The sequence below is a fragment of the Pseudomonas sp. genome (assembly GCF_049645325.1).
Taxonomy (GTDB): Bacteria; Pseudomonadota; Gammaproteobacteria; order Pseudomonadales; family Pseudomonadaceae; genus Aquipseudomonas.
The window spans coordinates 1-41,666 of the sequence record NZ_JBARTQ010000600.1 but is presented as its reverse complement, the minus strand read 5'-3'; the positions used below and the strand labels follow the sequence as shown (position 1 = coordinate 41,666).

32 protein-coding genes are annotated in these 41,666 nt (G+C 62.4%); 10 read left to right on the top strand and 22 right to left on the bottom strand.

Translation table 11 applies throughout. From position 1 onward, the window contains the following. Positions 1 to 51 precede the first annotated feature (51 nt). The 10 genes from tssF (at position 52) to tagF (ending at position 16,819) form a co-directional block, all read left to right on the top strand. Entirely contained in the window at positions 52 to 1,929 is a 1,878-nt protein-coding gene (gene tssF, locus WBB95_RS25230; RefSeq protein WP_424490045.1) for a type VI secretion system baseplate subunit TssF, read from the top strand. Further along, on the top strand, positions 1,914 to 2,936 hold the full coding sequence (gene tssG, locus WBB95_RS25225) for a type VI secretion system baseplate subunit TssG (RefSeq protein ID WP_424490044.1): 1,023 nt from the start codon (positions 1,914 to 1,916) through the stop codon (positions 2,934 to 2,936). Before tssF ends, tssG begins: the two co-directional genes overlap by 16 nt. Continuing rightward, positions 2,929 to 5,565 (top strand): type VI secretion system ATPase TssH, encoded by a 2,637-nt coding sequence (gene tssH / locus WBB95_RS25220; protein ID WP_424490043.1) that lies wholly within the window; start codon positions 2,929 to 2,931, stop codon positions 5,563 to 5,565. Before tssG ends, tssH begins: the two co-directional genes overlap by 8 nt. Before the next feature lie 37 nt (positions 5,566 to 5,602). Next, complete coding sequence (locus tag WBB95_RS25215; RefSeq protein ID WP_424490046.1) at positions 5,603 to 6,211, top strand: hypothetical protein; 609 nt, start codon at positions 5,603 to 5,605, stop codon at positions 6,209 to 6,211. Between the two features lie 77 nt (positions 6,212 to 6,288). After that, the gene (locus WBB95_RS25210) at positions 6,289 to 8,250 is read left to right on the top strand and encodes a type VI secretion system Vgr family protein (RefSeq protein WP_424490042.1); all 1,962 of its coding nucleotides are present in this window, start codon (positions 6,289 to 6,291) and stop codon (positions 8,248 to 8,250) included. Between the two features lie 18 nt (positions 8,251 to 8,268). Continuing rightward, positions 8,269 to 9,843 (top strand): type VI secretion system-associated FHA domain protein TagH, encoded by a 1,575-nt coding sequence (gene tagH, locus WBB95_RS25205; protein WP_424490041.1) that lies wholly within the window; start codon positions 8,269 to 8,271, stop codon positions 9,841 to 9,843. A gap of 107 nt (positions 9,844 to 9,950) precedes the next feature. Next, positions 9,951 to 11,282, top strand: a complete 1,332-nt coding sequence (gene tssK, locus WBB95_RS25200; protein ID WP_424490040.1) for a type VI secretion system baseplate subunit TssK — start codon at positions 9,951 to 9,953, stop codon at positions 11,280 to 11,282. A gap of 15 nt (positions 11,283 to 11,297) precedes the next feature. Continuing rightward, positions 11,298 to 12,584: a type IVB secretion system protein IcmH/DotU gene (gene icmH, locus WBB95_RS25195; protein ID WP_424490039.1), complete on the top strand. Its 1,287-nt coding sequence runs from the start codon at positions 11,298 to 11,300 to the stop codon at positions 12,582 to 12,584. 2 nt (positions 12,585 to 12,586) lie between these two features. Beyond that, positions 12,587 to 16,150, top strand: coding sequence for a type VI secretion system membrane subunit TssM (gene tssM / locus WBB95_RS25190; protein WP_424490038.1), 3,564 nt, complete (start codon positions 12,587 to 12,589; stop codon positions 16,148 to 16,150). A 9-nt stretch (positions 16,151 to 16,159) separates the two neighbouring features. Continuing rightward, positions 16,160 to 16,819 carry a type VI secretion system-associated protein TagF gene (gene tagF / locus WBB95_RS25185; RefSeq protein WP_424490037.1) on the top strand — a complete coding sequence of 220 codons (660 nt, stop codon included), beginning with the start codon at positions 16,160 to 16,162 and terminating at the stop codon, positions 16,817 to 16,819. Between the two features lie 41 nt (positions 16,820 to 16,860). On the opposite strand, the gene WBB95_RS25180 is transcribed toward tagF, so the two are convergent. The 22 genes from WBB95_RS25180 to WBB95_RS25075 form a co-directional block, all read right to left on the bottom strand. Further along, on the bottom strand, positions 16,861 to 17,175 hold the full coding sequence (locus tag WBB95_RS25180; RefSeq protein WP_424490036.1) for a helix-turn-helix domain-containing protein: 315 nt from the start codon (positions 17,173 to 17,175) through the stop codon (positions 16,861 to 16,863). Beyond that, complete coding sequence (locus WBB95_RS25175; protein ID WP_424490035.1) at positions 17,165 to 17,515, bottom strand: toxin; 351 nt, start codon at positions 17,513 to 17,515, stop codon at positions 17,165 to 17,167. Before WBB95_RS25175 ends, WBB95_RS25180 begins: the two co-directional genes overlap by 11 nt. Before the next feature lie 233 nt (positions 17,516 to 17,748). Continuing rightward, positions 17,749 to 19,344, bottom strand: coding sequence for a gamma-glutamyltransferase family protein (locus WBB95_RS25170; protein WP_424490034.1), 1,596 nt, complete (start codon positions 19,342 to 19,344; stop codon positions 17,749 to 17,751). A 23-nt stretch (positions 19,345 to 19,367) separates the two neighbouring features. Beyond that, complete coding sequence (locus WBB95_RS25165; protein WP_424490033.1) at positions 19,368 to 20,252, bottom strand: ABC transporter permease; 885 nt, start codon at positions 20,250 to 20,252, stop codon at positions 19,368 to 19,370. Next, the gene (locus WBB95_RS25160; RefSeq protein WP_424490032.1) at positions 20,249 to 21,196 is read right to left on the bottom strand and encodes an ABC transporter permease; all 948 of its coding nucleotides are present in this window, start codon (positions 21,194 to 21,196) and stop codon (positions 20,249 to 20,251) included. Before WBB95_RS25160 ends, WBB95_RS25165 begins: the two co-directional genes overlap by 4 nt. 43 nt (positions 21,197 to 21,239) lie before the next feature. Then, entirely contained in the window at positions 21,240 to 22,739 is a 1,500-nt protein-coding gene (locus WBB95_RS25155) for an ABC transporter substrate-binding protein (RefSeq protein WP_424490031.1), read from the bottom strand. Then, a complete protein-coding gene (locus WBB95_RS25150; RefSeq protein ID WP_424490030.1) occupies positions 22,736 to 23,857 on the bottom strand; it encodes an ABC transporter ATP-binding protein in 1,122 nt (373 codons plus the stop codon). The genes WBB95_RS25155 and WBB95_RS25150 overlap by 4 nt, the downstream gene beginning before the upstream one ends. Further along, complete coding sequence (locus WBB95_RS25145) at positions 23,854 to 24,861, bottom strand: ABC transporter ATP-binding protein (RefSeq protein ID WP_424490029.1); 1,008 nt, start codon at positions 24,859 to 24,861, stop codon at positions 23,854 to 23,856. Before WBB95_RS25145 ends, WBB95_RS25150 begins: the two co-directional genes overlap by 4 nt. Beyond that, complete coding sequence (locus WBB95_RS25140; RefSeq protein WP_424490028.1) at positions 24,858 to 25,595, bottom strand: FadR/GntR family transcriptional regulator; 738 nt, start codon at positions 25,593 to 25,595, stop codon at positions 24,858 to 24,860. Before WBB95_RS25140 ends, WBB95_RS25145 begins: the two co-directional genes overlap by 4 nt. Before the next feature lie 799 nt (positions 25,596 to 26,394). Beyond that, on the bottom strand, positions 26,395 to 27,858 hold the full coding sequence (gene nuoN / locus WBB95_RS25135) for an NADH-quinone oxidoreductase subunit NuoN (RefSeq protein ID WP_424490027.1): 1,464 nt from the start codon (positions 27,856 to 27,858) through the stop codon (positions 26,395 to 26,397). A gap of 7 nt (positions 27,859 to 27,865) precedes the next feature. Then, complete coding sequence (gene nuoM, locus WBB95_RS25130; protein ID WP_424490026.1) at positions 27,866 to 29,398, bottom strand: NADH-quinone oxidoreductase subunit M; 1,533 nt, start codon at positions 29,396 to 29,398, stop codon at positions 27,866 to 27,868. Between the two features lie 49 nt (positions 29,399 to 29,447). Then, positions 29,448 to 31,301, bottom strand: a complete 1,854-nt coding sequence (gene nuoL, locus WBB95_RS25125) for an NADH-quinone oxidoreductase subunit L (protein ID WP_424490025.1) — start codon at positions 31,299 to 31,301, stop codon at positions 29,448 to 29,450. After that, positions 31,298 to 31,606 carry an NADH-quinone oxidoreductase subunit NuoK gene (gene nuoK / locus WBB95_RS25120; RefSeq protein ID WP_424490024.1) on the bottom strand — a complete coding sequence of 103 codons (309 nt, stop codon included), beginning with the start codon at positions 31,604 to 31,606 and terminating at the stop codon, positions 31,298 to 31,300. The genes nuoL and nuoK overlap by 4 nt, the downstream gene beginning before the upstream one ends. Positions 31,607 to 31,608: 2 nt before the next feature. Further along, positions 31,609 to 32,112, bottom strand: a complete 504-nt coding sequence (gene nuoJ, locus WBB95_RS25115; RefSeq protein WP_003174726.1) for an NADH-quinone oxidoreductase subunit J — start codon at positions 32,110 to 32,112, stop codon at positions 31,609 to 31,611. A 9-nt stretch (positions 32,113 to 32,121) separates the two neighbouring features. Continuing rightward, the gene (gene nuoI / locus WBB95_RS25110) at positions 32,122 to 32,670 is read right to left on the bottom strand and encodes an NADH-quinone oxidoreductase subunit NuoI (protein ID WP_003174725.1); all 549 of its coding nucleotides are present in this window, start codon (positions 32,668 to 32,670) and stop codon (positions 32,122 to 32,124) included. An 11-nt stretch (positions 32,671 to 32,681) separates the two neighbouring features. Continuing rightward, positions 32,682 to 33,689 (bottom strand): NADH-quinone oxidoreductase subunit NuoH, encoded by a 1,008-nt coding sequence (gene nuoH, locus WBB95_RS25105; protein WP_424490023.1) that lies wholly within the window; start codon positions 33,687 to 33,689, stop codon positions 32,682 to 32,684. Then, on the bottom strand, positions 33,686 to 36,400 hold the full coding sequence (gene nuoG, locus WBB95_RS25100; protein ID WP_424490022.1) for an NADH-quinone oxidoreductase subunit NuoG: 2,715 nt from the start codon (positions 36,398 to 36,400) through the stop codon (positions 33,686 to 33,688). Before nuoG ends, nuoH begins: the two co-directional genes overlap by 4 nt. 136 nt (positions 36,401 to 36,536) lie before the next feature. Further along, entirely contained in the window at positions 36,537 to 37,895 is a 1,359-nt protein-coding gene (gene nuoF / locus WBB95_RS25095) for an NADH-quinone oxidoreductase subunit NuoF (protein ID WP_424490021.1), read from the bottom strand. Then, complete coding sequence (gene nuoE, locus WBB95_RS25090) at positions 37,892 to 38,389, bottom strand: NADH-quinone oxidoreductase subunit NuoE (protein WP_424490020.1); 498 nt, start codon at positions 38,387 to 38,389, stop codon at positions 37,892 to 37,894. Before nuoE ends, nuoF begins: the two co-directional genes overlap by 4 nt. Before the next feature lie 2 nt (positions 38,390 to 38,391). Continuing rightward, positions 38,392 to 40,176 carry an NADH-quinone oxidoreductase subunit C/D gene (nuoC, locus tag WBB95_RS25085; RefSeq protein ID WP_424490019.1) on the bottom strand — a complete coding sequence of 595 codons (1,785 nt, stop codon included), beginning with the start codon at positions 40,174 to 40,176 and terminating at the stop codon, positions 38,392 to 38,394. Positions 40,177 to 40,248: 72 nt separating this feature from the next. Further along, positions 40,249 to 40,923 carry a NuoB/complex I 20 kDa subunit family protein gene (locus WBB95_RS25080; RefSeq protein WP_012724951.1) on the bottom strand — a complete coding sequence of 225 codons (675 nt, stop codon included), beginning with the start codon at positions 40,921 to 40,923 and terminating at the stop codon, positions 40,249 to 40,251. A gap of 10 nt (positions 40,924 to 40,933) precedes the next feature. Then, a complete protein-coding gene (locus WBB95_RS25075) occupies positions 40,934 to 41,347 on the bottom strand; it encodes an NADH-quinone oxidoreductase subunit A (RefSeq protein ID WP_424490018.1) in 414 nt (137 codons plus the stop codon). Positions 41,348 to 41,666: the final 319 nt, after the last annotated feature.

Here is a 41,666-nt window from a genome sequence, read left to right as displayed (position 1 = left end):
CCTGGAAGCAGGCGAGGCAAGGGTTTTTGATATCGAGACAAGGGACGTGCGGTGAACGCCAAACTGCTGCGCTATTACGAACGTGAACTGGCTCACCTGCGTGAAGTCGGCGGTGAGTTCGCCCGCGACTACCCCAAGGTTGCCGGTCGCCTGGGGCTGGAAACCTATGCCTGTGCCGACCCCTATGTGGAGCGGTTACTGGAAGGTTTCAGCTTTTTGGCGGCGCGGGTACAGGTGAAAATCGACGCCGAGTTCCCGCGTTTCACCAACCACCTGCTGGAACTGGTGTACCCGCAATACCTGGCACCCACACCATCGATGGCCGTGGTGCAGTTGCAGCCGGACATGAGCGAAGGCAGCCTCGCCGCCGGTTTCAAGGTGCCGCGCGACACGGCGTTGCACAGCCAATTGGGCAAGGGCGACCAGACTGCCTGCGAGTTTCGCACCGCCCACGACGTGACCCTGTGGCCGGTCGAACTGGTCGAGGCGCGCTACTTTGCCTGCGGCGCGCAAGTGGGCGGGGTCGATCTGTCTCGCCTCGGCGGAGTCAAGGCCGCGCTGCGCCTGCGGTTGCGCGTCGGCGCCGGGCTGACCTTCAGCGACTTGGCCCTCGACAACCTGCCTCTGCACATTCGTGGCGGCGAAGCCTTGCCGTCGCGCATCCTCGAACATCTTTTGGCCCAGGCCGCCGGCGTGTTGGTGATGCCGGTGCAGGAACATGTGGACTGGCACCAGTTCCTGCCCAAAAGCGCAATTCGCAGCCAAGGCTACAGCGACAGCGAAGCTTTGCTGCCCAGCGGCCCACGCTCGTTCCAGGGCTATCGGCTGCTGCAGGAATATTTCGCCATGCCCCAGCGCTTCATGTTTGCCGACGTCACGGGGCTGGCGAACAGCGTGAGCCGTTGCACCGCCGAGCAACTGGACGTGATCGTGCTGTTCAAGAAACTCGACCCGCTGCTGGAACAGAGCCTGAGCGCCGCCAACTTCGGGCTGTACTGCACGCCGGCGATCAACCTGTTCCCGATGCGCACCGAGCGCGTGCACGTGTCCGACCAGCAATCGGAATACCACGTGATCCCCGACCGTACGCGGCCGATGGATTATGAGATCTACCAGGTCGACGGCGTCACCGGCTACGGCAGCGGTGCCGAGGCCAGCCAGACGTTTGAGTCGTTCTACCGCGCCAATGACCTTCACGCGCGCACGCCGCCGAAGGCGTTTTATCAGGTGCGGCGTGATGCGCGGGTGCTTTCCGAACAACAACGGCGCCAGGGCCCGCGTTCCAGTTACATCGGCAGCGAGTTGTTTTTGTCCCTGGTGGACGCCCAGGAGGCGCCGCACCGCAGTGACTTGCGCCAGCTGGGCATCGACACCCTGTGCAGCAACCGTGACCTGGTATTGAGCATGCCGGTGGGCAGCGGCCGTACCGACTTCACGGTAGAAGCCGGCGCGCCGGTGCAATCTGTGCGCTGCGTCGCCGGCCCCACGGTGCCTGCGCCGTCGTTTGCCGAGGGCGAGACCGCGTGGCGGCTGGTCAGCCATCTGTCCCTCAACTATTTGTCACTGCTCGACCAGGACAAGGAGCAGGGCGCCAGCGCCTTGCGCGACCTGTTGCGCCTGTATTGCCGCATCGACGATGAAGCCGCGCACAAGCAGATTGAAGGCCTGCGCTCGGTCACCGCCGAGAGCATTGTGCGGCGCCTGCCGTTGCCCGGGCCGATCACGTATGGGCGTGGGTTGCAGGTCAGCGTGACCCTGGATGAGACAGCGTTCGAAGGCGCCGGGGTGTTTGTGCTGGGCTCGGTGCTGGAGCAGTTTTTCGCCAAATACGTGTCGCTTAATTCGTTCACTGAAACGGTGATCAAAAGCACCGCGCGTGGCGTGATCATGCAGTGGCCGGCGCGGGTGGGCAGATGCGAGATCCTCTGAGCCTGCTCGCCGACCTTGAAGCGCATCCTGGGCGTTTTGATTTCTATGGCGCGTTGCGTCAGCTGGAATGCGCCTTCCCACACCTGCCACGCATCGGCCAGGCGGCGCGTCCGGCCGATGAGGCGGTGCGTTTTGGCCAGCAACCGTCATTGGCGTTCGAACCAGCGATGATCGCCGCGCTCAAACCCGGCGTTACGCCCAAGCTGCTGCTGAATTTCTTTGGCCTGATGGGGGCCAATGGCCCGCTGCCGATTCACCTCACCGAATACATCCGCGACCGCCAGCGCAACCAGAATGACCCGACACTGGCGGCCTTTTGCGACGTGTTTCACCACCGCATGATCAGCCTGTTCTACCGCGCCTGGGCGAGTGCCCAGCCAGCGGTGAGCCTCGACCGGCCAGGTGCGGACCGTTTTGCCCACTACCTGGGGTCATTGATCGGCATCGGCCAGCCTTCGTTGCTCAACCGCAACGCGGTGCCGGACGTGGCCAAGCTGCACTTCGCCGGGCGCCTCGGGCCGCAGACGCGCAACGCCGAAGGCTTGGCGGCATTACTCAGCGACTACCTCGGCGTGCCGGTGAACGTCGAGCAGTTTGTCGGCCACTGGATGACCTTGCCGGTCGATGGCCTGTGCGCCCTGCGCAGCGGGCCCGAGGCCGCCGTGCTCGGCCAGACCACGGTGATGGGCAAGAAAGTCTGGAACACCCAGCACAAATTCCGCCTGTTGATCGGCCCTCTGGACCTTGCGCAAACCCGTCGCCTGTTGCCCGGCGGCGACAGCCTGCAACGCGTGCAGGACTGGGTGCGCCAGTACGTCGGCCTGGCGATGGACTGGGACATCAACCTGATCGTCCAGAAAGAGCAATTGCCCGGCCTGCGCCTGGGTTCAGCGCCGTTGGGCTGGACCAGTTGGCTGAGCAGCAAGACCCCCGAGCAGGATGACCGGCAGTTGCTGATCAATCCTCGCGTCTCTGTATCCACTTCTCAAGGACCCGTCCATGGCTGACATCAGTCGCGTCGCGCTTTTCGGCAAACTCAACAGCCTGTGCTACCGGGCCATCGAAAGCAGCACCGTATTCTGCAAAATGCGCGGCAACCCCTATGTGGAACTGGTGCACTGGTTACAGCAAATCCTGCAACTGAGCGACTCCGACCTGCTGCGCCTGGTCCGTCATTACGGCATAGACGCCGCGGTACTGGCCCGCGACCTGACCGCCGCGCTGGACCGCTTGCCCCGTGGCTCGACGTCGGTCACCGATTTATCCAGCCAGGTCGAAGAGGCCGTCGAGCGCGCCTGGGTCTGCGCCACCCTGATGCTCGGTGAATCCCAGGTGCGCTCCGGCCATTTGCTCTTGGCGCTGCTGAAAACCCCGAGTTTGCGCAATGGGTTGTATGGCGTGTCCCGCGAGTTCAACAAGGTCGGTATCGACGACCTGAGCGAGCAGTTCGGCGCGTTGCTCAAGGATTCTCCGGAGGCGCTGATGACGGCCAGCGATGGCTTCCAGATGCCAGGCGAAGAAGCGGGCGCGGTGGCACCGGCGGCCATGGGCAAGCAGGAAGCCTTGAAGCGTTTCACCGTCGACCTCACCGAGCAGGCGCGCAGCAGCAAGATGGACCCCATCGTCGGGCGCGATGAAGAAATCCGCCAGGTGATCGACATCCTTATGCGTCGTCGCCAGAACAACCCGATATTGGTGGGCGAGGCGGGCGTTGGCAAAACCGCCGTGGTCGAGGGTTTTGCCCAGCGCATCGCCCGGGGCGACGTGCCGCCCAGCCTGAAAGACGTGCAACTGCTCGCCCTCGATGTCGGCCTGTTGCAGGCCGGTGCGAGCATGAAAGGCGAGTTCGAACAGCGCCTGCGCTCGGTGATCGATGAGGTACAGGCCAGCGTCAAGCCGATCGTGCTGTTTATCGATGAAACCCACACCCTGGTCGGGGCGGGCGGTGCGGCCGGCACTGGCGATGCGGCCAACCTGCTCAAACCGGCGCTGGCCCGTGGCACCTTGCGCACGGTGGGCGCGACCACGTTTGCCGAGTACAAGAAGCACATCGAAAAAGACCCGGCCCTGACCCGGCGTTTCCAGACCGTGCAGGTCGACGAGCCTGACGAGGCGCGGGCCTTGCTGATGCTGCGCGGCATTGCCGAAACCATGCAGAACCACCACCACGTGCATATTCTCGATTCGGCGCTGGAAGCAGCGGTGCGATTGTCCAACCGCTACATCCCGGCGCGCCAGTTGCCGGACAAGGCGGTCAGCCTGATCGACACCGCCTGTGCCCGCGTCGCCATCAGCCTGCATGCCACGCCGGCCGAAGTGGATGACAGCCGCCGCCGCATTGAATCGCTGGAAACCGAGCTGGCGATCATCGAGCGCGAAACCGCCATCGGCGTGGAAACCGCCAGCCGTCGTGCCTCGGTCGAAGGCCTGTTGGCGACCGAACGTGAGCGCCTGGATGACGTAGAAGGGCGCTGGGATAACGAACTGGCGCTGGTGGAGCAAATCCAGCGCTTGCGCAGCCAATTGGCCGACGCGACCGACCGTGAGGCCGGGTTGATCGAACTGCGCCAACTGCAAGACGAATTGGTCGCGCAACAGGGCGAACACCCACTGGTGCTGATCAGCGTCGACGAACAGGCTGTGGCCTCGGTGGTGCAGGATTGGACCGGCATTCCGGTGGGCCGCATGGTCAAGAACGAGATCGAAAACGTGCTGCGCCTGGCCGACCGCCTGGGCCAGCGCATCATCGGCCAGAACCATGCGCTGGAGATGATTGCACGGCGTATCCAGACGTCCCGCGCCGGCCTCGACAACCCGGGCAAGCCGGTGGGCGTGTTCATGCTTGCGGGCACCTCCGGCGTGGGTAAAACCGAGACGGCCCTGGCCCTGGCCGAGTCGCTGTATGGCGGTGAGCAAAACGTCATCACCATCAATATGAGCGAGTACCAGGAAGCCCACACTGTTTCCACTTTGAAAGGCGCGCCCCCCGGCTACGTGGGTTATGGCGAAGGTGGCGTGCTGACCGAAGCAGTGCGGCGCAAGCCTTACAGCGTGGTGCTGCTGGACGAAGTGGAAAAGGCCCACCCGGACGTGCACGAGCTGTTTTTCCAGGTGTTCGACAAAGGCTGGATGGAGGACGGAGAGGGCCGGATCATCGACTTCAAGAACACCCTGATCCTGCTCACCACCAACGCCGGCACTCAGTTGATCAGCCGCCTGTGCCGCGACCCCAAGACCATGCCCGCGCCGGACGACATCGCCAAGGCCCTGCGCGAGCCGCTGCTGGAAGTGTTCCCGCCGGCCTTGCTCGGGCGGCTGGTGGTGATCCCGTATTACCCGCTGAGCGACGCCATGCTCGGCAGCATCATCCGCCTGCAACTGGGGCGTATCGAAAAACGCATCGCCGCTAACCACAAGATTCCGTTCACTTACAGCGACGACGTGGTGCACCTGATCGCCAGCCGCTGCACCGAGCTGGAAAGCGGCGGGCGCATGATCGACGCGATCCTCACCAACGCCATGCTGCCGGCGATCAGTACCGAGTTTCTCAACCGCCTGCTCGCGGGCACGCCAGCCACGCACGTGCAGGTCAGCGTTGACGGCGGCGATTTTAGTTACCACTTCGGGGGGCAGTAAGCCAATGCCCTATGTAGCGTGGAAAACGCCGATCGTGATGAAGTGGTTCCGGGTCGCCAAGTTCAAGCAGCGCGCGCAACTGAGCAAGAACCCGTACCTGCAAGCCATGCCCAGCCTCGCGGGCGGGGCCTGCGTGGGCGCGACATTCGCCTGGTTGAACCGTCACTTGCAGGCGCCCGCCGAGTCGGCGATCAACCGCTGCGCGTTTCTGAGCCGGGACGACACGTGGTGCCGCATCGAAAGCTATTGCAGCGCGTTCAACACCACCCTGATCCTCGACAACACCCGCCGCATCAAAGCCAACCTGCCGAACATTTGTGGCCGGGTCGACAGTTCATCGGTTGAGGCCCAGGGCCTGGAAGGGCTGGCAACCCTGGCCAGGCATATCGACCGCACGAAACCGGGTTACTACGTGTGGCTCTTCACGTTCGAGTGCGGGGGGCCGTCCCACGTATGCGGGATCTACGCCGACCGCAACAGCATGACGTTCTTCGACCCCAACTCGGGTGAGTACCGCATGGGCGCTTCGCGCACCCTCGATTTTTTCACGATGCTCTACAGGCATTACCTCAATTACCTGTCGGGCGCGGGCGTGAAAAAAGAGCTCAAGTTTGACGACCATTACCTGGTGCAGCTGGGTGCTTAGCGAAATGAACGGCAGGTGGGAATAAATCCTGTCCGCTGACTGTTCTGTCTAGGCGCCCACTACCACAGACAACATTCATGGCAACCACTCAAGTCCATCGCGAAATCCAGGTCACCAGCGTGCTCGGCACCGATGTGTTGCTGTTTCGACGCATGCAGGCGACGGAGGGGCTTTCGCAGCTCAGCGAGTACCACCTTGAGCTGTACAGCGAGCGCGCCGACCTGAATATCGACGACCTGCTGGCTACCCAGATGAGCGTGGCGGTGGACCTTCCCAAGGGCGGCAGCCGCTACTTCAGTGGGCACGTCAGCCACTTTTCGTTCAGCACGCGGCAGGGGCGCTACGCCACCTACAAGGCGGTATTGCGCCCGTGGTTGTGGTTTTTGACGCTGGCCAGCGACTGCCGGATCTTCCAGGAACTCAGCGTGCCGGACATCCTCAAGCGGGTGTTCGCGCCGTACAGCATCGCGGATGTCGACACTTCGGGCCTGAGCGGCAGCTACAAGGCGCTGACCTATTGCGTGCAATACCGTGAGAGCGATTTCAACTTTGTCAGCCGCCTGATGGAGCAGGAGGGCATCTATTACTACTTCAAGAGCGCCGCCGGGCGTCACACCCTGGTGCTGGCCGATTCCTACGGCGTGCACTCGCCGGCGCCCGGCTATGCCCAGGTGCGCTTCATGCCCGCCGAAGACCACGCCATGCGTGAAAGCGAGGTGATCTACGACTGGCGCATGGGCGGTGACGTGGAGCCGGGCGGCTACAGCCTGCAAGACTTCGACTTTGAAAAGCCCACCGCCAACCTGCTGGCCAAATCGACCCTGGCCGGCAGCTACCCGCAGTCGCGGCATGAGCGTTATGACTACCCGGGAAAATACACCGAGCGCAAAAGCGGCGAAAACTACGCGCGCACCTTGATTGAGTCCCTGCACACCGGCACCCAGCGGGTCACCGGCGCAACCCGTGCGCGCGGCCTGTTTCCCGGCGCGCTGATGACCTTGACCGAGCACCCGCGCAGCGAGCAGAACGCGCAGTTCCTGTTGCTCGAAGCGCGCTACACATTGTCCTCGGACACCTATGAACCGACGCCGCCGGCCGAGCCTGCGCCCGTATTGAGCTGCGAGTTCGTGGCCTTGTCGCGCCAGCAGCAATTTCGGGCGCCCTGTGTGTCGCGTAAACCGCTGATGCAAGGCCCGCAGACCGCCATGGTGGTGGGCAAACAGGGCGAAGAAATCTGGACCGACAAATATGGGCGCATCAAGGTGCAGTTCCACTGGGACCGTGAGGGCAAGCGCGACGAAAACAGCTCGTGCTGGATTCGTGTGGCCCAGAGTTGGGCCGGCAAGCGCTGGGGCGCGCTGTACACACCGCGTATCGGCCAGGAAGTGGTGGTCAGCTTTCTTGAAGGCGACCCTGACCAGCCGCTGGTGACCGGCAGCGTCTATAACGCCGACACCCTGCCACCCTATGCCTTGCCGGAAAATGCCACGCGCTCGACGATCAAGAGCAACTCGTCCAAAGGCGGCGGGGGCTACAACGAGCTGCGTTTCGAAGACAAAAAGGGCGCGGAGCAAGTGTTCCTGCACGCGCAGAAAAACCTCGACCAGCGCGTGCTCAAAGACTCCCTCGACTGGGTTGGTGGCGATCGCCATTCCAAGGTCGACAAGGACCTGCGCGAAAAAATCGGCGGCGATCGGCACTCGGCGGTCGGTGGTCATCGCAACGAGAAGGCCAGCGGCGATGTGTCGATGGCAGCGGGCGCCAACATGATCATTAACGGTGGTCTGAAGACCGGCGTCACGGCCGGCCTGGACATGTACATCAAGGGCGGCGCCAACGTGGTCATCGAGGCCGGCGCGACCATCACCCTGAAAGTCGGCTCGACCTTCCTCACCCTGACCCCGGCGATGATCGTCGCTTCGATCATCCCGCTGCCATTGCCCGAAGCCGCCTCGGCGGCAACTGCCCTGGCCCTGACGGCTGCCACCGGACCTGCCGGCACGCCGCTGCCGCCCAAGGAGGCCGACGATGGCAAGTAACCTTTTCTGGAGCCCGCTATGAACCTGATCCTGCTGGTTAAAAGCTACCGCGACCAACCCATGCCCGGCGAGGTGATCTGTCGCTTTACCGAGGTCGGTGGGTCCATTGGGCGCGGGCCGGACAATGACCTGACCCTGGACGACCCGGGCAAATATATCTCCCGCGTGCATGCGCGCCTTGAACTGCGCGGCGAGCAGTTTTACCTGACCGACACCGGCAGCAACCCCAGCCTGGTCAACGAACGGCCGTTGGGCAACGGCCGCGAGCGTGCGCTGGAGGAGGGCGACCGCCTGGTGATCGGCGATTACGCATTACAGGTGCGCCTGGAGCAACCGCTGGCGCCGGAGCCGGAAGACGACGCCCTGGCCACGCGAATTCTGCCGCCGCTGTTCGTGCCGCCACCGACGCCGGTGGCCGCGCCGTTACCGCCGCTGGAAGTGTCGCCGCCGTTGATGCGTGACCCTGAAGTGGTGGTGCCGGTGGTGCTGCACGACGACCTGGCCGGCGCGCGGATTCTGGAGGGCAATTCACTCTTTGACGGCGCGATGCCGCTGTCCGACCCGCTGGGGTTGAATCCGTCGCTGACCCCTGTGTTTCGCGGCACCGAGAGCGACCATGTGGCGCCGCAGATGCAGGCCTTCAACATGCCGCTGTGGCAGGCGGAACCGCAGGTGATCCCGGCTGACTACGACCCGCTTCTGGGCCTGTCCACATCCCCTGTGGGCGCGGGCTTGCCCGCGAAGCACGATAACGCGGTCTTGCAGGAAAATCTCGGCGCCCCTGAGACCTTCGCGAGCAAGCCCGCTCCCACATTGACCGAGCGAGGCAGTGACGATGCGGTGCGTAAGGCCTTGCTATTGGGCCTGGGCCTGGGCCTGCACACCCAGCCCGCGATCGCCCCCGCTCAACCTGTGGGAGCGGGCTTGCCCGCGAAGAACGATAACGCGGTCTTGCAGGAAAAACTCGGCGCCCCTGAGACCATCGCGGGCAAGCCCGCTACCACAGGAGACAGTGCAGTCCTTGAATCTCTGCTGTTGGGTCTGGGCCTCCCCGACCTGCACACCTCCCGCACCCCCACTGAACTCGCGCAACTGGTCGGCGAAATGCTCCGTGCCGCCACCGGCGGCACCATGGATGTACTGATGGCCCGCGCGCTGACCAAGCGCGAAAGCCATATCGACATGACCATGATCGGTGCCTATTCCAACAACCCGCTCAAATTCTTCCCCGACGCCGACAGCGCGCTGGCGCAGATGCTCAATGGCGATTCACCCGCCTACATGCGCCCGGTGAAGGCCATGAATGCCTCATTTGATGACCTCAAAGCGCATGAACTGGCGGTGATCGCCGGCATGCGTGCGGCCTTGGGCGCGGTGGTGCAGCGCTTTGACCCGGCACGGGTCGAGCAACGTCGCACCACCCACGGCGCGCTCGACAAGTGGATGCCGGCGCGGCGCAAGGCGCGCCTGTGGGACCGCTTGGTGGAGCGCTACGAAGACCTGGCGCGGGACGCTGATGAGGATTTGCAGCGGCTGTTCGGCGAACTGTTTTCCAAGGCTTATGAAGAACAGGTGGCGCGGATGCGCTCTTGAATGCGTACGCCTCGGTGAGCGCGCTGGCCCCGCGCCGGGGTGCGCAGCCTCTCACCACAACAGGCTTGCCCAGCACAGAAATGCGTTCACTTTTTTGAGAAGAATTTATGTCCTGGAATAACAAAGTAGTCTGGTCCGAAGGCATGCTGTTGCAGCCTCAGCACCTGCAGCAACACGACCGTTTTCTGCACACCCAACTGCAAGCGCGGGTCGCCACCTTGCGTGCTTACGGCTGGGGCTTTTCCACATTGAAAATCGACCCGCAGCAGTTGGCGATGGGCAAGTTGGCGCTGCTCTCGTACAGCGGCGTACTGCCCGACGGCACGCCCGTGGGCCTGCCGTTTGACGATGAAATGCCGCTGCCCCTGGAGATCCCCGACGACGCCCGCGACCTGAAAGTGGTGCTGGCATTGCCCAGCCTGCGCCCGGGTGTGTCTGAGGTCGACGACAACCCCAGCTTTGAAAACTTCGCCCGCCATCGCAGCACTGAATACGAAGCCTGGGACAGCAATGGCCTGGACAGCAGTGCGCTGATGAGCATTGGCAAATTGCGCCTGCGCCTGGCGTTTGAAGGGGATGTGGCCGACGCCTATACGGTGCTGGGCATTGCCCATGTGGTGGAAAAGCGCGCCGATAAAAGTGTGCTGCTCGACCGCGATTACTGCCCGCCGTGCCTGGATATTCGCGCCGCAGAACGCCTGCGGGTGTTTGTCGATGAACTGCTGGGCCTGGTGCAGCAACGTGTAGAGGCGCTGGCTTCGCGCCTGACCCGGCCGGATGGCAGCGGCGCGGCAGAAATCGCCGACTTCCTGCTGTTGCAGGTGCTCAATCGCAGCATGCCGCTGGTGCGACACCTGTCGGCGATGACCGGCTTGCACCCGGAGCAGTTGTACCGCGATCTCGCGGCATTGGCCGGTGAGTTGGCGACCTTCACCCGCGACGACAAACGCGCCGCCACCTACCCGGTGTATCGCCACGCGGCGTTGGCCGAGACGTTCGCCCCGGTGATGCTCGACCTGCGCCGCGCACTTTCGGCGGTGATGGATGTGCGTGCCATCGCGATTCCACTGGAAGAACGCCAATACGGCATTCGCGTGGCGGTCTTGCCGGACCAGGACCTGCTGCGCTCGGCCACGTTCATCCTCGCGGTACAGGCGCAGATGTCGGCCGAAAGCGTGCGCAACGGCTTCCCGCCCCAGGTCAAGATCGGCTCGGTGGAGAAGATCCGCGACCTGGTCAACCTGCAACTGCCCGGCATCGGTTTGCGCCCATTGCCGGTGGCGCCGCGGCAATTGCCGTTCCACGCCGGGTTTACCTATTTCGAACTTGATCGCAGCAGCGAATATTGGCAATTGCTGAGCCAGTCGGCGGGCTTTGCCATGCACATCGCCGGGGTGTTCCCGGGGCTGGAAATGCAGTTCTGGGCCATTCGGAACTAAGGCAAGGTGACTGACGTGAACGACACTTTTGATGGCGGCCAAGACCCGGACCGCACCTTGCTGATCCCCACGCCCGGTGGCCGCCGTGCGCCTGCGTCGAGTACCCCGGGCGTCGACGTGCAGCGTGCCGCACTGGTGCTGCACGGCCAGGGGCTCAACCCGCTGGTGCGTGCGGCCAACCCGTTGCTTGACCTGGTGGTGCCGCTACGCACCCTGACAGCCATGCCGGACATGGAAAGCCTGCGTCAGCGTTTGATCCAGGCGGTGCAGGCCTTTGAAGCCCAGGCCCGGGCCAGCCAGGTGGACGTCGAAACCGTGGCCGCCGCGCGTTACGCGCTGTGTACGCTGGTGGATGAAACCATCGCCAGCACCCCGTGGGGCGCAGGCGTGTGGGGCAGCCGCAGCCTGTTGGTGACCTTTCATAACGAGGCCTGGGGCGGCGAAAAGTTTTTCATGATCCTGCAGCGCTTGAGCCAGGACCTGCGCACCCATATCGACGTGCTGGAGTTGATGTACCTGTGCCTCGCGCTGGGCCTGGAAGGGCGATATCGCGTGCTGGATCGCGGCCTGGACCAACTGGGCCTGCTGCGTGAACGCCTGCTGCAATTGATCAACCAGCAGCGCGGCAATCAGGAGCAAGACCTCTCGCCACGCTGGCGCGGGGCCGAGGCTCCCCAGGCGTCGATGCTGCGCCGTGTGCCGTTGTGGGTGCTGGCGTCGGTGGCGGCGGTGCTGTTGTTGAGTGTGCAGTTGACTTACAGCTGGTTGCTCAATCGCGCATCAGACCCGGTGTTTGCCCAGCTAGGTTCGATTCGCGTGGCCTCGCCGCTCAAGGTGGCGGCCCCGGCAGAACCGGCGCCGGTGCGCTTGTCGGGCTTCCTCGCGCCGGAAGTGGCGCAAGGGCTGGTGGTGGTCAAGGACAGCGCCGACCGCTCGGTGATCACGCTGCGTGGCGACGGTGTGTTTGCGTCCGGCAGTGCTGAGGTGTCGAGCAACTTTGACGGTTTGCTCACGCGCATTGGCGATGCTTTGGCCACAGTGCCGGGGGACGTGGTGGTGGTCGGGCATACCGACAACGTGCGGCCGTCGGCAACCTCGCGGTTGGGCTCCAACTTCGACCTGTCCCAGGCACGGGCCAAGACCGTCGCACGTTTGCTCGCCCAGCGCGCCGGGCCCGCCGAGCGCTACCGCAGCGAAGGCCGTGGTGAAACGGAGCCTCTGGTTCCCAATGATTCAGCGGCGAACCGCGCGCGTAACCGTCGCGTCGATATCACCGTGCTGATCCCCTCCCAGGCGCAATAGCCATGAACTTCTCTTCGTTTTTTTCGTTGTTATGGTCCCCGGTGGAGCGCTTTATCCTGTGGCTGCTCAAACCGTGGTTGTTGTCGCTGATCGGTGTGGCGCTGCTGTCGTTGCTGGTGTGGTACGAAGGGCCGCTGCTGGCGTTCAACGGCAGCGAGCCGTTGGCGCCCGAGTCGCGGCGCTGGGGGCTGATCGCGCTGTGTGTGCTGGTGTGGGTGGGTTACTTTGCCTGGCGGTTGTGGCGGGCCTGGCGGGCTAACCGTGGCCTGATGGCTGGCGTTGCCGAGGCGCCTGTGGTGGCGCCGGGCGTGCGTGAAACCCAGGCGGAAGTGGCCGAGTTGGGCGAGCGCATGCGCTCGGCGATGGCCGTGCTGCGCAAAGCGAACCCAGGTTGGAAAATGAGCGGGCAGTACCTGTATCAACTGCCGTGGTACATGTTTGTCGGCGCGCCGGGCAGCGGCAAGACCACGGCGTTGACCCATTCCGGCTTGCAGTTTCCGCTGCGCGAAGCCATGGGCAGCGGCGCTATCGGTGGCGTGGGCGGTACGCGGCATTGCGACTGGTGGTTCACCGACGAGGCGGTGTTGCTCGACACTGCCGGACGCTACACCACCCAGGACAGCTACACCGAAGTGGACCGCGCCGCGTGGGGCGGCTTTCTCGACCTGCTGAAAAAATACCGTCGCCAACGCCCGGTCAACGGTGTGATCGTGGCCCTGAGCGTCAGCGACCTGCTGCAACAAACCGAGGCCCAGCGCCAGGCTCAGGCCGTGGCGATCCGGGCACGCATCAACGAGCTGTATGAGCGCTTGGGCCTGCGTTTTCCGGTGTACGTGATCATCACCAAGTGCGACTTGCTGGCGGGTTTCTCGGAATTTTTCGAGACGTTTGGCCGCGATGAGCGCGCGCAGGTTTGGGGCGTGACATTTCCACTGTCGCAGCCGCCCCAGCCGGACACCGGGCTGGCGTCGTTTCCGGCCGAGTTCGATGCCTTGGAACGTCAGTTGCAACGGCGCGTGCTGGAGCGTTTGCAGCAGGAGCGCGACCTGTCACGCCGGGCCTTGCTCTACAGCTTCCCGCAGCAATTCGCCAGCCTCGGCGATGGCCTCACACGGTTTCTCAATACGGTGTTCGAAGCCAACCGCTACCAGGAACCGGCGTTGCTGCGCGGGGTGTATTTCACCAGTGGCACCCAGGAAGGCAGCCCGATTGATCGGGTGCTGACGTCATTGGCGGCGTCATTCGGCCTGGGACGCAAGGTGCTGGCGCCGAATGTGGCCAGCGGGCGCAGTTACTTCATCACCCGTTTGCTGCGCGAAGTGATTTTCAAGGAGGCCGGGCTCGCCGGGGTCAATCATCAGGAGCAACGGCGTCGGCGTTTGCTCGCCAGGGCCGGGCGGATCACGGCGACGGCGGTGTTCGTGTTGCTGCTGGCGGCGATGACCATCAGCTACAACCGTAACCTGCAATTGATTGCCGATGCGTCGAGCGCTGCCACCAATGTCGCGCAATTGGCCAAGGCGTTGCCGGCCGAGGGCGACGTGCTGGTGACATTGCCGTTGCTTAACGCCGCGCGCAGCTTGCCCAGCGGTTACAGCGACGGCGACAACAGTGTGCCGTTGCTCAGTCGTATGGGCCTGTACCAGGGCAACAAGCTCGGTGCCGGCGCCATCACCCTGTATCGGCGTCTGCTGCGCGGCACGCTGTTGCCGCACATTGTCGCCAACATGGAAAACGCCCTGCGCCGGGGCGATGCGAGCAACCAGGAGTTTCTCTACGAAACCCTGCGTGCCTACCTGATGCTTGGCGAACGGCAGTTCTTCGACGCCGCCTCGGTGCAGGCGTGGGTCGATGTGGATTGGCGCCGCGAACTGCCCCAGGCCACCCCGGCACAGTTGCAGCAATTGTCGGATCACGTCGCGGCGTTGCTGGAGGCCGATGACGAAGCCGAGCCGGTGCAGCTCGACAGCGCGTTGATCGCCAAGGTGCGCCTGGCGCTGGCGAGCATGCCGTTGTCCCAGCGCATCTATAACCGGGTCAAGCGTCAGGTGGACCAGCAACACCTGCCGGAGTTGAGCGTCAACAGCGCCGTAGGGCGTGACGTGTCATCGCTGTTCACGCGCGCCAGTGGTGAGCCGTTGTCCCGTGGGGTCAGCGGTGTGTACCGGATCGCCGGTTACCGTGAGCTGACCGACAAGACCCCCCAAGCCGTGGCCGACATGGCCAAGGACAGCTGGGTACTGGACCGCCAGGAGTCGGCGCAGATCGCCGGTGGCAACCCGGCCATGCAGGCCGCTGTGCTGGAGTTGTACTACGCCGACTACATTCGCCAGTGGGATACCTTTCTGGGCGACGTGCACTTGTCACCGCTGACCAGCCTCGGTCAGGCGTCCCTCGTCACCCAGGCGCTGGCGGCCACGGATTCACCGCTGCGCGCCTTGCTGCAGGCGGTGTCCAGGGAAACCACGCTGGACGGTGCCCTGACGTCGGCCACCAGCAAAGACACCGACCAACGCGTGCGCGACAAGATCGCCGCCGCCACCCAGAAACTGCAATCGGCCTTGGGGGGCGACAGCCCGGCGCCGGTGGCAGATGCCTCGGCCAACCCGGTGGACCAGCATTTTGCGGCGTTGCACCGCCTGGTGGGCACCGGCACCGGCCCGCAGCCGTTGGATGAGGTACTGGCGTCGCTAAAAGACGCCGGGCAGTTTTTCGACAGTGCTGACGCTGCCCGTCGCAGCGCCGCGCCTGCGCCTTCCAATGAAGTGCTGGGGCGCTTGAAGCGCTCGGGCGATACACAGCCGGCGCCGTTGTCGTCGTTGCTGCGCGATGTGGAAGCCGGCGGCACCGCGCTGACATTGGGCAATGAAAAGGCACGCTTGAATGCGCTGTGGGAAGCCACTGGTGCACCGTTCTGCCGGGTGGCCATTGACGGGCGTTACCCGCTGGTGCGCAGTTCGGGCCGCGATGCCACCGCCGATGACTTCGGCAAGTTCTTTGGCCCGGGCGGGTTGATGGATGACTTTTTCAGCAAGAACCTGGCGGCGTATGTCGACATGAGCGGCAGCCAGTGGCGCTGGCGCTCTGCCGGTGTGACGCCGTTGAATATTTCCCAGGATGTGCTCAACCAGTTCCAGCGTGGCGCCAAACTGCGCGACATGTTTTTCGTGGCCGGCGCGCGCCAGCCGTCGATGCGTTTTGACCTGAAAACCCTGAGTGCCGACCCGGCGTTGAGCAAAGTCACCCTGGACATTGACGGTCAACCGGTGGTGTACGACGCAGGCAGCGTGCCGGACTTCACTGGTATCTCCCTGCCCAGCGGCAAATCCGGCGGCCTGGTACGCCTGGATGCCACGCCGTCGCTGGTCAGCCCCTTGCGCAGCGACGGCCCTTGGGGTTGGCTGCGGATGATGGACAAGGCCGTCGTCAGTCCCCAGGGCGAACAACTGCAACTGACCTTCAACGTGGAAGGTCACCGAGTGGTCTACCTGTTGCGGGCCAGCAGTGTGATCAACCCGTTCCGACGCGACAGCCTCGAACAGTTCCATTGCCCCAGCAGCTTTTAAGGACCCGCCATGAATGGATTTTTCGGCAAGGTCGCAAGCCATGGGGATTTTGTCAGCCGGCGTTTGCCGTCGACGTTTTTGAACCCGTGGGACGCCTGCTTGCAGGCCGGTTTGCAGTGCAGTCGTGAGCGTTTGGGCGAGCAATGGCTGGAGGTGTTCCTGTGCAGCCCGATCTGGCGTTTTGCGTTGGCGGCCGGGGTGTGCGGTGAGCAGGGTTGGGCGGGAGTGATGATCCCCAGCGTGGACCGGGTCGGGCGTTACTTTCCGCTGACCCTTGCGACCGCAGGAGCGGATGCGCCGTTGCTGGCGCGGCTGGAGCGGGATGGGCGCTGGTATGACCAACTGGAGCGCCTGGCGTTGTCGGCATTGAGTGAGGGGTTTTCCCTGGACGCGTTCGATGAGGCAGTGCTGGCGATGCCATTGCCGGGTTGCTGGACGCCGGCAAGCGACGCCACTGCGGTTTTTGCGCCCGCCCAATGGTTCGATTTGCCCGACCCGGAGCGCATCGGCGACGGTATGCCACCATTGAGCGCACAGATAGAGGCGCGCGGGCTGGCGGGGCATTCACTGTTCTGGACCGAGGGCTCACCCCGTGTAGCGCCATCCATCTGGGTGGGGCAGGGCTTGCCCGACGCTGTGACATTTGCCGATATGCTCGGCGGGCGATAATGCAGCATTAAAAAAGCCCCGAACCTGTCGGGGCTTTTTTATCAACCCAGGGCCGCCAACTGCGCGACAGTTTCCGGGAACCGCGCCACCAGCCGGATCAGGGTGGCGGCCTGGGCATTCGGTTTGGCCCGGCCTTGTTCCCAGTTTTCCAAGGTGCGGGTGTTGGTGCGCAGGTACATGGCGAACACCGAACGGGACAGGTTGAGTTGCTGGCGCACGGCGACCACTTCTTCGGCGGTCAGCGGCGCCAGCTTGTTGAGATGAACCTTGTGGTTACGCAGGGTGATTTTGCCTTGGCGTTCGTCCGCCAGGGCGTCGAAGCCTTCGACCAGTTCGGAAAAAATTTCACGTTTCATGCTGTGTCCTCGCTTTGATTTCCCTGTCCAGCAGGTGCTTAAGGGCTTTTTTGTGGTGGGAGGCCAGGTCGTCCTGTTCGTGTTTGCCGTACAGGGTGAACAACCAGAACTGCGTACCGCCCGACCACCAGTAGTAAATGACCCGCAGGCCACCGCGTTTGCCTTTGTTGCGTCGCTCATCAACGAAGCGAACCTTGCGCAGGCCGCCTGTTCCTTCAATGACGTCGCCCGCTTCCGGGTTTTTCATCAACTCCTGCTGAAAACCGTGGAAAAGCTCGTCACTCAGATAGTCCTTGCGATGCCGCTCGAAGGCCGGCAGTTCGATAAATAGAGCGTCCATGTTCTGTACGTAGCCTGCGTAGAGTTTGCTGGCCCACTCGCCGCTGAGTCAAGTGACTTGGCTGTGGGAACTTTCCTAAAACGCAAACACCATAAAGTGGCCTCCAGCGGTTAGATGCCGGATGAGGCAGCAGATGGAAGGGGAATTTTCCGCGAGGGTTGAAGGACAGCAGAACGTGAAAGGCCTGAGCCCTGTCGATCGACAAAACTCAGGCCTGGGGAGGGCGAGACGCGTCAGTAGGCGGCGATCAATCCATCTTTGCGGGGGTCAGTCCCGCCCACGTAGCCATGCTCGGTGCGCTGGATGATCTGCGCGCCGCCAAACGCGAACACGCCGCTGGGGTCTTCGACATCGATGCTGTGGCCCTTGGCGCGCAGGGCCTGCACGACCTGTTGGTCGAACGCGCGCTCCACACACACCTGCAGGCCGGCCTCGACCCGCCAGCGCGGTGCATTGGCGGCGGCTTGCGGGTTCTGTTTGTAGCGCAGGATGCGCATCATCATTTGCAGGTGCCCTTGTGCTTGCATGGGCCCGCCCATCAAGCCAAAGGCCATCAGCGGCGTGCCGTCGGCATTCATGACAAAGCCCGGGATGATGGTGTGAAACGGCCGCTTGCCCGGCGCGACGGTGTTGACGTGCTCAGGGTCAAGCGTGAAGGCCGCCCCGCGGTTTTGCAGGCTGATGCCGGTGCCCGGCACCACAACGCCTGAGCCGAAGCCCATGTAGTTGGACTGGATGAAGGACACCATCATGCCGTTTTCGTCTGCTGTCGATAAACACACGGTGCCGCCGGCTTTGGGTGAGCCGTGGCCTGGGTCGGCCGCGTGTTCAGTGACCTGCGCGGCGCGATCGCGCAAATAGGCGGGGTCGAGCAGCAGCGCGGGTTCGATGCGCATGTGGTTGCTGTCGGTGACGTGGTGCTGGAGGTCGGCCAACGCCAACTTCATCGCTTCGAGCACCGGGTGCACCGTCTCGACGCTGTCTACCGGGTGTTCGCCGACGCCGAGCGCTTCGAGCAGGGTCAGCCCCGCGAGCGTGGCGATGCCTTGTCCGTTGGGCGGCAGCTCATGCACCACGGCGCCGGCGTAAGGCACCGACATCGTTTCGATCCAATCGACGCTGTGAGTCGCCAGGTCATCGAGGCTCATGACACTGCCGTGAGCGTTGGCATGGGCAATGATGGCCTGCGCAAGTTCGCCACGGTAAAACGATTCGCCCCGGGTCTTCGCGATGCTTTGCAGGGTTTTCGCGTGGTCCTTGAGGCGAATTTTTTCACCGGCTGCGGGGGCTTTGCCGCCGGGTAGAAAACACGCGGCAAAGCCTGGCTGGTCCTTCAGTTTTTCGGCCCCCAGGCGCCACAGTTCACTGATGATCGGCGTGAGCTGATAACCGTCTTGGGCATACCCAATCGCAGGTTCTGCCAGGGTGGCGAAGGGCAGTTTGCCGTAGCGCTCGGACAATGCGACCCAGGCCGACACAGCCCCCGGTACCGTCACCGAGCCCCAACCACGCTGGGGCATGTCTGTTTGCCCGGCAAAATGCTCAGGTGTCCAGCCTTGCGGCGAGCGGCCGGACGCGTTCAGGCCCTGGAGCTTTTTACCGTCCCAGACGATGGCGAACGCGTCGCTGCCGATCCCGCAGCCCGTGGGCTCGACCACGGTCAGCACCATGGCGGCGGCAATCGCGGCATCGACGGCGTTGCCGCCCTTGCGCAGCATCTCCAGGCCGGCCTGGGCGGCCAGCGGCTGGGAGCAGGCCACCATGTTCTTGCCCATGACGGGCGAGCGTGCGGACGGATAGGGTTGGCTGTAATCCAGATCATCAAACATGAGTGGCTCTCTTTGGGCAGTAGTCAATTTTTGGGGTCCAGGGCGTCACGCAAACCGTCCCCCAACAGGTTGAAACACAGGACGGTGATGTAGATCGCCACACCCGGCGCGATAGACATCCAGGGCGCCTGTTCCATGAAATTCTTGGCGGTGTTGAGCATCGAGCCCCAGGACGGCGAGGGCGGCTGCTGGCCCAGGCCGAGGAACGACAAGCTGGCTTCGGCGAGGATGGCCGAAGCAATGGTCAGCGTGGCTTGCACCACCAACGGCGACATCACGTTGGGCAGTACGTAGCGCAGGATGATCCAGCGGTCCGGCAAACCGATGGCGCGCGCACCTTCGAGGTAGTCCTCGTGACGAATCGCCAGCACCTGGCCGCGGGTCAGGCGCGAGAAAATCGGCATTGCCGACAGGCCAATGGCGATCATCGCGTTCGTCAGGCTTGGCCCAAGAAAGGCCCCCAGCGCAATGGCCAATACCAGGAACGGACAGGACAGCAGCGCGTCGACGATGCGGGAAATAACCGCGTCCAGTTTGCCGCCGAAGTAACCGGCCAGCAGCCCCAAGGGCACGCCGATGGCCATGGCAATCGCCACCGATACACCGCCGGCCAGCAGAGAGCTGCGTGCGCCCCACAGCAGGCGCGAAAACAGGTCGCGACCGAGTTCGTCGGTGCCCAGCCAGTAGAGCAGCGACGGCGCTTTGCGCACGGCGAGGAAGTTGGCTTTGAGCGGGTCATAGGGCGCAATCCAGGGGGCGAGCAACGCCGCCACGATGAACACCAACAGTACCGTCGAGCCGATCACCGCGCCCTTGTTGGCGAGGAATTTGCGCACGAATGGCGAGCGCATGCGAGGTTGCATCCCGCGCTCAGCGCTGTGCGGTGCAGCCGAAGCGATAGCGGTCATGAAGCCGTCCTCAAGCGCGGATTGATCATGCGGTAGAGCACGTCGGCCAGCAGGTTCAACAACAGGAAACCGATGGCGACGCACAGCACCACGCCTTGCACCACGGCGTAGTCTCGGTTGAAGACGGCATCGACGATCATCTTGCCGAAGCCGGGGATGCTGAACACTTGCTCGGTCAACACGGCGCCGCCGAGCAGTTCGCCGAACAGCAGCGTGGTGAGCGTGACGATGGGCATCAGCGCGTTGCGCAGTGCATGCTTGAGAATCACCGTGCGCGGGAACAATCCTTTGGCCCGCGCGGTGCGCACATAGTCGGCGCGCAGCACTTCGAGCATGGCGCTGCGGGTATGGCGCATCAGCACGCCGGACAAGCCGGCCCCCAGCACGAAGGCCGGCAAGATCAGGGTTTTCAGGTTTTGTACGACGTCCTCGCTCAAGGGCACAAAGCCTGACGCGGGCAGCCATTGCAGCTTCACCGCGAAAATCATGATCAATATCAGCCCGAGCCAGAAGTGCGGAATCGAGATCCCGGACAAGGCCACAATGTTGGCCCCATAGTCCACGGCCGTGCCTTTGCGCACGGCGCTGATCACCCCGGCAGGGATGCCGATCACCAGCGCGATGATCAGCGCCAGCACCGACAACTCGAGGGTCACCGGCAGTTTCGAGGCTACCAGGGTGGTCACCGGCTGCTCCGTACGCAGCGACGTACCGAAGTCACCTTGCAGGACATTGCCGACCCAATGGATGTACTGCAGCGGTAGCGGGTCGTTGAGGTGATATTTCTCCCGCAGGTATTCCATCACCGCCGGGTCGCGCTCTTCGCCGGCCATGGCCAGCACCGGGTCACCCGGCAGCAGTTTCTGCAAGGTAAACACGAACAGCGAGACCAGAATCAGTGTGGGTATGGCGCTGAGCAAGCGCCTGACGATATAGATCAGCATGACAAATCCTCAAAGACTGTCGGGTGGCCTGCACGCGTGTCGATCATTTGATTGCTACGTTAGCGAGGCGAATCAACCCGTCCGGATTCGGCACGAAACCCGTGATGTCGCTGCGCATGGCGATGATGCGCGGGTCGAAATACAGGTAGCTGGTGGGCACGTCATCGGCCAGCAAGCGCAGGGCTTCGAAGTACAGCGCCTGGCGCTGCGACTCGTCGTTGACGGTGCGCGCCTTGTCCAGCAACGCGTCGAGTTTCGGGTCACAGAAGTGCCCGTCGTTCTGGCCGCCCTTGCAGGCGACGAACTGATAAATGTCGCCGTCCGGATCCGGCCGCCCGGACCAGGCACTCATGCCAACCTGAAAGTTGCCCGACTGTTGCTCGCTGAGCAGCGTGGCGTATTCAGTGGCGACGAGGTTGACCTTGAAGCCGGCTTCGTCTGCCATCGCCTGAATGATCTGGCCAACTTGCTGGGCGATGGGGTTGTTGGCGACTTTCAGCTCGACCACCAGCGGCAGTTTGACGCCGGCTTCAGCCAGCAGTTTTTTGCTTTGCTCCACATCCCGCGCCGGTATTGGCAGGCTCTTGTCGTAATACGGGCTGCTGACAGGGAAGGGTTGCGCGCCGGGTGCATACAAGCCTTCGAACACCACCTGGTTGATGGCGTCGCGGTCGATCGCCAGTTCAAACGCCTTGCGTACACGCTTGTCTTGGCCCATCGGCGTCTTGGCGCGCTCGCCATTGTTGGTGTTGTACATCAACTGCATGTAGCCCAGGCCCGGCGTGTTGAAGACTTGCAGCTTGCTGTCGGCCTTGGCGGTTTTGACGTCGGTGGGCGCGACGCGCTCGATCATCTGCAGGTCGCCCGAGCGCAGGTTGGCAAGGCGCACCGAGGTGTCGGGAATCGGCAGGAAAATCACTTTGTCGAAGTGGTAGGCCTGCTTGTTCCAGTAGTTGTCGAAGCGCTCCAGCACGATGCGGTCCTGCTGCACACGCTGGACGAACTTGTACGGGCCGGAGCAGATTGGCTTGGCGCCGACTTCCGTCGCCGACGCTTTCGGGGCCAGCATCATCCCGGCCCGGTCTGACAGTTGTGAGATCAGGGTGGCATCCGGTTGCTTGACCTTGATCGCGACCGTGTTGCTATCGATGACGTCCACGCTTTCCACCGACGCCAACTCGCTCTTGCGCAGCGAGTCGGGCAGGGTACGGGCGCGGTCGAGGTTGAACTTCACCGCAGCGGCGTCGAATGTTTCACCGTCGTGGAAGGTCACGCCTTCGCGCAGGGTCATGGTCAAGGTCTTGCCATCTTCGCTCCAGCTCCAGGCGGTGGCGAGTTGCGGCACGTATTCAAGGTGAGGGTTGATGTCCACCAGTTTGTCGCACAGCGCGGTGTAGACCAGGCGGCCTGAATAAGTGCGTGAGCGATGCGGGTCCAGCACGTCCGGGTCATCCTGAATGCCAATGCGCAGTGTGGATTCGGCAACCGCGGCATTCGCAGCGAGCAGTAACAGCGTTCCTGTCATGAGGTGGGCGAACTTCATGGCTGACTCTCCAGTGATAGGGCTTGATGACGTTTGAACAGGCTCAGGCGCTGGGTGTAGGCCGCGCTGGGTGTCGGAACAGGCAGTGAACCGCCGCCGGCGTTGGCGATTTCGCGCCAGTAGTGGCAAGCGACTTGACGCTCGGGTTCGACGCTTTCGAATACGGGCTTCACATCACGGCACAGTGGTCTGGCGTGAGGGCAGCGGGTATGGAACCGGCAGCCTGACGGAGGCTTGCTGGGGCTGGGCATGTCGCCGGTCAGCACGGGGCGCGCATGGCGCAGGTCGGGATGGCTGACCGGCACGGCGGCCATCAAGGCTTGGGTGTAGGGGTGGAAAGGCGTTTCGAACAATGCATTCACTGGCGCCAGTTCGACGATCTCGCCCAGGTACATCACCGCCACGCGGTCGCTCATGTGACGGATCACGGCGAGGCCGTGGGCCACAATCACCAGGGTTAGGCCGAATTGATGCTTGAGGTCTTCCAGCAGATTAACCACTTGGGCCTGCACCGACACGTCCAGCGCCGAGACCGGCTCATCGCCGAGGATCAAGCGCGGCTCGGAGGCCAGCGCCCGTGCGATGCCGATGCGTTGGCGCTGGCCACCGGAAAACTCGTGGGGGAAACGCCGGCCATGTTCGGGGGCCAGGCCCACGGTACGCAGCAGCTCGGCGACTTTGTCTTGCCGCACACTGCGGCTGTCGTCCCGGTGCAGCCAGATCGGTTCGCCGATGATCGATTCCACGCTCATGCGCGGGTTCAGCGAGGCGAACGGGTCTTGAAAGATGATCTGTAGGTCTCGGCGGGCCTGGCGCAGCTTATCCGGGCCCAGGTTGGCGAGGTTGAGGCCTTCGTAAATCACATCGCCGGCAGTCGGCTTGAGCAGGTTCAGCAACAGGCGGCCGAGCGTCGACTTCCCGGAACCCGACTCGCCGACCAGCGCAAGGGTTTCACCCCTGCGCACGGCAAGCGAGACCTCATTGACCGCCTGCACCGGCGGCTTCTTGCGCTGGAACAGGCCGGTTTCACTGCTGAAGTGTTTGCTGACCGCGATGCTTTCCAGAATCGGTTGCGCGACGGCCGGGCTTGGACCGAGGTTGCGTTCGAGGTGATTCATGCAGTCTCTCCCAGGTGCTGTTCCAGCGGCGCACGGATGCAGGCGGCGAAATGCCCGTTGGAGACTTCCAGCAACGGCGGGCGCGTTTCGCGACACGCGGCAAGCACGAACGGGCAACGCCCGGCAAACCGGCAGCCGCCGGGCATCTCGGCGGGTGTCGGCACGCGGCCGTTGATGGTTGCCAGCCGCCCTTCGCGCGGGCCTATGGATGGCATCGAACCCATCAGGCCGATGGTGTAGGGGTGTTGCGGGTCATCGAACAGGGCCTTGACCGGGCCGCTTTCGACCACTTGCCCGGCGTACATCACCATGACGTCGTCGGCGACTTCGGCGACCACGCCCAGGTCGTGGGTGATCAGGATCATCGCCGTGCCGGTTTCAGCCTGCAGGGTGTTCACCAGGGCGAGGATTTGCGCCTGAATGGTCACGTCCAGCGCCGTGGTGGGCTCGTCGGCGATGATCAGTTTCGGGCTGTTGGCCAGGGCCATGGCGATCATTGCGCGCTGGCGCATGCCGCCTGAGAGCTCATGCGGGTAGGCGTCCAGGCGTTGCGCCGCATCGGGTACGCGGACCTTTTCGAGCATCTGCAAGGCCCGTTGCCGGGCGTCCTTGTGGGACAGCCCTTGATGACGTTCCACGCTTTCGGCGATTTGCTCGCCAATGGTGAACACCGGATTGAGCGAGGTCATCGGCTCCTGGAAAATCATCGCCATGCGATTGCCGCGTACATCCAGCAGGCGCTCGTCGGACATCGCCAGCAAGGCTTCACCCAACAGGCTTGAGGCCTGGGCCTCAACCGTGGCGGTGTCCGGCAGCAGCCCCATCAGCGCCATGGACGTCACGCTCTTGCCACAGCCGGACTCGCCGACGATAGCCAGGGTCTTGCCGGCCTGAACCGAGAGCGACACGCCGTCGACCACGTTGGCCGGGGCACCTTTGAAGCGCACGGTGAGGTTGTTGATACTCAACACCGGCGTGTGGTCAGTGTGGGCGTCCGGGTTCATAGGCTTGCCTCAAGGTCCTGCTGGATGACGGCTTCCAAGGCCTGTTGCAAGGCGCGCAGGTGACCGCGCATGGCCGTAGCCGCCTTGACCGGGTCGCGGCTTTCGATGGCGCTGACAATGTCATCGTGGTCGTGGCTGTACATCTCCAGGCGCTCGTTACTGCGCGCCCTGTGCCGCAGGTCACGCCAAACCGGATCAAGGCGAATGGCATCGAGCATTTCAAACAGGTCCAGCATCAGGCGATTGCCCGAGGCTTCGGCGATGGCGCGGTGCAAGGCGCTGTCCCACAACTCGATGGATTCGGCGTCGGTTTCATCCACGCCCTGTTGGTAGCTGGTGCGCTCGACCAGGCGCCGCAGGATCGCCATTTGCTCACCGCTGGCGCGAATCGCAGCAAGGGACGCCAATGCCGGCTCCAGGTACAGGCGTGCTTCCATCACTTCGCTGAAATTGGTTCGGCTCGCGACTTTGGCAAACGTCATGCTGGCGCTGGGCGGTGTCGGGCCCACATAGGTGCCCTTGCCCTGACGCCGCCAGATGCGTCCTTCGGCTTCGAGCACCGCGAGTGCATGCCGAATGGCGCGGCGGCTGGCGCCAAACTCCGCGGCCAATTCTCGCTCGGTAGGCAATGCCCGCTGGGGTGTCGAGGCATGTTGAGCGACCATCTGGCGAAGCACATCCAGCGCCATTTTTGAGGACTTGTTGGGGGATGCCTCGGTCTCGAACCTTTCCATTATGGTTTCTCGCGACTAGCCAAAAAGTGGGAGCAGGGGTGGAGCGAACCAGCGATCTGCACGGGAGGGTGATTGCAAGCGCGATGCCAATTGCAATTGGTTCGCTTGCCGAACGGTCAGTTTAGACCGGGTATCGACTGACGACCGTGGGCGTCCGGGCCGTTTGGCGCGAGGCATCAGAGAGGGCGGGATTGGTTCGGCGTTAGATGAACCAATTTTTCGGGGAGGGGTGTATCGGTGTGCACAAATGTAACGTGCGCCTCTTTAGCGTGCGTTGGGCCTGGGCTGCTGGTGGCGTGTCAGCCGGTAAAATGTGGGTTCGCTTACTCCCGTTACGGCCTGGCATGCGACCGTGCTTTATCAGGTGTAAACCGAGCTAACTGTGGGAGCTGGCTTGCCTGCGATGACGGCCTGTCAGCCAACCAAAATCTACCTGGCAGACCCAATCCCACATTCTTACTGAGTACCCAGATAAAAATGATGCCGCTTTTGATCCGGTTTTTTGATCCAGCCACTCAGGTCGGCTACTAGGCCGGCGTGCTGTAGATGTTGATCTTGATCTTAGGCGGCCCACTCCGTGATGCCTGCGTTCGGGCACACCGAGCCGCAGGCGAGGTGCCGAGTGGTGGGGCAAGAGCGTTTTGGTTACTTTGCCGCTTTTGCAAAGTGACACGCCGTAAGGGCGTAACCCATAGCCGCCGTCATCCACATAACGGATATGTACTCAGCAGACCAGCGCCCCAGAAAGCAAAAACGGCGCCCGAAGGCGCCGTTCTGTTTACTGCGTTTTACTCAGCGATCAAACGCCCAGCACCGCGTGCTGCACCAGAGTGAGCAACGGTTGTGGGTACACGCCCAGGAAGAACGCGAGCAGGGCGATCGCCAGCAGCATCACGCCACCGGCTTTCTGTTCCCAGTGCAGCTCGGCATCCACACGGCGCAGGTTTGGCTCGATCAGGTACAGGGTGACCATCACGCGCAGGTAGTAGAACACGCCGATGGCGCTGCCCAGAACCAAGGAGGCAACCAACCACCATTCGTGGGCTTCAACACCGGTAGCGACGATGTAGAACTTGCCGATAAAGCCCGCGGTCAGCGGGATACCGGCCAGCGACAGCATCATCACGGTCAGCACGGCGGTCAGGTACGGACGGCGCCAGAACAGGCCGCGGTATTCGTACAGGGCGTCGGCGTCACGGCCTTTGAACGGCGAGGACATCAGCGTGATCACGCCGAATGCGCCAAGGCTGGTGATCACGTAGGTGACCAGGTATACGCCCATGGCTTCAACTGCCAGGCCTTTGCTCGCCACCAGGGCGATCAGCAGGTAGCCGAAGTGCGCGATGGACGAATAACCGAGCAGACGCTTGAGGTTGTTCTGAGTCAGGGCCAGCAGGTTACCGAACAGGATCGACGCGATGGCGATAATGGTCAGCACGTTACTCAGCACGCCGGTGTTGGCAGCAGGCGAGATCTGGAACAGACGCACCATCACCGCAAACACTGCCACCTTCGACGCCGTGGCCAGGAACGCAGCCACTGGCGCCGGGGCGCCTTCGTACACGTCCGGGGTCCACAGGTGGAATGGCACCAGGGACAGCTTGAACGCCAGGCCGATCAGCATCATGGCCAGGCCCAGTTGGGCGATTGGCGCGGGGCTGTTGGTGGTCGCCAATGCATGGCCGATACCGGTGAAGCTCAGGCTGCCGGCTTCTGCGTAGAGCAGGGCCATACCAAACAACAGGAACGCGGAACCGGCGGCCGACAGCACCATGTACTTGATGCCGGCTTCCAGCGAGCGCTTGTTGAAGAACGCGTAGGCAACCAGGCCGTAAGTCGGGATCGACAGCAGTTCCAGGCCGATGAACAAGCCAGCCAGGTGCTGTGCGCTGACCAGCACGATACCGCCGGCCGCAGCCAGCAGGATCAGCAGGTACAGCTCTTCCTTGTTGCCCGGGTAGCCGGTGCCGCCTTCGCCGAGGTAGGCGTGGGCGAGGGTGACGCAGGCCAGCGTGGCGACGAGGATCAACGCGATGTACAGCAGCGCGAAGTCATCGATCATCATCAGCGGGGTCACGGCCAGTGGCGCGACCTTGAGTGCCGGGATGATCGATAGCAGGGCCAGGTTCAAACCGGCACACGACAGCAGGAACGTCTGTGAGTGATTGCGGCGCCAAGCGATCGCCAGCATCACCGCAACCACGGTAAGGCTGGTGATCAGCAGCGGCGCAAGCGCGATAAAGTGTTGGATCGTGAATTCCATAGCGCTCTTACCGTGCCGAAGCGAGTTGAGTGAAGGCGGTGCTGAACCACTGCTGCACGCCATGCATCGTCGCGGCAGAAGTGTCCAGGAACGGTTGCGGGTACACGCCGATGTAGATCAGCAGCACCGCAAGGCCGAGCACCATGATCAGTTCGCGAGCATCCATCCCTTGCAGGACGGTGTCGGACTTGGCCGGGCCGAAGTAGGCGCGGTGGATCATGATCAGCGAGTAAACCGAACCAAACACCAGGCCGGAGGTAGCAATGGCGCTGATCCACGGCGTGTGCACGAACGAACCCATCAGGATCAGGAACTCGCCGATAAAGTTACCGGTGCCCGGCAAGCCCAGGGAAGCCGCGGCAAAGAACAGGCTGATCGCCGGCAGGTACGCAATGCGCGACCACACGCCACCCATTTCACGCATGTCACGGGTGTGCAGGCGCTCGTACAGCTGGCCACTCAGGATAAAGAGTGCAGCGGCCGAAACACCGTGGGCCAACATCTGGATAACCGCGCCTTGCAACGCCAGCTGGCTGCCGGAGTAGATGCCGATCAGGACGAAACCCATGTGGGAAACGGACGAGAAGGCAATAAGGCGCTTGATGTCGGTTTGTGCGAAAGCCAGGAACGCGCCGTAGAAGATCCCGATCAGACCCAGGGTCATGGCGATCGGTGCGAACTCGGCCGAGGCATTCGGGAACAGTGGCAAGGCGAAACGCAGCAGGCCATAGGCCGCGGTCTTCAGCAGGATACCGGCCAGGTCCACGGAGCCTGCGGTCGGCGCCTGGGCGTGAGCGTCAGGCAGCCAGGAGTGGAATGGCACCACCGGCAGCTTCACCGCGAACGCGATGAAGAAGCCGAGCATCAGGATGTACTCGGTGGTCAGGGACATCTTGGTTTTCAACAGGTCGGCGTAGTTGAACGTGATCACGCCTGTGCTGTTGAAGTTGACCAGTACCAGCCCCACGATCGCCACCAACATGATCAGGCCGGAAGCCTGGGTGAAGATGAAGAACTTGGTCGCCGCGTAGATCCGGGTTTTCTTGCCGTCCGAAGAACTGTGACCCCAGAGCGCGATGAGGAAGTACATCGGCACCAGCATCATTTCCCAGAAGAAGAAGAACATGAACAGGTCCAGCGCCAGGAACACGCCGACAACGCCGCCCAAAATCCACATCAGGTTCAGGTGGAAGAAGCCCACGTGGCGCTGAATTTCTTTCCAGGAGCAAAGTACCGAGAGGATACCCAGCAGGCCGGTCAGCAGGATCATCAACAGCGACAGGCCGTCGAGGGCCAGGTGCACGTTGATGCCGAAGCGCTGGATCCACACGTGCTTGAATTCAAGCGCGAAGGTCGGATCGGCACCCGGTGCCGGAGCAAATGAATAGTCGCCATGGGCCCACAGCCAGAGGCCGAGTGCGAGTTCCAGGGACATGGTCAGCAACGCAATCCAGCGGGGGAGGGTGGCGCCGAAGCGTTCACCCATCCAGCAGAGCAGGCCGCCGATAAAGGGGATCAGGATTAGCCAGGGCAGAATCATGACGGGCTCGTTTCCTTTCGCAAGTTCGCAAAGTTCGCAATGTACATAGTCATACCGCTACCACGACGATGGCGCCGATCACCAATACGGCACCGGCCGCCATGGAAGCCGCGTACCAGCGCAGTTGGCCAGTCTCGCTGCGGCTCAGGGCGGTGTGACCGGCCTTGGCGGCGCGCGGGATCAAACCGATGGTCTGGTCGAGCGGGTCTTTGCGCAGTACATGGCTGATAGCAAGGTATGGCTTGACGAACAGCTTGTCGTAGATCCAGTCGAAGCCCCACGCGGCGAACCACCAGGCCGACAGGAAGCGACCGATGCCACTGTTGGCCACAGCGGTCACGAAGCGGCGCTTGCCGAGGAACAGCAGGGCGGCCAGCAGGATACCGGCGATGGCAATGGCGCCCGAGGCGATTTCCAGGCTGTGCTTGGCAGCGCCGCCGGCATGGCCCGCGCTTTCCGGCAGTACACCGGCCAGTGGCGGGGTGATCAGGGCGCCGATAAAGGTCGACAGGACGATCAGCACCGACAGTGGCAACCAGTGGGAGATGCCGTGGCCTGCGTGTGCTTCGGTCTTGGCTTCACCGTGGAACGTGATGAAGATCAGGCGGAAGGTGTACAGCGAGGTCATGAAGGCACCGACCAGGCCGGCGTACAGCAGGCCGTGGTTACCGCTGGCAAAGGCTTCCCAGAGGATTTCGTCTTTGGAGTAGAAACCTGCAGTCACCAGTGGCAGGGCCGACAAGGCCGCGCCGCCAACGATGAAGCTGGCGTAGGCCAACGGCAGTTTCTTCCACAGGCCGCCCATCTTGAAGATGTTCTGCTCGTGGTGGCAGGCAACGATCACCGCACCGGAAGCAAGGAACAGCAGGGCCTTGAAGAAGGCGTGGGTCATCAGGTGGAAGATCGCCGCGTCCCAGGCGCCGACGCCCAGGGCCAGGAACATGTAGCCGATCTGGCTCATGGTCGAGTAGGCGAGGATTCGCTTGATGTCGGTCTGCACCAGCGCGGCGAAGCCGGCCAGTACCAGGGTCACGCCGCCCACCAGGCCCACCAGGTGCAGGATTTCCGGCGCCAGGGTGAACAGGCCGTGGGTACGCGCGATCAGGTAGACACCGGCGGTTACCATGGTTGCGGCGTGGATCAGTGCCGATACCGGGGTAGGACCGGCCATCGCATCCGCCAGCCAGGTTTGCAGCGGCAGTTGCGCGGATTTACCGACAGCACCGCCCAGCAGCATCAGGGTCGCCAGGGTGATCCAGAAGTCGCCGACCTGGAATTTCTGCGGTGCCAGCACCAGCAGTTCCTGGATGTTCAGCGTGCCCACCTGTTGGAACAGGATGAACAGGCCGATGGCCATGAACACGTCGCCGATGCGGGTCACGATAAAGGCTTTAAGTGCCGCGTTACCGTTGTTGCGGTTGCTGTAGTAGAAACCGATCAACAGGTACGAGCACAGGCCCACGCCTTCCCAGCCGAAGTACAGGAACAACAGGTTATCGCCCAGCACCAGGAACAGCATGCTGGCGATAAACAGGTTGGTGTAGGCGAAGAAGCGCGAGTAACCGGCTTCACCGCGCATGTACCAGGACGCGAACAGGTGGATCAGGAAGCCTACACCCACCACCACGCCGAGCATGGTGATCGACAGGCCGTCGACGTAGAGCGCGAAGTTCGGCTTAAAGCCGTCCACCGACATCCACTGCCACAGCACCAGGGTGTAGTGACCGCCTTCCGGCGGCGCCACGTTGAATTGCCAGATGACGTAGGCGGCGACAATCGCCGACAGGCCAATGGAACCTACGCCCACCAGGGCCGAGAGGTTTTCCGACCAGCGTCCACGAGAGAACGACAGCAGCAGGAAACCGATCAGGGGGAATACAAACGTCAGAAAGATCATGTTCATCCGCGCATCTCACTGGCAGCGTCGATATCAAGCGTGTGGAAGCGACGGTACAGTTGCAGCAGGATCGCCAGGCCAATACTGGCCTCGGCGGCTGCCAGGCTGATCACCAGGATGAACATGACTTGTCCATCCGGCTGGCCCCAACGTGCACCCGCAACGACGAACGCGAGTGCGGCTGCGTTCATCATGATTTCCAGGCTCATCAACACGAACAAAATGTTACGGCGGACCATCAGGCCGACCAGGCCAAGGCAGAACAGGATGCCGGCGACCGCCAGACCATGCTCCAAAGGGATAGCAGGCATCGTCATTGCTCCTTGGCTTCGTTGCGGCCCAAGTGGAAGGCGGTGATGGCTGCAGCGAGCAACAGCATCGAAGCCAGTTCGACCACCAGCAGGTACGGGCCGAACAGGCTGATGCCCACGGCTTTTGCATCCACGGTGGTGTGGCCGATGGCCTGGCCGCTCTGGTGAGCGAACAGCACGTACAGCAGTTCACCCAGCAGCAGGGCTGCGAGGACAACCGGGCCGAGCCAGATGCCGGGCTTGAGCCAGACGCGTTCCTGGGCGACCGAAGCCGGCCCCAGGTTGAGCATCATCACCACAAACACGAACAGCACCATGATGGCGCCGGCGTAGGCGATCACTTCCAGTACACCGGCGAATGGTGCGCCGAGGCTGAAGAAGGTCATGGCCACCGCGATCAGCGAAATGATCAGGTAGAGCAGGGCGTGCACGGGGTTGGTGTTGGTGATCACGCGAAGCGTGGACACCACTGCAATACCCGACGCGAAATAGAAAGCGAATTCCATCTTTCTTCCTTAAGGCAGCAAGCTCTTCACGTTGATCGGCTCGGCTTCGTTTTGTGCGGCGCCTTTCGGCTTCCCGGCAACGGCCATACCTGCAACGCGATAGAAGTTGTAATCAGGGTTTTTACCGGGACCAGAGATCAGCAGATCTTCTTTCTCGTACACCAGGTCCTGACGTTTGAACTCGGCCATCTCGAAATCCGGGGTGAGCTGGATTGCGGTGGTCGGGCAAGCTTCCTCGCAGAGGCCGCAGAAAATGCAGCGCGAGAAGTTGATGCGGAAGAAGTCCGGGTACCAGCGACCGTCTTCGGTTTCAGCTTTCTGCAGGGAGATGCAACCCACCGGGCATGCCACGGCGCACAGGTTGCAGGCAACGCAACGCTCTTCGCCATCGGGGTCGCGGGTCAGCACAATACGGCCGCGATAGCGCGGCGGCAGGTACACGGCTTCTTCCGGGTATTGCAGGGTGTCGCGTTTGCGGAAGCCGTGACCGAACACCATCACCAGGCTTCGCAACTGGGTACCGGTACCCTTAACGATGTCGCCAATATATTTGAACATGGGTCAAATCCTCACTGAACCGCGCCGGCTGGCGTGTTCAACAACACAACAGCAGCCGTCACCAGCAAATTGATCAGGGTCAGCGGCAGGCAGAATCTCCAGCTGAAATCCATCACCTGGTCATAGCGTGGGCGCGGAATGGAGGCGCGCAGCAGGATGAACAGCATGATGAAGAACGCGGTCTTCAAGAAGAACCAGAAGAAAGCCAACTGCGGCAGGATGTCGAACGGACCGTGCCAGCCGCCGAAGAACAGCGTGACCAGCAAGGCCGAGATCAAGATGATGCCGATGTATTCGCCAACGAAGAACATGCCCCATTTCATGCCGGCGTATTCAATGTGGTAACCGTCAGCCAGTTCCTGTTCCGCTTCCGGCTGGTCGAACGGGTGACGGTGAGTCACGGCGACGCCAGCGATGAAGAAGGTACAGAAGCCGAAGAACTGCGGAATGATGAACCACAGGTTCTGCGCTTGGTACTCGACGATGTCGCGCATGTTGAACGAGCCGACCTGCACCACGATGCCCATCAGCGCGAGGCCCATGAACACTTCGTAGGAGACGGTCTGGGCCGAGGCCCGCAAGCTGCCCAGCAGGGCGAACTTGTTGTTGCTCGACCAACCGGCGAACAGCACCGCGTAGACCGACAAACCGGCCATGGCGAAGAAGAACAGCAAGCCGATGTTCAGGTCCGCCACGCCCCAGGTCGGAGTGATCGGGATGACCGCAAAGGCGATCAGCAAGGCGCTCATGGCCACGACCGGTGCCAGGGTGAAGATCACCTTGTCGGCAAACGGCGGGGTCCAGTCTTCCTTGAAGAACATTTTCAGCATGTCGGCAGCGATCTGGAACATGCCGAACGGGCCAACACGGTTCGGACCGTAACGGTCCTGCCACCAGCCCAGCAGGCGACGTTCGACGAAGCTGAGCAAGGCGCCCGCGACGACCACGGCCAACAGGATCACGATGGCCTTGACGACCGAGATGATCACGTCGATCACTTCAGGGGTGAACCAGGTCATTGCGCTGCCTCCTGCAGACCGTCAACGGTTTGGCCAAAGATCGCCGGTGGAATACCCGCGAGGCCTTTTGGCAGTGCAACCAGGCCAGCCCCCAACTCGTCGTTGATGCGCAGCGGCAGACGCAGGGTCTGGCCCGCTACGGTCAAGCTAAGCAGGGCACCGTCGTTGACACCCAGGCGATCAGCTTCGGACTTGGCGACAGACACGTAGGCGGCCGGAATGCGCTCTTGCACCGGTGCGGCTTTGGACGAGGTTTCTTCGCTGCCGAACAGGTGGAAGAACGGCACAACCTGCCAAGTGCCCTGGGCCGGGTTGAACGGACGCGGTACGGCGGCGAACCAGTTCAGCGAGTCACCGGTGCTTTCGATCAGGCGGGTGCCCGGGTCGCCGGCACGGATGTGACCACCGACTTCGTCCTGGAACTTGTTCCAGGCTTGCGGCGAGTTCCAGCCCGGCGACCAGGCAAACGGCACCTGCTGACGCGGCTCGACCGAACCCGAGTAACCTTCCATCGAGAAGGCGAACGCGGTGTCGTTGTCTTGCGGCGTACGCGGTTCGTGCACGCTGATATCAGCACGCATGGCGGTACGGCCGGAATAACGCAACGGCTCACGGGCGAGCTTCATGCCCTTGATACGGAACGCAGCAGACGGTGCAGCGTCGACGATACGTGCCAGCTGCGGCGCGCTTGCGGCGGCGGCAGCGGTCACGTGGTCGAGCTGGGTCCAGTCGATCGGCTGGTTCAGCAGGGTCGCGCGCAGGGCATGCAGCCAGCGCCAGCCTTCGTGAACCAGGATGCTGGCGTCCATGTACTTCGGATCGAACACCTGGAAGAAGCGCTGGGCGCGGCCTTCCTGGCTGACCAGGGTACCGTCGCCTTCGGCGAAAGTAGCGGCTGGCAGCACCAGGTCGGCACGTTCGCTGGTGGCAGTCTTCTGGTGGTCGGCAACGATCAGTACTTTGGCGGCGTTCAACGCGGCGTCGACCTTGGCCGAATCCGTGCGGGTGTACAGGTCGTTTTCCAACACCACGATCGCGTCGGCTTTGCCGTCGGTGACCGCTTGCAGCGCGGCGTCCAGCGACTCGCCACCGAGCATGGCCAGGCCGAGGCTGTTGGCTTCCGGCACGACCAGGCTGATGGAGCCGTTCTTGTCACGCAGCTTCAAGGCTTTGGCGATGTTGGCAGCCGCTTCGATCAGCGCCTTGGAACCCAGCGAGGTACCGGCAATGATCAGCGGGCGCTTGGCGGCCAGCAGGGCGTCGGCGATACGCTGGGCCAGTTCAACGGCTTCAGTGTCCAGGCCTTCGACGGCAGGCGCGCTGGCGTCGAGGGCGTGGGCCACGGCGAAACCGATGCGGGCCAGGTCGTCCGGTGCTGCGTGCACGCATTCTTCGGCGATGTCGTCGAGCTTGGTTTCAGCCAGGCTTGCGATAAACAGCGGGTTCAGCGCGTGCTGGCCGATGTTTTTAACCGCAGCGTCGAGCCAAGGCTGTACGCGCATGGCGTCGGCCATGTCTTCAGCCTTGCCTTTGACCGACTGACGCAGCGACAGTGCGATACGCGCGGCGGTCTGGGTCAGGTCTTCACCGAGCACGAAGATTGCGTCGTGGTCTTCGATGTCGCGCATGTTCGGCACCGGCAACGGGCTGTCGTTCAGCACTTGCAGGACCAGGCGGATGCGCTCCAGCTCAGCGGCTTCAATACCGGAGTAGAAGTGCTCGGCGCCCACCAGCTCACGCAACGCGTAGTTGCTTTCGAGGCTGGCACGTGGCGAACCGATACCGACGATGTTGCGACCGCGCAGCAGGTCGGCGGCTTTATCGAGTGCCGCGTCGAGGCTCAGCTTGGCGCCATCGGCCAGCAGCGGCTGACGTGGGCGGTCTTCGCGGTTGACGTAGCCATAACCGAAACGGCCACGGTCGCACAGGAAGTACTGGTTGACCGAACCGTTGAAGCGGTTTTCGATGCGACGCAGTTCGCCATAGCGTTCGCCCGGGGAGATGTTGCAACCGCTGGAGCAGCCATGGCAGATACTCGGCGAGAACTGCATGTCCCACTTGCGGTTGTAGCGCTCGGAGTGCGTCTTGTCGGTGAACACACCGGTCGGGCAGACCTCGGTGAGGTTGCCGGAGAATTCGCTTTCGAGCACGCCGTCTTCAACGCGACCGAAGTACACGTTGTCGTGGGCGCCGAATACGCCCAGGTCAGTGCCGCCGGCGTAGTCTTTATAGAAGCGCACACAGCGATAGCAGGCGATGCAGCGGTTCATTTCGTGGGAAATGAACGGGCCCAGTTGCTGGTTCTGGTGGGTACGCTTGGTGAAGCGATAACGGCGCTCGTTGTGGCCGGTCATCACCGTCATGTCTTGCAAGTGGCAGTGACCGCCTTCCTCACAGACCGGGCAGTCGTGTGGGTGGTTGGTCATCAGCCATTCGACGACACTGGCGCGGAACGCCTTGGATTCTTCATCTTCGATGGAGATCCAGGTGTTGTCGGTGGCTGGCGTCATGCAGGACATGACGATACGACCACGGGTGTCGTTCTCGTCGGTGTACTGCTTGACCGCACACTGGCGACAGGCACCGACGCTACCAAGCGCGGGGTGCCAGCAGAAATACGGGATGTCGAGGCCTAGTGACAGACACGCCTGTAACAGGTTGTCCGCCCCATCGACTTCGAGCGCTTTGCCGTCTACGTGGATAGTGGCCATGGTTCAAAGTTCTTCGTTGGCCCGTTGTCAGCGGGCGTGGCTAATGGAATCTTGTTATTTCATGTGCATCTACACAGCCATAAAGGCGTCAGCACATGAGAAAGCGAAGGGCACGGACCCTTCGCCTTGTTAAGCGTTACGCACCGACCATGGTCGGTGTTACCACCTGATTCAGATCACCGGCGCGCGCAGGTGCGATGCCAGCCTCGAATTCAGAACGGAAGTATTTGATTGCGCTGCCCAATGGCTCCACGGCGCCCGGTGCGTGAGCACAGAAGGTCTTGCCAGGGCCGAGGAAACCGACCAGACCCAGCAGGGTCTCGATGTCGCCCGGTTGGCCTTCACCGTTCTCGATCGCCATCAAGAGCTTGACGCTCCATGGCAAACCATCGCGGCATGGGGTGCAGAACCCGCAGGATTCACGGGAGAAGAACTGCTCCATGTTGCGCAGCAACGAGACCATGTTCACGGTGTTGTCGACCGCCATTGCCAGGCCAGTACCCATGCGGGTGCCGACCTTGCCGATGCCGCCGGCATACATCTGTGCGTCAAGGTGCTCAGGGAGCAGGAAGCCGGTACCGGCGCCGCCTGGCTGCCAGGCTTTCAAGGTGTAGCCGTCGCGCATGCCGCCGGCGTAGTCCTCGAACAGCTCGCGGGCGGTCACGCCGAACGGCAGTTCCCACAGGCCAGGGTTCTTGACCTTGCCGGAGAAGCCCATGAGCTTGGTGCCCATGTCTTCGCTGCCTTCGCGGGCCAACGATTTGTACCAGTCCACGCCGTCGGCGATGATCGCCGGCACGTTGCACAGGGTTTCAACGTTGTTCACGCACGTCGGCTTGCCCCACACGCCCACGGCGGCAGGGAAGGGCGGCTTGGAACGCGGGTTGGCGCGGCGGCCTTCGAGGGAGTTGATCAGTGCGGTTTCTTCACCGCAGATATAACGCCCGGCGCCGGTGTGCACGAACAGTTCGAAGTCAAAACCCGAGCCGAGGATGTTCTTGCCCAGCAGGCCCGCTGCCTTGGCTTCTTCCACAGCACGGGTGAGGTGCTTGGCGGCGGTGGTGTATTCGCCCCGCAGGAAGATGTAGCCACGGTAGGTTTTCAGCGCGCGGGCGCTGATCAGCATGCCTTCGATCAGCAGATGGGGCAGTTGCTCCATCAGCATGCGGTCTTTCCAGGTGTTCGGCTCCATTTCATCCGCGTTGCACAGCAGGTAGCGGATGTTGATGGATTCGTCTTTGGGCATCAGGCCCCACTTCACGCCCGTGGGGAAGCCTGCACCGCCGCGACCTTTGAGGCCTGCGTCTTTCACGGTCTGGACGATGTCGTCCTGGGCCATGTCGGCAAAGGCTTTGCGCGCAGCGGCGTAACCGTTCTTGGCCTGGTACTCGTCGAGCCAAACGGCTTCGCCATCGTCACGCAGGCGCCAGGTCAGCGGATGGGTCTCAGGCGAACGCTTGATCAGGTTGGCCGGGCCGAAAGATGTAAGGGTCATGGGTAGCCCTCAAGCAATTGGGTCACGCCAGCAGGCTGCACGTCACCGAATGTGTCGTCGTCGATCATCAACGCCGGCGCCTTGTCGCAGTTGCCCAGGCAGCACACCGGCAGCAGCGTGAAGCGGCCGTCCGGAGTGGTTTGGCCGAGGCCGATGCCCAGCTTGGCCTGGATCTCGCTGACCACCGACTCGTGGCCACCGATGTAGCAAACCATGCTGTCGCACACGCGAATGATGTGGCGGCCCACCGGCTGACGGAAGATCTGGCTGTAGAACGTGGCCACCCCTTCAACGTCGCTGGCCGGGATGCCGAGCAGTTCGCCGATGGCGTAGAGGGCGCCGTCGGGCACCCAGCCACGTTCCTTCTGGACGATCTTCAAGGCTTCGATCGACGCCGCGCGCGGGTCTTCGTAGTGATGCAGCTCGTGCTCGATGGCCGAGCGCTCGGTTTCACTCAAGGTGAAACGATCTGTTTGGATAAGCGTGTTATTCATGCTTAGCGGTCCACGTCGGCCATAACGAAATCGATACTACCCAGGTACGCAATCAAGTCCGCGACCATCTCGCCTTTGATCACCGAAGGGATCTGCTGCAAGTGCGGGAAGCTTGGGGTACGAATCCGGGTGCGGTAGCTCATGGTGCCGCCATCGCTCGTCAGGTAATAACTGTTGATACCCTTGGTCGCTTCAATCATCTGGAAGGACTCGTTGGCCGGCATGACCGGGCCCCACGAAACTTGCAGGAAGTGCGTGATCAAGGTTTCGATGTGCTGCAGCGTGCGCTCTTTCGGCGGCGGCGTGGTCAGCGGGTGATCTGCCTTGTAGGGGCCTGCCGGCATGTTGCGCATGCACTGCTCGATGATCTTCAGGCTCTGGCGCATCTCTTCGACGCGCACGATGCAACGGTCGTAGGCGTCGCCATTCGCAGCTGTCGGAATCTCGAATTCGAAGTTCTCGTAGCCGGAATACGGACGCGCTTTACGCAGGTCGAAATCGCAACCGGTCGAACGCAAGCCTGCACCGGTGACGCCCCATTCCAGGGCCTCTTTGGTGTTGTAGGCGGCAACGCCGATGGTCCGACCTTTGAGGATGCTGTTGTCGAGGGCGGCTTTCTGGTACTCGTCCAGACGCTTGGGCATCCAGTCGATGAATTCCTTGACCAGGCGCTCCCAGCCGTTCGGCAGGTCGTGCGCCACACCGCCGATGCGGTACCAGGCCGGGTGCAGGCGGAAGCCGGTGACGGCTTCGATCACCTTGTAGGCGCGCTGACGGTCGGTGAACGTGAAGAAAACCGGGGTCATGGCGCCGACGTCCTGGATATAAGTACCCAGGAACAGCAGGTGGCTGGTGATCCGGAAGAACTCGGCCATCATGATGCGGATGGTGTCGACGCGGTCCGGCACTTTGATACCGGCCAGCTTCTCGACCGAGAGCACGTACGGCAGGTTGTTCATCACGCCGCCGAGGTAGTCGATACGGTCGGTGTACGGGATGAAGCTGTGCCACGACTGACGCTCGGCCATCTTCTCGGCACCACGGTGGTGGTAACCGACATCAGGCACGCAGTCGACGATTTCTTCGCCGTCCAGTTGCAGGATGATACGGAAGGCACCGTGAGCCGAAGGGTGGTTCGGGCCCAGGTTGAGGAACATGTAGTCCTCGTTGGTGCCGGAACGCTTCATGCCCCAATCTTCCGGACGGAAGCGTGCAGCCTCTTCTTCAAGCTGTTGCTTGGCCAGGTTAAGGCTGAACGGGTCGAATTCGGTGGCGCGCGCCGGGAAGTCCTTGCGCAGCGGGTGACCTTCCCACGTTGGCGGCATCATGATGCGCGTCAGGTGCGGGTGGCCGGGGAAGTCGATGCCGAACATGTCCCACACTTCACGCTCGTACCAGTTGGCGTTTGGCCAGATACCGGTAATGGTCGGGACGCTCAGGTCGCTCTCGGACAGGGCGACCTTGATCATCACGTCGCTGTTACGTTCCAGCGACATCAGGTGGTAGAACACGGTGAAATCAGCGCCGCTCGGCAGCCCCTGGCGCTTGGTGCGCAGACGCTCGTCCACGCCATGCAGGTCATAGAGCATGACGTACGGCTTGGGCAGGTTGCGCAGGAAGGTCAGGACTTCGACGAGCTTGGCACGCGCCACCCACAGCACCGGCATGCCGGTACGTGTGGCCTGGGCGGTGAAGGCGTCAGGGCCAAAACGGTTGTTGAGTTCGACGACCACATCCTGGTCGTCTGCCTTATAAGGCGGGATGTACAGAGCACTGCCTGTAGTCATGGTTTTTTATCGCTTTCGGTCAACGTAAAGAATGAAACCAGGTGTTCGTTCTATATAAGAAGCGGTGCTGGATCAGACTTCGTCGGGGCTGCGCAGGTTGGTGACTGCGATTCGCTGTTCGCGGCGCTGTTCCTTTTGCGACGGCATCTCGGCGCGGTACACGCCTTGATCGCCGACGACCCAGGACAGTGGGCGACGCTCCTTGCCAATCGATTCCTGCAACAGCATCAAGCCTTGCAGAAATGCTTCAGGGCGGGGCGGGCAGCCAGGCACGTAGACGTCCACGGGCAGGAACTTGTCCACCCCTTGAACGACGGAGTAGATGTCGTACATGCCACCGGAGTTGGCGCACGAACCCATGGAGATAACCCACTTCGGTTCGAGCATTTGCTCGTAGAGACGCTGGATGATCGGCGCCATCTTGATAAAGCAGGTACCGGCGATAACCATGAAATCCGCCTGGCGCGGTGATGCCCGGATAACTTCGGCGCCAAAGCGCGCGATGTCGTGGGGCGCCGTGAAGGCGGTGGTCATTTCCACGTAGCAGCACGAAAGACCGAAGTTGTACGGCCACAGGGAGTTTTTACGCCCCCAGTTGACCGCGCCACTCAGCACGTCTTCCAGCTTGCCCATGTAGATGTTTTTGTGGACTTGATCTTCTAACGGATCGGAGACGGTTTCCCGTTCGCCGATTGGGTACTGATCGTTAGGAGCATCCGGGTCGATCCTGGTGAGATTGTATTGCATCGCCAAAGCCTCATTGTTTCAGCTTCGCTTGCCGCTTACGACGAGCTTCCGGAGCCCAATCAAGGGCGCCCACTCGGAATAGGTAGACAAGGCCTGCCAACAGAATTGCTATGAAAACGAGGGCTTCGACGAATCCGGTCCAGCCGCTTTCGCGGACGGACAAAGACCAGGCAAAGAGAAAAAGGGCTTCGATATCGAAGATCACGAAGAGCATCGCGACCAGATAGAATTTGGCTGAGAGCCGCAAGCGGGCGCCACCTGTGGGCAGCATGCCGGACTCGAACGGTTCATTTTTGCTGCGGCCCCAGGCTTTTGACCCGAGGAGGCTGGAGACGCCGAGCATGAAGGCGCAAAGGCCGACAACACCGAGGAGGAAAATGGCAAAGCCCCAGTTGTGGGCCATGAGTCCTGTCGCTTCGGTCATGCTGGAAATCCTTAACAGAGAGCAAAGGTCTCTGAGCTCGAAAAAGTAACGATGCAGTGACGATATGTCGCACTGCAATCAATCGCGGTGATTTTATGGCTAAACACCGGGCAAGTAAAATTCCGATAGCGAAATTATTCGGTGGAATAAGCACATAGTGCACCTTCTTGGGGCTGTAGGCCTTGTGGGGCGGGGATTAGCGGGCTTTTCACCAATTATGTTTTGTTTAGGCTGTAAAGAAGTTTTCATGGGCTAAATGATAATGAATATTGTTTGCGCAGGGTTTAAGCGAATGTTTCTCGTGTGGCGGGGGAAGTTG

Coding starts and splice junctions, on each gene's coding strand:
- WBB95_RS25080 (WP_012724951.1), bottom strand. CDS start 40,923: ATGCAATACAATCTCACCAGGATCGACCCGGATGCTCCTAACGATCAG.
- WBB95_RS25140 (WP_424490028.1), bottom strand. CDS start 25,595: ATGGAAAGGTTCGAGACCGAGGCATCCCCCAACAAGTCCTCAAAAATG.
- WBB95_RS25180 (WP_424490036.1), bottom strand. CDS start 17,175: ATGAAACGTGAAATTTTTTCCGAACTGGTCGAAGGCTTCGACGCCCTG.
- WBB95_RS25165 (WP_424490033.1), bottom strand. CDS start 20,252: ATGACCGCTATCGCTTCGGCTGCACCGCACAGCGCTGAGCGCGGGATG.
- nuoJ (WP_003174726.1), bottom strand. CDS start 32,112: ATGGAATTCGCTTTCTATTTCGCGTCGGGTATTGCAGTGGTGTCCACG.
- WBB95_RS25170 (WP_424490034.1), bottom strand. CDS start 19,344: ATGTTTGATGATCTGGATTACAGCCAACCCTATCCGTCCGCACGCTCG.
- tssK (WP_424490040.1), top strand. CDS start 9,951: ATGTCCTGGAATAACAAAGTAGTCTGGTCCGAAGGCATGCTGTTGCAG.
- tssH (WP_424490043.1), top strand. CDS start 2,929: ATGGCTGACATCAGTCGCGTCGCGCTTTTCGGCAAACTCAACAGCCTG.
- tagF (WP_424490037.1), top strand. CDS start 16,160: ATGAATGGATTTTTCGGCAAGGTCGCAAGCCATGGGGATTTTGTCAGC.
- tssM (WP_424490038.1), top strand. CDS start 12,587: ATGAACTTCTCTTCGTTTTTTTCGTTGTTATGGTCCCCGGTGGAGCGC.
- nuoE (WP_424490020.1), bottom strand. CDS start 38,389: ATGAATAACACGCTTATCCAAACAGATCGTTTCACCTTGAGTGAAACC.
- nuoC (WP_424490019.1), bottom strand. CDS start 40,176: ATGACTACAGGCAGTGCTCTGTACATCCCGCCTTATAAGGCAGACGAC.
- nuoI (WP_003174725.1), bottom strand. CDS start 32,670: ATGTTCAAATATATTGGCGACATCGTTAAGGGTACCGGTACCCAGTTG.
- WBB95_RS25160 (WP_424490032.1), bottom strand. CDS start 21,196: ATGCTGATCTATATCGTCAGGCGCTTGCTCAGCGCCATACCCACACTG.
- WBB95_RS25215 (WP_424490046.1), top strand. CDS start 5,603: ATGAAGTGGTTCCGGGTCGCCAAGTTCAAGCAGCGCGCGCAACTGAGC.
- WBB95_RS25175 (WP_424490035.1), bottom strand. CDS start 17,515: ATGGACGCTCTATTTATCGAACTGCCGGCCTTCGAGCGGCATCGCAAG.
- WBB95_RS25150 (WP_424490030.1), bottom strand. CDS start 23,857: ATGAATCACCTCGAACGCAACCTCGGTCCAAGCCCGGCCGTCGCGCAA.
- WBB95_RS25210 (WP_424490042.1), top strand. CDS start 6,289: ATGGCAACCACTCAAGTCCATCGCGAAATCCAGGTCACCAGCGTGCTC.
- nuoL (WP_424490025.1), bottom strand. CDS start 31,301: ATGAACATGATCTTTCTGACGTTTGTATTCCCCCTGATCGGTTTCCTG.
- nuoK (WP_424490024.1), bottom strand. CDS start 31,606: ATGCCTGCTATCCCTTTGGAGCATGGTCTGGCGGTCGCCGGCATCCTG.
- tssG (WP_424490044.1), top strand. CDS start 1,914: ATGCGAGATCCTCTGAGCCTGCTCGCCGACCTTGAAGCGCATCCTGGG.
- nuoH (WP_424490023.1), bottom strand. CDS start 33,689: ATGACCTGGTTCACCCCTGAAGTGATCGACGTGATCATCTCGGTCGTC.
- WBB95_RS25075 (WP_424490018.1), bottom strand. CDS start 41,347: ATGACCGAAGCGACAGGACTCATGGCCCACAACTGGGGCTTTGCCATT.
- WBB95_RS25155 (WP_424490031.1), bottom strand. CDS start 22,739: ATGAAGTTCGCCCACCTCATGACAGGAACGCTGTTACTGCTCGCTGCG.
- tagH (WP_424490041.1), top strand. CDS start 8,269: ATGAACCTGATCCTGCTGGTTAAAAGCTACCGCGACCAACCCATGCCC.
- WBB95_RS25145 (WP_424490029.1), bottom strand. CDS start 24,861: ATGAACCCGGACGCCCACACTGACCACACGCCGGTGTTGAGTATCAAC.
- nuoG (WP_424490022.1), bottom strand. CDS start 36,400: ATGGCCACTATCCACGTAGACGGCAAAGCGCTCGAAGTCGATGGGGCG.
- nuoN (WP_424490027.1), bottom strand. CDS start 27,858: ATGGAATTCACGATCCAACACTTTATCGCGCTTGCGCCGCTGCTGATC.
- nuoF (WP_424490021.1), bottom strand. CDS start 37,895: ATGACCCTTACATCTTTCGGCCCGGCCAACCTGATCAAGCGTTCGCCT.
- nuoM (WP_424490026.1), bottom strand. CDS start 29,398: ATGATTCTGCCCTGGCTAATCCTGATCCCCTTTATCGGCGGCCTGCTC.